Origin of the sequence: Bacillus rhizoplanae, from assembly GCF_917563915.1 — a bacterium.
Taxonomy (GTDB): Bacteria; Bacillota; Bacilli; order Bacillales; family Bacillaceae_G; genus Bacillus_A; species Bacillus_A rhizoplanae.
Genome location: NZ_CAKJTI010000009.1, coordinates 57672 through 115342 on the forward strand (window position 1 = coordinate 57672; position 57671 = coordinate 115342).

Consider the following 57671-nt stretch of genomic DNA (forward strand, 5'->3'; position numbering starts at 1 on the left):
GCATGGATGAACTATTTTCTCTCATGAAAGAAAAAGACTATTTAATTAGTGTGAATCACGCATTTATGAAACCTTGGACGAACCAAATTAATATTGATTTAGAAAATGTTCATACAATGGAAATCATGTGTGATCCAACTTATAGCAAAAGCAAACCATCTACTTTAGAAGCTTTAAAGTTCTTCGATCAAATGTGGTTAAATGGTCTTAAAATCTGGGGGATAGGCGGAAGTGATTCTCATTTACATCCATCTAAAACATTCCCAGGATCTAAGGACCCATCGATTTATGGCGACCCAGGAACGTATGTATTATGTAATGGCTTATCTATTAAAAACTTAAAGGATGCTATCCAAAGAGGCAGAATTTATTTTTCTCGATTTAGAAAATTAGAGATAGCTATTCAAAATGAAGGTAAAAACATTTATGTCGGCGATGAGGCTCAAGGAAATATTCGCTACAACATTCATACAGATAAACCGTGCGAGTGGAGATTGATTGTGAATGGCCAAATGATTGAAAAAGAATTTGGTAACCAAGTAACTTTTGACTTTTCTTTAAATGAAGGAACATATGCTAGAGTTGAAGGTTGGGAAGATGATGAATTAGTAGCGTTTATAAATCCTATTCATAATAACGTTAAGCGCAAGAATATTAAAACATGGCATGAAGTTTTAGGAGGACCAGAGGGTGAATAAAGGAATTATTTTTGATAAAGATGGAACACTTATACAGCTAGATTCTGTCTGGTACAAAGTTGTTCATCGTGTGCTAGATGATATATTTCAAATGTATCCAAATGAAAAAAGTAAACGAAATGAATACCTAAAGATTATTGGTATGAGTGATAACGATTTTGAGAGTACGAGTTTACTAGCTTGTCAAACAAATTACTTTATTGCGGCTGCATGGTTTTCGTTATTAGAAAATCAAAATGTGGATAAAGAGAGCTTTATTCATGAAGTATGTGCATTATTCAAAAAACACTCTACAGCAGATGATCTCGTATTTACAGAAGTGAAGGGTGCAAAGGAAACATTAAAATATTTAAAAGATCATGAATATGTAATAGGGGTTGTTACAGCAGACGACATTGATGCAGCTGTTCACTCACTTAAAATGACAGGATTATATGATTATGTGGATTTTTTAGGTGCAGATGATGGTGTCAATAAAACAAAACCTGAAAGTGATTTTTATTATATGTTCAAAGAGAAATTTTCACTAAGTGAAGAAAATGTTTTAATGGTAGGCGATACATTAACAGACATTAAATTTGCAAGAAATAGCAATATTAAAGTAGTGGGCGTCTTATCGGGTGCGAGCAGTAAGGAAGACTTGGAAGGCGAAGCGGATTATATTTTAGACAGTATGAAGGATATTTCAAAAATTTTATAAAGTGAAACTTCCATCAGTGGGGGGATCTTACTGCCCGCGAATAGCGGGATAAAACAACTGTGTGATTAATATTGGCGATAACAGTATCTTTAAAAATAGTTAAAATTCTAGGAGGCAATTATGGCTCAGCTATCATTCAAAAATATTTATAAGAAATATGATCATGATGTGACAATCGTAAAAGATTTTAATCTAGAAGTGAATGATGGGGAATTTATCGTTTTGGTTGGACCTTCAGGATGTGGGAAATCGACGACATTACGTATGATTGCAGGACTTGAGGAGATTTCAGAGGGAGATTTTTATATTGATGGAGAGCGTGTAAATGATGTTACACCGAAAGATCGAGATATCGCAATGGTTTTTCAAAACTACGCTCTTTATCCACATATGACAGTTTATGATAACATGGCGTTCGGCTTAAAGCTGCGAAAATATAGTAAAACGGAAATTGACCAACGTGTAAAACATGCAGCACAAATCCTTGGACTTGAGCAATATTTAGACCGAAAGCCAAAAGCACTTTCAGGTGGACAACGTCAGCGTGTTGCATTAGGTCGAGCGATTGTTCGGAATGCAAAAGTTTTCTTAATGGACGAGCCATTATCAAACTTAGATGCGAAGCTGCGCGTTCAAATGCGTGCCGAGATTACAAAGTTACACCAACAGCTGCAAACAACAACTGTGTACGTTACACATGATCAAATAGAAGCGATGACAATGGCAACACGCTTAGTGGTGCTAAAGGACGGTATCATCCAACAAGTCGGTACTCCTAAAGAAGTTTATGAAAGACCAGAGAATGTATTTGTCGGAGGCTTTATCGGCTCTCCTGGAATGAACTTTTTCAAAGGAACATTAACAGAAAATGCTGTTATGATTGATAAATGGAAAATTGAAGTTCCAGAAGAGAAGATGAAAAGTTTACGAAACAAAGGGTATGTTAATAAAGAAATTATCATAGGTATACGTCCAGAAGATTTTTATTACGGAAAAACACTTGTAGATTTACCTCATAATACAAAGATAACGGTAACTATTGATGTATCAGAATTAATGGGATCAGAAACATATCTTTATTCTAATATCAATGGTCAATCCTTTGTAGCGCGTGTTAACTCCTCAGTTGATGTGCATAGTCAATCTGAGATGGATCTAGCTTTGAATATGGACAAAGTTCATTATTTTGATTCTGAAACTGAAAAACGAATTGTTTTATAGATTATCCAATAAACAAGTCATCAACAATTCGACAGTATCATATTAATAAATTCTATCAGGCTTATCCCAAACAGGGATAGGCCTTTGTTGTTGATTCATTTCTTTAATTTTTAATAAAGTGAAACTTCCATCAGTGGGGGTCTTACTGCCCGCGAATAGCGGGACAAAATAGTATTCTTTGCGAATTTCCTATTTTTCTTTAGGGTAAAAAGAAAGACACTTTGGGGACCGTAAATCTATTGTTTGTTATCTATCCTCAAGTCAGTTACCCGAATTTGGTTGCAGATGACATTATTTCTGAAGGTGCAGATGAATTGGTGTAAGAAAAAATTATTCGAAATCGTATAGAAACTTATGTATGATTTAACTTAGTTATATTTGGTGTTCGTTTAAAAACACGGATTGATGTAAAAAAATACAAGGATAATGCTCTGTCTTATAAGTAGTTTTGTCTAACTAAACTTAATGACTATAGTATTCGATTTAGCTTTAAAAATTATATTGATAAAGAAATATATATAAAATTCTAAAGTTTTGTAAAGATGTTAAACTAAAATTCACAGGAAGCATTGATGAATTTTTACCTATATAATCCAACTTATCCTTTCAATATTTTCACAACATCTATATGCTTCAAAATATTTTCTGGGAATAATAAAAATGGAATTACAGAAAAGAGAGCGAGAGTATACATACCTCTTAAATAAAGTATAATTTCTTATATTTACACTATTCGAAATATAAAAACTTTTATGTTTTGAATATGTTAGCGTTTTCATAAATGAAAAGTTATGCTAGAATAAATTCATAAGTTATTAATTATTATAAAAAGAAAAAAGAATTCCTTTTTTCTGTTAATTATAAGGGGGCATTTTATTATGCGTATTGGGGTACCAACAGAAATTAAAAACAACGAAAACCGTGTAGCTATGACACCAGCTGGTGTTGTACATTTAATCCGTAACAATCACGAAGTATTCATTGAAAAGGGTGCAGGATTAGGATCAGGTTTCACTGATGAGCAATATGTAGAAGCAGGAGCAAAAATCGTAGAAACAGCTGAAGAAGCTTGGTCTATGGAAATGGTAATGAAAGTTAAAGAACCAATTGCAAGTGAATACAAATATTTCCGTGAAGGTTTAGTTTTATTCACTTACTTACACTTAGCTCCAGAACCAGAATTAACAAAAGCATTAATTGAAAATAAAGTAGCAGCAATCGCTTACGAAACAGTTCAATTAGAAAACCGTTCTTTACCATTACTAGCGCCTATGAGTGAAGTTGCAGGTCGTATGGCAGCACAACTTGGTGCACAATTCCTTGAGAAAAACAAAGGCGGAAAAGGTATTTTACTTGCAGGTGTTCCAGGAGTAAAACGCGGTAAAGTAACAATTATCGGTGGTGGACAAGCTGGTACAAATGCAGCTAAAATTGCAGTTGGTCTAGGTGCTGAAGTTACAATTATCGACTTAAGTGCAGAGCGTCTTCGTCAATTAGATGATATTTTCGGCAACCAAGTGGCAACTTTAATGTCTAATCCTTACAATATTGCACAAGCTGTAAAAGAGTCTGATCTTGTAATCGGTGCAGTATTAATTCCAGGAGCAAAAGCACCAAAACTTGTAACAGAAGAAATGATCAAGTCTATGGAGCCAGGTTCTGTTGTTGTTGATATCGCAATCGATCAAGGCGGTATTTTTGAAACAACTGACCGCATTACAACACATGACAACCCAACTTATGAAAAACACGGCGTAGTTCACTATGCAGTTGCAAACATGCCTGGTGCGGTTCCACGTACATCTACACTTGCATTAACAAACGTTACAGTACCATATGCAGTACAAATCGCAAACAAAGGCTACAAAAAAGCTTGTCTAGAAAACACTGCATTATTAAAAGGTATTAACGCATTAGAAGGCTATGTAACATTCGAAGCGGTTGCAGAAGCTCATGGTGTAGAATATAAAGCAGCAAAAGAATTATTAGAAGCAGAAGCAGTATCTTGCTAATTTAAATATCGAACAATATTTTCATACATCAAGATAAGAGCTAAGAGAAGTACCTCTTAGCTCTTCTTACTAGAAGGGGGCAAGAATCGTGGCCAACTTATTCAAAAAGAAATCTGTGGCAAAATTGTTAGATCAAAGTCAAAGTAAGACTTTGACAAAATCATTAGGGGCATTTGATTTAACAATGTTAGGAATTGGAGCGATTATCGGTACAGGCGTTCTTGTATTAACTGGAATAGTAGCAGCAAGAGATGCTGGTCCAGCTGTTATTTTCTCATTTATGATTGCAGCAATTGTTTGCGGCTTTGCAGCATTATGTTATGCAGAGGTTGCTACAGCATTACCTGTATCCGGGAGTGTATATACGTACGCATATGCAACAATTGGGGAATTTGTTGCTCATTTAATGGGATGGACATTATTGTCAGTATATGTTCTAACAACAGCAGCGGTAGCTGGTGGCTGGACTGGTTACTTTAATAATTTAGTGAGTGGAATTGGAATAGAAATTCCGAAACAATTATTAACGATTCCAGCTCAGGGTGGAATTGTGAACCTTCCAGCGGTTGTAATTACGTTAGTATTAACATGGTTACTATCTCGTGGTACGAAAGAAAGTAAACGTGTAAATAATGCAATGGTATTAATTAAAATTAGTATTGTTGTATTGTTTATTGTGGTTGGTGTGTTCTATGTAAAACCAACAAACTGGGTGCCGTTTGCACCGTATGGTATAAGTGGGATTTTTGCTGGGGGAGCCGCAGTATTCTTTGCTTTCTTAGGATTTGATGCGTTAGCAACTTCAGCTGAAGAAGTAAAAAATCCACAGCGTGATTTACCGATTGGTATTATTACATCACTTGCTATTTGTACAGTGATTTATATTGCAGTTTGTCTTGTTATGACAGGAATGGTGTCATACAAAGAATTAAATGTACCAGAAGCGATGTCTTACGTATTAGAAGTTGTTGGACAGGATAAAGTAGCGGGTATTATTTCGATTGGTGCAGTAATTGGTATCATGGCCGTAATTTTTGCTTACATTTATGCAACAACACGTGTATTCTTTGCAATGAGCCGTGACGGTTTACTTCCGAAATCATTTGCAAAAATTAACAAAAAAACAGAAGCGCCGGTATTTTCAACATGGTTAACAGGTATCGGAAGTGCTTTAATTGCCGGATTTGTCGATTTAAAAGAATTGTCAAACTTAGCGAATATTGGAGCATTATTAACATTTGCGATGGTAGGTGTTTCTGTACTGATCCTTCGTAAAACACATCCAAAGTTACAACGTGGCTTTATGGTGCCGCTTGTACCAGCACTACCAATCATTTCGATTGCATGTTGTTTATTCTTAATGGTTAACTTACCGCTGACAACATGGTTATACTTTGGTGCGTGGCTTGCGTTAGGGGTTATTGTATACTTCGTGTATTCTAAGAAACATAGCCATTTAAAAGAAGATGAAAGTTCGCAAGAGCATTTAAAACAAGCAAATTAAAGGGAGAAAGCCTTGTGCGTTGGGGAGCGTGCAAGGCTTTTTTATGTGCAAAAAGGGAATTGGAAAATCTTGTAGAAATTTGTATGTTGAAAGATATAAAAGGGGGAGAAATAATGGCTGTAAAAGAAGAATTAAAAGTTGTAGTTGGAGCAGAAGGATATAACAATAACCCAGGCTGGTTACATACACAAGAAGATGAACTGAATTTATTAAAAAGAGCAGATTGGACGGAAAAATTTGCTCCAAACTCGATAGCGGCAATCTTGGCAGAGCATGTGTGGGAGCATTTAACATATGAAGAAGGAATGAAAGCGGCAAAAATTTGTTATGAATTTTTACAGCCAGGTGGTTATATTCGTTGTGCAGTACCAGATGGGTTTTTTCCAGATGAAGATTATCAAGAAGGAGTACAAGTCGGCGGACCAGGTCCGTTAGATCATCCAGCTGCAAGTCATAAAATTGTTCATAACTATAAAACGATGACTTCGATGTTTGAAGAAGCTGGTTTTGAGGTGAAACTACTAGAGTATTGTGATGAAAATGGAGAGTTTCATTATAGTGACTGGGATGGGAAAGAAGGCTTTATTTACCGATCAAAACGCTTTGATCATCGCAACCAAGATGGGAACCTTGGTTTTGTCTCATTAATTGTAGATGCAGTTAAGTCTGAATAAAAGAAAAAAGAACTGGTGAGCAAAGCTCACTAGTTCTTTTTTTTATATTTTAAAAGCACAATGCGGTAATTACCATGAAAAAAAGATGGTTCTTCATATTGGATGATCAGCGGCAATGTTCCTAGAATATCGCTTAACTTGCGATTAATATTTGTTCCAATTCGTTCAGTCATAAAATTTACTACTTTCCTTGAGATGTGCAGCTGTTTTTCTTCAGGAAGAAATTTATCTAAGATTACAATACTCCCTCCTTCTTTCAGCACGCGCAGCGCCTCTGAAAGTGCAGTATTGGGGTGTTCTACTACGCTTAAAATGAGATTTAAAATAACAATGTCAAATGAATTGTCTGGAAATGTAAGGTGTTCAGCATTCATTTGTGTATATGTAACATGAGGATAAGGATGCTTTCTTTTTGCTTGCGTTAGCATATGTTCCGAGAGGTCGATTCCAGTGATGAGAGTATCTTTTGGAAGAAGAGGAATATCTTGTCCTGTACCAACACCAACTAGTAATATTTGCTGATTTTCTGTAAAAGGTACAAGAGAAAATGCTCGTTTTCTGGCTTTGATAAGGAAACGGTTTTGCATGAACAAATCATAAAATCCAGATAATATTTTGTATATTTTTTGATTCTTCTTATTTTTCATGATGCTCCCTCCAGTTTTTTACTTTTACACACAATGTTCAAAAAATAAAAACGGAAATTATTGACACATATGAACAATCGTTCATATAATAAAAGCATAACATATATGAATGATTGTTCATATGTTCAAATAAAGAGGTGAGCTATTGTGACTGAACAAAAAGTAGAAACAAACGAAGAAACGTGTTTACAAAATGTGATTCATCAAGAAATTGTAGAACAAGTACAACAAACGATTCCAAAAGATGATAGCTTAAGTCAAGTAGCAGAGTTATTTAAAGTATTAGGAGATCGTACACGCACACGTATTTTACATGCTTTATTTGAAGCAGAACTGTGCGTATGTGATTTAGCATATTTACTCGGAATGACGCAATCTTCTATTTCTCATCAATTACGTGTATTAAAGCAAGCAAAGCTTGTGAAAAATCGTAAAGAAGGAAAAGTAGTGTACTATTCACTTGCTGACGATCATGTCATTCGCATTTTCGAACAGGCATTTGAGCATGTAAACGAAGAAGAGCAATAGAGACACAAGGAGGGAGACATATGGGGGAAGCATTGGTAAAACGAAAACTTGTGTTAGAAGGCTTGGATTGTGCGAATTGCGCGATGAAAATTGAAAAAGGTGTTGGAGATTTAGAAGGGGTATCTTCTTGTTCTGTTAACTTTGTAACGAAAACAATGACGGTAGAAACGGCGAAACAAAAAGAAGAACATGTTGTAATGGAAGCAAAGCAACTTGTAAATAAATTAGAACCGCATATTCATGTGAAAGAAGAACAAAAAACGAAAGCAACAAAAGAAACATTTGTGTTAGAAGGCTTGGATTGTGCAAACTGTGCGATGAAAATAGAAACAAAAATAAACGAAATGCCTGCAGTTGCATCTGCATCTGTTGATTTTGTTTCTAAAAAATTAAGAGTAGAAGTAGCAAATAAAAAAGAATTAGAGACTACCATTGAAAACATAAAAGAAATCGTACAGCGACTAGAGCCAGAAGTGAAAGTAGTGCGAGAGAAAGAGCAAACAGAGCATAATCATAGTCATGACCACGGGGAAGCTGGCACGAAAAAAATGATCTGGCGTTTATCGATTGGGGCAATTTTCACTGCTGTTGCTGCACTAGCTTCATTACCTCAAATGGTTACAATCCCACTTTTTGTTATTGCCTACATTATTATAGGCGGAGATATTGTTTTACGTGCGGTAAAGAATATGAAACGCGGGCAAGTGTTTGATGAAAACTTTTTAATGGCAATTGCAACGCTTGGTGCTTTTGGGACTCAAAACTATTCAGAAGCAGTCGCGGTTATGCTTTTTTACCAAGTCGGCGAATTGTTCCAAAGTATTGCGGTGAATCGCTCGCGTAAGTCGATTAGTTCGTTAATGGATATTAGACCTGATTATGCAAATTTAAAGCTAGGAAATGAAACGAAACAAGTATCGCCAGAAGATGTGCAAATTGGTGATTTCATTATCGTCAAACCGGGTGAAAAAGTGCCATTAGACGGTAAAGTAATAGAAGGAACATCGATGGTAGATACATCGGCATTAACAGGAGAATCTGTACCGCGCGAAGTAGAAGTTGGCAGTGACGTATTAAGTGGTTTCGTTAACCAAAATGGTGTATTAACAATTGAAGTGATGAAAGAATACGGTGAATCTACTGTTTCAAAAATTCTTGATTTGGTGCAAAATGCAAGTAGTCGTAAGGCGCCAACAGAAAACTTTATTACGAAGTTTGCTCGTTACTATACACCAGCTGTCGTAATTACAGCTGCAGTACTAGCCTTTGTTCCACCACTTATTATAGAGGGGGCAACATTCTCAGATTGGATTTATAGAGCATTAGTCTTTCTTGTTATTTCTTGTCCTTGTGCATTAGTTGTCTCTATTCCACTTAGTTTCTTCGGTGGTATTGGCGCAGCATCTAAGAACGGAATTTTAATAAAGGGCAGTAACTATTTAGAAGCATTAAATGATGTAAAACATATCGTATTTGATAAAACAGGTACGTTAACAAAAGGTGTATTTAAAGTAACAAATATGCAGCCAAGCGAATTTGTGACGAAAGAAGAATTGTTAGAGTATGCAGCATTTGCAGAAGTATATTCAAATCACCCAATCGCACAGTCAATTCGAGCTGCATATGGAAAAGTAATCAATGAACATATTATTGAAGATTATAATGAAATTTCTGGTCATGGCACAGTTGTGAAAGTTAGCGGAAAAGAAATTTTTGCTGGAAACGCAAAGTTAATGAGCAAAGAAAATATCACATTCCAGCAACCGCAAACAGTTGGAACACTTGTACACGTGGCTGTAGATGGTGTGTATGCTGGATATATTGTCATTTCTGATGAAGTGAAAGAGGATGCTAAGCAAGCAATTCAATTATTAAAACAACTTGGTGTGAAGAGAACAGTAATGTTAACTGGCGATGCGAAATTAGTCGGAGAAGCGGTTGGAAAACAGCTTGGTGTTGACGAAGTACATGCAGAACTGTTACCGCAGCAAAAAGTAGAAGAAATCGAAAAAATTGATGCGACAAAACATCCGAAAGAAAAAATAGCATTCGTTGGGGATGGCATTAACGATACACCAGTATTAGCAAGAGCAGATGTTGGTATTGCAATGGGTGGTTTAGGATCAGATGCAGCAATTGAAGCAGCTGACATTGTAATTATGACAGATGAACCTTCAAAAATTGTAACAGCTATTCAAATTGCAAAGCGTACGCGGAGTATCGTATGGCAAAATATTATTTTTGCTTTAGGGATAAAGGGAGTTGTTCTTTTATTAGGGGCATTTGGCATTGCAACAATGTGGGAAGCAGTCTTCTCAGATGTTGGTGTAACTTTGCTAGCGGTATTAAATGCGATGCGTGTATTACGCGTAAAAGCTTGATTGGTTCAATTAACTATCAATATGGAGGCACTACATATTGATGGAAGTTTCACTTTATACAAGCAAAAGGAGAGAAGCGAGATGCTTCTCTCCTTTATTTTTTGGTAGAATTTGCGATTTGTTCTCGGACTGTTTGGATATAGTTCATTTTATGATCCCAGCAGGTTTGGCTTAAATCGACTGGATATTCTTCTGGATTCAGTGTCCGTTTATATTCTTCCCACAAGGATGCTAAACTGTGTTGTGTGTGGCGTTGAATATCAAGTATGTCTGGTAATTCGTATGTGCGCTGTCCGTTTACGAAAATATCATGATGCAGTTCTTTTGCTTCAAAGTTCGTGACAAACTTACTAATATACGTATGAACAGGGTGGAACATTTTTAAGCGCTCTTCTTGCTGCGGTTCTTCTGCCTCTAATGCAATATAATCACCTTCTGCATGCTGATTGATGCGATTGATAATACGATAGAGACGCTTTAATCCTGGTGTTGTAATTTTTTCGGGATTGGAAGAAATTTTAATCGTGTCGTTCAGTACACCATTTTCATCTTCAATACAAACTAATTTATAAACAGCACCTAATGCTGGTTGTTCAAATGATGTGATCAGTTTTGTTCCAACACCCCATACGTCAATTTTTGCTCCTTGCGATTTTAAATGTAAGATGGTGTATTCATCTAAGTCACTTGAAGCGATAATTTTTGTATTCGTAAAACCGGCATTATCTAGCATTTTACGTGCTTCTTTTGATAAGTATGCCATATCACCGCTATCGAGACGAATGCCATAAAAATCAATGCGGTCTCCGAATTCCTTTGCTACGCGGATGGCATTTGGCACACCGGATTTTAATGTGTCATACGTATCAACGAGAAAAACGCATTTTTTATGTGTTTCTGCATATTTCTTGAATGCTACATATTCATCACGATACGCTTGTACAAAAGAATGAGCATGTGTGCCGGCAACAGGGATGCCAAAACGTTTTCCAGCTCGAACATTACTTGTTGAAGAAAAACCACCGATGAATGCTGCGCGTGTTCCCCAAAGTGCCGCATCAAACTCATGAGCGCGGCGTGTTCCGAATTCAAGGAGCTCATCATCACCAGCTGCATGCTTCATCCGTGCAGCTTTTGTTGCGATTAATGTTTGGTAGTTCACAATATTTAAGAGAGCTGTTTCAATAATTTGTGCTTCTCCAAGTGGTGCTTCTATACGTAAAAGTGGTTCATTATGAAAGACAACTTCGCCTTCCTGCATGCTGCGAATGGATCCGCTAAACTTCATATTTTGTAAGTAGTGTAAAAAATCTTCCTCAAATTGAAGCTCCTTTAGATAGGCAATATCACTATCTGTAAACTCAAAGCTCTCCACATACTCTATAATCTTTTCAAGCCCTGCAAAAATAGCATAACCGTTCTCAAAAGGCAGCTTGCGAAAGTATAAATCAAATACTGCACGGCGGTTATGGATATTATCTTTCCAATATGTATAAGTCATATTAATTTGATATAAGTCTGTGTGTAAGGCGTAGCTATCGTCTTTATAATGAGTCATAACGTAAACACCTCCATATTTTGGTTATAGTATACCTCTTTTTTTATTTTTTTGCTAAAAATGATACATACCATAAGTGTTATAAGGTAAAAATAAATAAAAATCATTCAGAATATTTTTATTTATCAATTTATCTTTCGTTTAATTTTATGTATTATTAATGTAATAGGGTATAAAGTAGAATGGAGGAGGGACGTATGCGGCAAAATTTAGAAAAAATGGGTAAGCAAATTTTTTACAAGCGACTCCAACAAAAAATGACACAAGAAGAGCTTTGTCAAGGCATTTGTTCCGTCTCATATTTAAGTAAAATTGAAAATGGGCGAATTGAAGCTTCTGAGGAAATATTGCAGTTGTTATGCGCAAGATTAGAGATTGCGGTTTCGGATTTAAGAGATATTGAAGCGGAAGTGAAAGAGAAGTTAGAGGAGTGGCTAAGGGCGCTAGTTCACTTAGATAAGCATAGAGTTGAAAATTTATATAGAGAACTAGAAAGTGAAATAAAGCAAATTGTAGATTTTGAAATTGTGAATTACTATAAATTGTTATATACACGGTATTTAATTATGAAGAGAAATATACCAGCCCTTAAAGAAGAATTGGAGAGACTTAAGAAAGTTTATAAAAAATACTCCCCATTTCAGCAACTGTTATATAAGTATAGTCAAGCTTTATGCTATTGCCTACAACATAAGTGGCAAGAGGGATTACAGTTTTTAGTTCAGACAGAACTAATGGCAAAAGAGCAAAATTATTATGAAACCGGAATTTATTATAATTTAGCACTTGCATATAGTCATTTAGAAATTCCGCATATGGCACTTCATTTTGCTAATATTGCTATGGAAGGATTTCGAAATGAATATAAGTTCCGAAATGTGATTAATTGTCAAATCATCGTTGCGATAAGCTATGTTGAAAAAGGACAGTATGATGAAGCATTAAAAATTTTTAAAAGTATACTGCGTGAAGCGGATTCTTTTTCAGAAAAAGATGTATTGATGTCAATCGTATTAGGTAATATTGGCAATATATATTATAGAAGAAAAAAGTATGAAGAAGCCAAAAAATATTATGTAGAAAGTTTACAATATCAAAAAGAAGAAGATGCGAACTACGTCGATACGTTATATGAAATGGCTCTTCAATGTATTTACCTTGAACAACTAGAAGAAGCAAAAGAGTGGATTGATAAGGGGATCATTTTTGCTAAGAAAGATGAAAGGTACAATACGAAATTGTACTTACTCCTTATGCTTCGTTATAAATATTTTGCAGAACCAAGTGCGTATAAACTATTTTTAGAAACAGAGGCAATTCCTTTTTTTAAAAGTGCAGGAAATATAAAAGAATTGAAGAAAGTATATGTAGAGATTGCGGAATATTTCGCTAATTGTTTGGGATTTAAAGAAAGTAATAAGTATTATAAACTAGCCATTGAGGCTCTAGAAACAATCCGGGAGGGATAAGGATGAAAAAAGTAGTAATCGGTATCATTGTAACAGTAGTTTCAATAGTTGTATTAGCTGATACACAATATATTAAACAACCAGATATTTTTGGACAAGAAGCAAATGAAATTGAAGTTGTAAATATATAATTCAATAGAAAAAGTTCCTATCTGTTTGAACTGCCCCCTATATAATGGTAATCGGGCTCTTACTGTCCAAAAATAGCGGGGGATCTTTAGAAACGCAAGAACTTAAAAGATGGTTTCGGTATTGTACCGAGGCCATCTTTTTTAGTGTTCACTAGTAGCGAGGATGATTGTAACTTACATATAATTATCTATCTGTTCAGGAGACGCTTTCTCCAAAACTTGAGAAATAAAATATAAAAATATTTTAATTTTAATATATTTATAATTAGAAGCAACCCTACATGAGTATTTAAATAGCATAGCGTAGAAGAAAAAACCTCTTTCCTGATGAAAAGGGGTTTTTCAAGAAATGTTCGGCAAAATTCTACAAAACTTGAGAAAGAAATTATTTTAATTTTCAGTATTTTAATAGTGAAAACTTAATGCTACTATAAAGCTACTCTTTTAAAAAAACTTTTGCTAGGGGGAAGAGAATATGAAGAAAAAGAGTTTAGCGTTTGTGTTAGCAGCTGGAATGGCAGTAACAACATTTGGGGGGACAAGCTCTGCCTTTGCAGAATCAAAGAATGTACTTTCCACAAAGAAATACAATGAGACAGTACAGTCTCCTGAGTTTGTATCGGGCAATCTAACTGGTGCATCAGGAAAGAAGGCAGAAAGTGTTGTATTTGATTATTTAAATGCTTCTAAAAAGGATTATAAACTAGGCGCAAAAAGTGCAGAAGAATCTTTTAAAGTACAACAAGTTACAAAAGACTCTGTTGGCGATGCAACAGTTGTCCGTTTACAACAAGTATATGAAGGTGTACCAGTATGGGGATCTACCCAAGTGGCTCATGTTGGAAAAGATGGTGCATTAAAAGTTGTATCAGGAACAGTTGCGCCTGAGTTAGACAAGAAAGAGAAATTGAAAAACAAAAATAAAATTGAAGGAAAAAAAGCAATTGCAATTGCACAACAAGACTTAGGATTCACTCCAAAGTATGAAGTAGAGCCATCTGCGGATTTATATGTATATCAAAATGGTCAAGAAACAACATATGCATATGTTGTGAAATTAAACTTCTTAGATCCAGAACCAGGAAACTATTATTATTTCATTGAAGCTGATAGCGGTAAAGTTTTAAACAAATATAATACAATTGATAATGTAACAAATGAAAATAAGTCACCAATTAAACCTGCAGTTGGATCTACTACTAAGCCTGTAACAGGAACAAATAAAATAGGGACAGGTAAAGGTGTACTAGGTGACACAAAGTCTATTAATACAACATTATCTGGATCTAGCTATTATTTACAGGATAATACACGCGGTGCAACAATTTACACATACAATGGGAATAATCGTACTACTCTTCCAGGAACGTTATGGGCGGATGCAGATAATATCTTTAATGCTAGTAATGATGCAGCAGCAGTGGATGCTCATTATTATGCAGGTGTAACGTATGATTACTATAAAAATACGTTTAACCGCAATTCTTATGACAATGCTGGTGCAGCGTTAAAATCTACGGTTCACTATAGCAGAAGCTATAACAATGCCTTCTGGAATGGATCACAAATGGTATATGGGGATGGAGATGGATACACATTCGCTCCATTATCTGGTGGTTTAGATGTAATTGGACATGAATTAACACATGCTGTGACAGAAAGAAGTTCTAATCTTATTTATCAAAATGAATCTGGTGCATTAAATGAGGCAATTTCTGATATTTTTGGAACGTTAGTAGAATACTATGATAATCGTAATCCAGATTGGGAAATTGGAGAAGATATTTATACACCTGGTACGGCTGGGGATGCTCTTCGTTCTATGAGTGATCCAACGAAGTATGGTGACCCAGATCATTATTCTAAACGTTATACAGGAACGAGTGATAATGGCGGCGTTCATACGAATAGCAGTATTATCAATAAAGCTGCTTACTTATTAGCAAATGGCGGTACACATTATGGTGTAACGGTAAATGGTATTGGTAAAGATAAAGTAGGTGCAATCTACTATCGTGCAAATACACTATATTTAACTCAATCTACAACATTTAGCCAAGCTCGTGCTGCCTTAGTACAAGCAGCTGCTGATTTATATGGTGCAAGCTCTGCAGAAGTGACAGCTGTGAAGCAGTCTTATGATGCAGTTGGTGTGAACTAGGTTTCACTCCCCTTTATATAATGAAAAAGGAGCATATGCTCCTTTTTTCATTTTTTCTTCCATGTTTTCCATACATAAAATAAGCCGATACAACCAGCAATGGCAATAATCCACTTTGCTTCATTTGTTCCGTTCATAACGTGATAGGTGGAATACACTTCAATAAGTAATGCTGGTATTTTACCAAGTGTACTAGCGACGCTAAAAGTTAAAATGGACATCGTTCCAAAAGACGCAAATAAAGTAACGATGCCAGAAGGGATAAAGGGGAAGAGGCGAAATGATAAAACGAGAAAGAAAGCTTCCTTTCCTTGTACATAAAGAAGTCTTTGTACTTTTGGATATTTATCTATATTTTTTTGAGCAGTTTTTTGAAAACCAAGACGATATAAATAAAAAGAGATGATAGCTCCTAATGCTTCCCCGGTAATTGATATGAGTGTTCCTTCTGTTACTCCAAATAGTGTGATATTAATAGCGGTTAAAAAAATACTAGGAATAAAGGCTGCTAAGCTAATAAGAATATTGAGTAAGATGCTAAGTGGGATTGCAACTGTTTGATGCGCTGTGAGAAAAGAATGAATCGTTTCTTCCATATGAATTAAATTTCCTTTGCCTTTTTATGCATTACATCACATTTTTCATATGGAGACAATAGAATTGTTTAACAAAATCATACATTTCTTTAAATGAAAAATCTTATTTATATACTCTATATTGGTATTGTTAGGGTGAAAGGTGGATCTGTTGTATGTGATAGCTCCTCTTAGAGATAAAATTGACTTTTTCTAAAGATAATACAATAATCATGGAAGAGGTGATACGATGAAACGATTATGGAATGTTGTTATAAGTGTAATGCTTATGATGATACTTGTATTAAGTGGATGTTCAGGACAGCAACAAAAACAAACCACATCGAAAGAAAATAGTGCAGCAGTTGAAAAAGTTAGTGACAACATTTTAGATGAAATGGAAGGACCACCGAAAAATGGTCATACGTTAGAGCGTCACGTTGGCAAAACAGAAGAGCAATTAAAAGAACGATTGCGTACAGATAAAGTATCCGCTGCAAGTACATATTACGATAAAGAAACGGCAACAAAGGCGGTAAAAGATAGTTTAAAGCAGCATGAAAAAGAAATTAATACATGGCTGAAAGAATCGAAGGAAAACCGCCTTGTATTGAATACAAAGCATGCATTTCCAGTTGGAAAAACAGTATTAAAAAAAGATATGCGTGTAAAAGATGGACTTCGTAATACAGTGACTGTGTTGCAGAAAGATAAGGGGAGTGAGCTCGGCTTTAAAATTATTACTTCTTATCCTTCTGATAAATAAGAAAGGAGAGAGATTTATGTATTCGACATTTCAATATTTCCTTAAGGCATATTGTACACTAAGTATATATGAAGAAGAAATGATTGATCTTATGCAGCAATTTAAAGAACAGGAAGAACAAGAAACGAAGAAGAAATTATTACATGAATTTGTTCAAATGCAAAAAATAGAAGATTGGAAGAAAGCGTGTCAAGAAGCTGAGCGGTATGGGAATCGTACATGGACAATAGAAGAAACAAAAGCACATATTAGTAATTTTGTTTCTATATTACAAAATAAAAAGGCGTGAATCATCACGCCTTTTTGTATGTGCTTTTTGAAATTTGCCCGTTGGAGAGCACTTGCCCGTTTTGTGTTACCTTTTTATATGTTACAGCCACAATGTTTTTATCGGTTTCACTTATAACTTTCGAAGAAACTTCTACATTTTTTCCTGTATCTGTACCGAAAATACGAGCAGTTACACTACTGCCATCCGTGAATGATTGAATGTAAATATACTTACCAGTATTATTTGTAAATTTCAAATCAGGACCATAGTCAGCAACAGCTGCATCTTGACCAAGTGGTAAGTAATGGACTGGTAAAGAATGATTACTCCGGGCTACAACTCCTAAATCAGCACGCAATACAGCACCATATAATGTGCTGCTTACTTGGCAAACACCACCGCCGGCACTTTGTTCTACTTTTCCATTTACATATACAGCCGCTGATTTATAGCCATGTGCTGCATCTGTAATACCAACGCGGTTGTTAAAGCTAAATGTTTCACCTGGTGCAATAAGTACTCCTGTTAATGTGTTAGTAGCACGTTGTACGTTAAATGTTTGATTTGCATTTCGGCCAGCCAACGGAGTAGAATATTCAGCGATTACTTCTTGAATCCCCATGTTTTTCACATCTTCTGTTGAGCGTTCCGGTTTCACTGCTGTAATTGGAACTTGGATATCCTGTTTATTTGTAGCAATTGCTTCTGTTGTTAAGGATTTTAGTTTTTCTTTATCAACTTTTTCGCCATCTTTACTTTCGCTAATATTAACCGTTGTTCCAGAAACAGATAACTCTGCATTGACAGGCTCTACTAAGAGGTCATTGTATTTCTCTTTTATAAATGCATCGTATTTTGCTGTGTTTATAGAAGGATCTAGCTTATAGTCACGCTTTAGTTCACCTTTTTCAGCTTGTTTACGCATTTTATAACGATTAGAAATATTGCCCTGTTGTTCTTTGAAAATTTCATCCGCAACATTTGTACCCTTATATTCAACGCCTAGTTCTTGCCAAGTATATGTCTGTGTGTTGTCTTGGAAGGTGTAGTTCACGGATTTTTTATTTAATTCATCAACTTTTTGTTGAATAATTTGTTGAACGTCTGCTTTCGTTTTGCCATCTAAGGAAATACCTTCAAATGTTGTGTGGGGTAAAACGTATGTATCTAACTGATTATTCAATTTGGATACATATTGATAAGCGCTAACACCGCCAGCACAAAGAACGATTCCACCGGCAATCACAGAACCAATAATCCAATTACGTAATTTCATTTATTTCCCCCCCAGAAATAAAATTTTTAGTTTATGTATGATATGTATTATTTCTAACGTAAAAAATGATAAAAAGAGTATTAATTACACACTAGTATACTATTAATTTTATTGTCTGTGTAATGTTTTTGTAAAAAAACGTTACATTTTTGTAATATAATTACCTTTAATTAGAATTTTCATGTGGGGAATCAAAGAAATTCTTTCTTGTATTGCAGTATGAAATGTACGTTTCTATGTGTAATGGAAAGATAAGCGGATATAAGAAAAAAACCAGCCGTTGTATACAACAGCTGGTTTTTCTTATAGTTTCTTATGATCTGACTTACCAGTAACACCAAGGTGGTTTTGCAGCTCTTCAGAAATAGATTGAACACTTTCTTCTTCAGGGACGTAATAATATACACCATCGATATATTCGTCTTTTCCTTTTATTTGCAATTTATCCATTTTTAGGTCGGAACTCATCATATTTTTGGTAATTGCCATCATATCATCGAAAGTTAAGTTTGTTTTGATATCGTTGTCTACCGCATCCAGTAAATCACCAAGTTTGTCAATTGAATTTATAGATAATGCTTTTTCAGCGATTGCTTCTAAAACAAGTTGTTGACGTTGACCGCGCATATAGTCAGTATCAATATGACGTGTTCTTGCTAGCGCAAGTGCTTCTTCGCCATTTAAGTGCTGATGACCTTTTTCAAGGTGAATAGCATCAGCATTGTCTTTACTATCTTGTTCAGTAAATGTAACTGGTACATCTACATCAATGCCGCCAAGAGAATCAACAATTTTTATAAATGATTTAAAGTTAAATTTTACGTAATAATCAACAGGAACATCTAAAAAACGTTCTACTGTATCAATTGTACTATCAACACCACCGAATACATGGGCATGTGTGATTTTATCTTCTTTTTTTCGTGATGGAATATATACTCGAGAATCACGAGGTATGCTTAATAGTTTTACAGATTTATCGTTTTTATTAATAGTTGCAAGCATCAATGCATCTGTACGGGTTGCGGATCCGTATTCTTTTGTTCGTGTATCACTTTCATCTACACCCATGATTAAGATGGAAACATTATCTGTCATCGGTTTCACTGCTTTTTCGCGTTTTGCCGATTTATCTCCTCGTCCTAATTCTGAGTATGCACCATTTGCAACAGCTTGTGCTTTGTTATATATGTGGAAGAAATAGCTGCCTCCTCCAATAATCACAAGGAATAAGGGAATGAGAACAAACCATAGTATACGCTTTTTCTTAGAACGTTTTTTTAACGCTCTATTTGTCGTTTCTAAATCAGGCTTCATTAATCTTTCTCCTTTTAAACAATCAATTAAGATATTTTCTTATAATTTTTAAAAAAGGCACACTTTCTATTGTACATAAATATAAGGAGTTTTCATTATTAATTTTTAATTGACATGAAAATGAAATATATGAAATATATAATTTTATATAAAGTGAAACTTCCATCAGTGGGGGCTTCATCCCCCACTGATGGTTAGTTGAACCAATCGGGCTTTTAGGGGCAGTTATCCCCACCTATCTTCTTCGCTTTTATCTGAATTTTGAGGTGGGGATTTTACTGCCCGCGAATAGCGGGATAAATGTTTCATAAGTCACGCTGTATGAAAAGTTTCCATACAAAAAACAGATGCCTTACACATAATTAAGGCATCTGTTTAAGAATTATTGTATACAAAAAATAAAGGAAAAAAAGATTAAAATTTTATCTATTTTAAATCATAATACTGACAATAATTGCAGATAGAATACTTACTAAGGTTGCTCCGTATAGGAGCTTTAAGCCAAATCTGGCAACGACATTTCCTTGTTCTTCATGTAAGCTTTTTACTGCTCCTGAAATAATTCCAATAGAAGAGAAATTTGCAAAAGACACTAGAAAAACGGAAATAATACCTACAGTACGAGGAGAGAGTGTATTTGCAAGTTTATTTAAATCCATCATGGCTACAAATTCATTTGTAATAAGCTTTGTTGCCATAATACTACCTGCTTGTATAATTTCTGCAGCAGGTACGCCAATAATGAAAGCAATTGGAGAAAATGCATACCCAAGTAATTGTTGAAATGTAATACCAAAAATGATTGCAAATAAACCGTTTATAGCGCTTATAAGAGCAACGAAACCAATCAACATTGCTCCAACAACAACTGCGACACGAAATCCATCTAAAATGTACTCTCCTAGCATTTCAAAGAAAGTTTGTTTTTCTTCCTTGATTTCTAAAATATCTTCTTCGTCTTTCACATCGTATGGATTAATAATTAAGACGATAATAAATCCACTAAATAAGTTTAAGACGAGAGCAGTTACAACATACTTTGGTTCAATCATCGTCATATAGGCACCAACGATGGACATGGATACTGTGGACATTGCCGAAGCACATAGTGTATATAGACGATGTTTTGGAATTTGTCCGAGTTGTTTTTTTACAGTAATAAATACTTCTGATTGTCCGACAATAGCAGACGCAACTGCGTTGTAGGACTCTAGTTTACCGAGTCCATTTATTTTACTAAGTAAAAAGCCGACCCAACGAATAATAAATGGTAAAATTTTAAAGTGTTGTAAGATTCCAATTAACACAGAGATAAATACAATTGGAAGCAGAACATTTAAAAAGAAGGACATTTCTCCTTTGTTTAAAAGACCGCCAAATACAAAATTTATACCTGCAGCAGCGTATTCTAATAATTTACTGAATAAGTTGGAAACTGCCGTTACAAGGATAAGTCCCATTTGTGTATTTAATAATAGGAACGTTAAGATTAATTGTATAATAAGCATAATAAGAATCGGCTTGAACTTAATATGTTTTCTATTGTTACTTGCAATAAAGGCAAGAAAAAAAACAACAATGAGTCCGAGAACAAATGTGAAAAATTTCATAATACCTCTCCTTATGAACAGTTTTATCCCACTATTCGCGGGCAGTAAGACCCCCACCTCAAGATTGAGAGAAGTGAAGAAGATAGGTGGGGGATAACTGCCCGTTAATGCCCGATTGGGTGGGCTTTCCATCAGTGGGGGATGAAGAAAACCCCCACTGATGGAAGTTTCACTTTATATATAGGTTTTTCATTTCATAGAAGAATATGCAAGAAAGGAAAAGATACGATGAATATTACTCATGTTCACCACATCGCAATTATTTGTTCAAATTATGGAGTATCAAAAAAATTCTATACAGAAGTACTCGGTTTTCAAGTTCTACGTGAAGTATATCGAGAAGAAAGAGAGTCATATAAGCTTGATTTATGTGTTGGAGATACATATCAAATTGAATTGTTTTCATTTCCTAATCCTCCAATGCGAAAAAGTTTTCCGGAGGCAACGGGATTGAGACACTTAGCGTTTGCTGTTGAATGTATAGAAGGAGCTGTTTCATATTTACAGCAGCATGGTATACAAACTGAAGCAATTCGAATCGATGAAATTACTGGAAAACGTTTTGTATTTTTCCAAGATCCAGATGGTTTACCGCTTGAATTATATGAGAATTGAACTACCCCCACCTACCGCTTCGCGCTTTAGGTGGGGGTCTTCTCGCTAGATATGATAAAAATTGGTGAAATTTATACAGTTTTTCTTATGAGGGAAAGAGAGAAAATAAAGAAAGTTAAACTTATCTTTGCAGGAGGTGTAACCTTAGTTGTCTGCAGCTAAGGGAGATACTTGGAAATAGGGAATTTAATACTGGTTGCAGTTTTAATTGCGTTAACGGGTTTTTTTGTTGCAATTGAATTTGCGATTGTCAAAGTACGCAGTAGTCGCATTGATCAACTCGTTGGAGAAAAAAGGCGAGGAGCAATAGCAGCAAAAAAAGTTATCTCTAATTTAGATGAATATTTGTCAGCCTGTCAGTTCGGAATTACAATTACAGCACTTGGACTTGGATGGTTAGGTGAACCAACTGTAAAACATGTATTAGAACCTATATTGATTACATTTCGAATCTCTCCTTCAATTGCTAGTACTGTATCTTTTATTATTGCATTTGCTGTTATTACTTTTTTACATGTTGTAATTGGAGAATTAGCACCAAAAACATTTGCAATTCAAAAGGCAGAACAAGTTAGTCTGATGTTTTCAAAGCCATTAATTTATTTTTATCGCATTATGTATCCATTTATTTGGACATTAAATCATGCCGCTCGTTTTGTGACAAGTTTATTTGGACTAAAACCAGCTTCTGAACATGAAGTTGCACACTCAGAAGAAGAGCTCCGTCTCATCTTATCAGAGAGTTATGAAAGCGGGGAAATTAATCAAGCGGAATTTAAATATGTAAATAATATTTTTGAATTTGATAATCGTCTTGCGAAAGAGATTATGGTACCACGGACGGAAATTGTCGGATTATATGCGGAAGATTTATTTGAAACACATATTGAAATTATTCGGCAAGAAAAATATACAAGATATCCAGTATTCGGTGAAGACAAAGATGAAGTTATGGGAATGGTGAATGTGAAAGATTTCTTCATCCGTTATATAGATGGAGAAAAACGAGAAGCAAAATCAATCACGACATATACAAGACCAGTTATTGAAGTAATGGAAAACATTCCAATACATGATTTATTGTTGAATATGCAAAAAAAACGTATTCCACTCGCTATTTTATATGACGAATACGGTGGAACCGCAGGGCTTGTTACACTTGAGGATATTTTAGAAGAGATTGTGGGAGAAATTCAAGATGAATATGATGAGGATGAACATCCACCTATTCAACATGTTAGTGACAATTGTAAAGTTGTGGATGGGAAAGTGTTAGTAAGTGAAATTAATGACTTATTTGGCTTGCATCTGGACGAACATGACGTTGATACAATTGGTGGTTGGTTGATGATGCAAGGACAACCGATTGCAGAAGGAGATGCTATTGTTGTTGGTGAGTGGACATTTACTATTCTTGAAAAAGATATTCATCAAATTAAGCGAATAGAGATAAAAAAATTGGAAACGAAAGAAAAAACAGCAGCGTTATAAATAGCTGTTTTTTCTTATTAATAAGGCATTATAGTAAATTGAAGAAAGACGATGTGCGTTTTTTGTATTGGAATAATAAAGGGATTTCAGGGTTATGGGAAATTTCAGCAGGAGAAGAAATTAAGAAAAATCATTTTGCATTTGGAGTAACGTTAGAAAGTTTAATACAGACTAATGAATGGCTACAGGAAAGGGGACGAAAATAAGAAGTAGTTTCGGCAAAGAAACGTTAGAACCAATTGTCCATGTTTGGATGCCAGATGCTTGTAATAGCTTAGAGTTCATTACAAGGCTAGGGGAGGATCCATTAGGGGGGATGAAGTAGTGCATTTAAGTGAATGGTTAGAAAGATGAAATAAAGTGAAACTTCCATCAGTGGGGGTCCTACTGCCCGCGAATAGTGGGATAAAGCAAAAGGCTGATGAACGGGTCATCAGCCTTTTATTTTATAAAATATGAAACACAGCGTTAAGTTGAAGTAAGCTAATAATTAATAAGAAGATTAAGCTGTATTTCATTGTTATTTTAAATAGCTCTGATTCTTTACCAACTATTCCAACTGCCGCGCAAGCTACAGCAACTGATTGTGGTGATACCATTTTTGCCATTGTACCGCCCACTACGTTTAAGGCAACAAGAGTAGAAGGGTTGATATCTAATTGAGCGGCTGTAACAGCTTGAAGAGGTGCAAATAGAGAGCCGCTGGATACTACAGAACCAGTTATGAATACGCCGATCCAACCTAAGATTGGAGATAAGATTGGAAATACACTTCCAGTAGATGAAAAGGCTAATCCAAGAGTTGAAGACATACCAGAATAGTTTGTTACATATGCTAATGCAATTACACTACAGATTGTATAAATTGGTGCTTTTAACTCTTTTAATGTTTCAACAGTTAATTCTTTTACTAACTTACCGCTTACACGGAATACAAGTAAAGATACAATAATTGCAAGTACAATCGCAGTAGTTGTTGATGAGAATACATCTAATTTAAAGATTGCTGGAAATGGTGTATCTGCTTTAACAATTGGCGCTGTTTTAATCACGTGATTGTGCAGGCCAGGTACTTGAATATTCCATACTAAGTTACTTAATACACCATTTGGAGCGAATAAGGCTTTTACTGCTTTTAAGTTGAAAATTGTTACAAATGCAGTTAAGAATACAAATGGTGACCAAGCATACAAAATTTGTTTCATAGTATAACTATGTTTTTCTGTCTGTTTTTGTTTTGTTTTACTTTTTTCTGAAGATTTTGGCTGCCATACACGTAAGAATAATGCTAATGCAATCATGCTGACAACAGCTGCGAAAATATCAGTAAGTTCTGCACCAAGGAAATACGTTACAACGAATTGAGTAAGAGCGAAAGAACCGCCGCTTACAAGAATACCTTGCCAAGTTTCTTTAATTCCTTTAAAACCATCGACGATTGCAACAAGTAAGAATGGTAATACAAAGCTAATGAAAGGTAATAATGTTACAACTTGACGACCAACAATTAATGGATCTAGTTGTGTTAATTGAGCAGGTACTGTAACTGGAATACCCATTGCTCCCATCGCACCACCAGCAATATTGGCAACTAAACAAATACCAGCTGCTTTTAATGGGTTAAAGCCCATACCTACAAGTAATGCTGCTGTAATAGCGACTGGTACACCGAAACCTGCTGCACCTTCTAAGAAAGCACCGAAAGAATAAGCGATTAATAATACTTGAAGACGAGGATCGCTTGTAATGCTAGAAATGCTATCACGAATGACGTTAAATTGCTCAGTTTTTACAGTTAATTTGTAAAGGAAAATTGCTGCGATAACAATTGTACAAATTGGATAAAACCCGGCTGCTACACCAAAGGCAGCGGATGATACAGCCATAGTTGCTGGCATCTTATAGACAAATATAGAAAGAATAATAGCTAAAATAACACTATAGAGTCCAGATAAGTATCCTTTAATTTTAAACACTGTTAAACATAGTATAAAAAATAAAATTGGTAGAGCGGCTACAAGTGCTGATAGCCAAATGTTGTGTAACGGGTCATAAACCTGTGTCCATGTACTCATAATTGCGACATCTCCTATATATAATTTGTGAAGTTATTCACATTTATTTGTGAAATTATTCACAATCAACTTACATTGTTAGTATAGTATTCCTCGGCACTATTGTCAACGTGGAAAAGTATAATTATTCCATAGAACATTTAACTGTAAAAATTCTGCTACATTTTATGAATAAATTGGAAAGAAATAAAAGAATTTGTATACAGGAAAGAGTGTACATAGATAGGATACGTTATATGTTGTTTATCTATTCTTTCATAAATTTTTATTATTATTGATTTTATCCCGCATTAACGGGCAGTAATATTCCCACCTCAAAAGTCGGTGAAAGCAAAGAAGTTAGGTGGGAGATAAACTGCCCGTAAAAGCCCGATTGGTTCAACTAATAATCAGTGGGGGATGAAGAAAACCCCCACTGATTAAAGTTTCACTTTATATGTTTTATCCTGTACAAACGGGCAGTAAGACCTCTACCTTAGGAACAAAGAAAATCGATAGGGGATATGATATGTAAAAAATATAACAAAAATGTTGAGAAAATTATTTTGCAAGGCAATGAACAACAATAGAGATATTTTGCTTTTTTTCTGAGCCATATAGTATAATATTCAAACATCAAAAGAGAGTTTCTCTTTAATATAAAGGGGGAAGGTAATTTTTATTGTTGTAAATTATTCAGTATAAAATGTAATAATAGGAAGAAATATAAAAATAAACATGTACAAATATAAAAATAAAAAGAAAAAATGAGGGGAAAGTATGTATCAAAATCAATTTGAGTGTCGTATTTCAGAAGAGGATGTACAAATGTTGCGAGCGCTAGCTCATCCGCTTCGTCTGCGTCTTGTAATGGAGCTTATGCAGCGTGGAACTTGTAACGTAACACAGCTACAGGAAGTATTAGAAATTCCGCAATCTACAGTATCACAACATTTAACGAAGTTAAAGCAAAATAAAGTCGTACGTTTTGAAAGACGTGGTTTGGAAGTATATTATCAAGTGTACAATGATAAAGTAAGTGAAGTTGTAAAAACAATATTTTCTTAAAATTTTAATATTATGGAAAAATAGGTATGTATTTGTACATACCTATTTTTTGTAAATTGAAAAAAACTTCAAAGTGAAACTGTGACTTTAGGTTATAGAAGTGAAGGGAGTTAAACGGGATAAAGTGAAACTTCCATCAGTGTGGGGGGCTTCATCCCTCACTTATCTTCTTCGCTTTTCTCTGAATCTTGAGGTGGTGGTTTTACTGTCTGTTAATGCGGGATAAAATTCAAACAGACGCGGCAATATAAAAAAGAATGCAATGAATAATAAGGAGGAAATGATTATGGATATAAATCGAGTAAAACAAATTTTATCATCATCAAGTAGAATCGATGTTACATACCATGGTGTGCCAGTTTGGATTGAAAATTGTGATGAATCGAGTGGAATTGCGAGTGTACATGATCTGAAAACACCGCATGAAACAGTGCAAGTAGAGATTACAGCATTAGAAGAGCATTAAAAAAAAGCGGAGAAGTTTCTCCGCTTTTTACATTTATTCCATCATATGTGCAATTTTTTTAGAGAACATAAGAAGTACTAAGCCTAATACAATAACGATAACACCGATGCTTGCGAATACTTCTAAATATCCTAAAGATTGCGTGTAAGCAGCTAATTTACCAGCTAGCCAGTTTGCACAACCAGTACCAGCCATCCATACACCCATTAATAAAGAAGCTAACTTTACAGGAGCGATTGCACTTACCATAGATAAACCGATTGGTGATAGGAATAGCTCACCAATTGTATGGAATACATACGTAATAACAATAAACATTAAGTTTGCTTGTACAGCAATATTAGCTTCATCACTACCTGTTTTTAGAACTGCTAATGTTAACACAAGATAACCGATTCCTAATAAAATCATACCAAATGCCATTTTTGTCGGAATTTTTAAATCGCCATTTTTTGTTTTAGAAAGTTTCACCCATAATGCAGAAACAAGTGGTGCTAATAAAACGATAAACAATGGGTTAACAGATTGGAACCAAGAAGTTGGAATTTCCCATCCGAAAAGAGAACGATCAACGAATTTATCTGTATAAAGAGTTAAAGAACTACCTGCTTGTTCGAAGCCTGCCCAGAAGAAGACAACGAAGCAAGTTAAAATGATAATTGCCCAAGTACGGTTTTTCTCTTGTTTTGTTAAAGGTTTTTTCTCGATTACTTTTGCAGTGCCATCTTTTGATTTTTTACCAACGACTGTTGTTCCAATGTCACCAAGATAACGTTTAGCTAGTAAATTAAAGAGAATTTGACCAACAATCATACCAATACAAGCAGCTAAGAAGCCGTATTTGTATCCCTTTACCATAACACCGTCAACAGTTGTTTTAAAGAAATCTTCTGCTAAGAAACCACAGATCAATGGTGCTACTAAAGCGCCTAAGTTAATACCCATATAGAAAATTGTGAAAGCAGAGTCACGGCGTTTATCGTTTTCACCGTAAAGTGAACCTACAAGAGTTGAAATGTTTGGTTTGAAGAATCCATTACCGATAATTAATAATCCTAATCCTAAAAAGAGTCCAGTTTTTGTATTCATTGAGAAAAGAACAAAGTTACCAAGTGCCATAATGATACCGCCAACAGTAATAGCGTGACGTTTTGTTATAAAGTGGTCAGTTAACCAACCGCCAATAATTGGTGTGAAATATACGAGCATTGTAAATGTACCATAAAGTTGTACAGCGGCTGCTTTGTCAAACCCTAGCCCCCCGCTAACAACTGCAGTTGTTAAATAAAGAACTAAAAGACTACGCATTCCGTAGTAGCTAAATCTTTCCCACATTTCTGTAAAGAACAACAAATATAATCCCGGAGGGTGTTTCTTTGGTGATTGTTGTTCTTCAGCTTTTTGTAACTTTAAAGCTGCATCCATTTTTCTTCCTCCTAATCCTGTCCTGTATAACGGATATTTATGTAATCATTTTAATTTACAAAATATTTAGAAGTCAATAGAATTATATGGAAATATAATAAAAAAATTTCGTAAATTCTATAAAAACGTCTTTATTTTTTGTATTTTCCCCTGAAAATCTTAAAATAAGCGTTTTCAAGTGCATTCTTTCTCGTCTAAAAGAATGAAAAAAGAAACACTAATCAGAAAATTTCAATTAAAATAATTTTTCTGATATACAGAATATTTTTTTGGTATACTTTTGAAATATAACATATTTTGAATAAGAATACAAAATAAAAAATAACTCCTGTGTATAGGAGTTATTTTTTACGAGATATTTTACTTTACAAAGCGTTTTTCAATGTCATCTAGCATTAAATTAGCAGCTATTACACCGCCAGCTGTATTCCAAATCACATCATCAACTTTGTATGCTTTGCCGTTTTTCACAGCATTTAAGTTTTGGAATAGAGGATCGCTCGTATATTCTTTTTCTAATTCAGAACCTTTGTTTTCGTTTCCTTTATTGTATGTGAAGTAGAATAGTATATCGCCATCCATTGCAGGGATTCGCTCTTTTGATACGTTACGCTCTGCAAAATCATTCTTATTTTGATCACCAGGACGTTTGAAACCAAGTTCTTTTAAGATAACCCCAGAGAATGTATCTTGATGATAAATACGAACATCACCAGGCATAAAGCGTACCATAGAAATTTCTTGATTTACTTGATCACCAAGTTTTCCTTGTAGGTCTTTTATGCGCTTGTCATAATCAGCTAGGACTTTTTGACCTTCTTTTTCTTTATTCACTGCTTTTGCATAAAATTTAAAGTTATCTTTCCACTCACCGCGCAGTGTTTCTGAGAAAACAGTAGGAGCAATGCTATTTAGCTGCTCGTACACTTTCTCCTGACGCATCTTGTTGCCGATAATTAAGTCGGGTTTTAAAGCAGCAATTGCTTCGAGATTGACTTGGAGCTCGTCACCGACAGGTTTTGTATTTTTCATTTTATCTTTCGTATGTGGATACCATGGGTCACCGGTTGGTGGTTGTGCAGCTCCAACTGGTGTTACACCAAGAGAAAGTAAAGCTTCCGCTCCCTCGTTTGTTAAAACAACAACACGCTTTGGATTTGCAGGAACTTCAGTTTTTCCCATTGCGTGTTCAATTGTAATCGTCTTTTGCTTTTCTTCTTTTTTAGCTTCAGCTTTGTCATTGGTTTTACCACATGCCCCTAAAAGAAGTGCAAATGATAGTATAAGTGCAAATAATGCAAATGATTTTTGTTTGATGAAACTCATTATGTATCCCCCTTATATATTGAGAATCTTTTTCAATTACAAGGTTGATATTAAGGTGTAATAAATAGATTGTCAATAGTAATTGAAAATAATTATTATTATCATTGACAGGGGGAATTCAGCTACAATACACTAAAAATGTATTAGTATGCATTAAAGGAGAAACGCTGCATGTTATTAAAAACAAATCAAGCAAAATGGATTGGGTTATTTGTTGGCATCATTGCAGTTATTACTTGTATTTGGGGGAGTATTATTTTGGGATATACAAATACAAGTTCGAAACTAGCACTGGATGCTTTTTTCCATTTTAATGGCTCAAATGAACATATTATTATTCAAAACGTACGTCTTCCTCGTGCGCTTATCGCAGCTAGTGTTGGTGCTAGTTTAGCCATCGCCGGTTGCCTTATGCAAACTTTAACCAAAAATCCGCTTGCTGCTCCAGACTTTATCGGATTAAACTCAGGTGCTTCTTTTTTTATTGTCGTAGCGACCGTTGTTTTTTCCGTGACATCTTTATCAGCGTTTACGTGGATTGCCTTTTTAGGAGCGGCAGTTGCCGCGGCATTCGTATTTGCTTCTAGTTCTTTAGGAAAAGAAGGAGCAACTCCGCTTAAGTTAACATTAGCTGGGGTAGCAATCAGTGCTTTATTTTCTTCTTTAACACAAGGATTACTTGTGTTAAATGAAAGTGCATTAGAAGAAGTTTTATTTTGGCTTGCTGGTTCTGTACAAGGTAGGAAGTTAGAAGTATTGCAATCTGTATTTCCATATTTATTAGTTGGATGGATTGCTGCTCTTCTAATGGCTGGGAAAGTGAATACACTCATGATGGGAGAAGATGTAGCGAAAGGATTGGGACAACGAACGGTACTCATGAAATCGTTAGTATTCTTGATTATTGTACTACTATCAGGTGGCTCTGTTGCAGTTGCAGGTCCAATTGGATTTGTTGGAATTATTATACCTCATTTCGCAAGGGCACTTGTTGGTGTAGACCATCGTTGGATTGTGCCGTATAGCGGGCTATTAGGCGCAATATTATTGTTACTTGCAGATATTGCTGCAAGATATATTATTATGCCACAAGAAGTTCCAGTTGGAGTCATGACAGCATTTATTGGGGCACCATTCTTTATTTATATTGCACGTAAGAGAGGGCTTAGCAAATGAAGAAGTATATTCCGTTTCGTGTAGGAAAAGACGGCCTCTCGTTTTTAATGTATAAACGAGCTTGTCTCGTCTTATTGGGTTTACTAGTTGTTTTAATTGGGTTATTCTTTGCAAGCGCTGGTATGGGAGAGATGAAAATAGCTCCATATGATGTATGGCAAGCAATTACCGGGAATGGCGATGCGATGTCAAATATGGTTGTAAACCAATTTCGGATGCCACGTATTTTAATTGCAATTCTCGTAGGGATAGCTCTTGCTGTAGCGGGCTGTATTCTACAGGGCCTCGTTCGAAATCCGCTTGCTTCTCCTGATATTATTGGAATTACAGGTGGTGCAAGTGTAGCGGTTGTACTATTCCTTGCTTTATTTAGTGATAAAAATAATGCATTAACAGTAAGTATTCAGTATATGCCACTGGCAGCCTTTATTGGAGCGACCGTTGTTGCGTTTTTTGTATATTTATTTGCATGGAGAAATAATGGATTATCAGCGATTAGCCTTGTTTTAATTGGCGTTGGATTTTGGGCGTTAACGAAAGCAGCGACAACTTTATTTATGCTGTTAGCCCCTATATATCAAACGAGTCAAGCAAATATTTGGATTACTGGTACTGTTTACGGATCTTCATGGGAAAATGTGGTGATATTAGCACCTTGGGTTCTTATTTTAACAGCGGTAGCATTTGTAGCTGCCAGACATTTAAATGCACAAGAACTTGGTGATGATATTGCTACCGGACTTGGAATCCCCTTAACCAAATCACGTTTTTTCCTACTACTCCTTAGTACGGCATTAATTGGAGGAGCAGTTGCTTTTGCAGGGGGAATTGGATTTGTTGGTTTAATGGCGCCGCATATTTCAAGAAGATTAGTTGGTTCTTTATACGGTGCATTACTTCCAGTAGCAGCTGTTGTCGGTGCGATTTTAGTACTTGCTGCAGATTTAATTGGACGCACAGTCTTTGCTCCGCTTGAAATTCCAGCAGGTGTATTTACATCAGCAATCGGTGCTCCGTATTTTATTTATTTACTTTATAAAAGTCGAAATTCATAAAGGTAAAGAAAAAATACATAGATGATTTACTATCTATTAAAAAACGGAGTAAAGGAAGAGAAACATGGAAAAAGCATTAGAGACTAAATCGTTAACATTGTCTTATGGTGAAACAATTATTATTGATGAATTAGATTTAGAAATTCCAAAAGGAAAAATTTCGATTTTTATAGGTTCAAATGGCTGTGGGAAATCTACTTTATTACGTTCACTTGCCCGTTTATTAAAACCTACATCTGGGGATATTTTATTAGGAGATCAAGTTATTCAACATATGCAAACGAAGCAAATTGCCCGCCAGCTTGCGATTTTACCACAAGGTCCACAAGCACCAGAAGGGGTAACTGTTCTTCAGCTTGTTAAACAAGGTCGTTATCCATATCAAACATGGCTAAAGCAATGGTCGAAGCAGGATGAAGAAATGGTGTGGAAAGCACTAGCTGCAACGGGAATGACCGAATTTGCAGAACGAGATGTTTACGCCCTTTCAGGTGGACAACGCCAGCGTGCATGGATTGCAATGACGCTTGCACAGGATACAGATATCATTTTATTAGATGAGCCAACAACATATTTAGATATGACACATCAAATTGAAGTGCTTGATTTATTATTTGAGTTAAATGAGAATGAGCAACGGACAATCGTAATGGTGCTGCATGATTTAAATTTAGCTTGTCGATATGCGGATCATATTGTAGCAATTCGTGATAAACAAATTTATGCACAAGGCAAACCAGAAGATATTATTAATGATAAGCTTGTACGTGATGTTTTTCGTATGAATTGTGAAATTATAAGAGATCCGTTATTTGGTACACCGCTTTGTATCCCGCAAGGAAAGGGAAGACGTATACTCCCGCAAGCGGTTAATTAAAAGACAAAAAACAAAGTAAAAGGGCGATGAATCACCATCGCCCTTTTACTTTGTACATGAAAATAATAGAAACAAAGGGATACGCAGTCTACGTTCATATTCTTCTTCACTTTGAAAATGCTGAGGTTCTGGTGTTGCTTCGCGTAAACTATTAATTGTAAAACCAGCTTTTTGTAAGGAGAGGAAGTATTGTTCAATTGTACGATGATATTTAACAACTTGCTCATTAATCCATGGCTCGACGCGTCTGCCAGTTTTAAAATAATCATCAACAAGCCAGCTAGTTCGTTTTCCACTTGCTTGCAAGCTTTCAAAGGCAGAAGTAATAACCGGGTGTTGAACACTAAAGGCGAAAGTGCCTCCAGTTTTTAACGTTTGAAAAATCTGTCTGAAAGTATCATCAATATGTTCAATATAGTGAAGGACAAGTCTAGATGTAACGATATCAAAAGTAGAATTGGAGTATGTATAGTCTTTGAGGTTTAGATGATGAACAATTCCATTTGTATTCTTTAATTGTTTTTGAGCTTCTTCATACATACGGTGAGAGTCTTCGATTCCGGTATAAGATTGGCAGCCTTTTTGTAGTAACTCTACTCCAAATTGTGCATCACCACAGCCAAGATCAAGTATATTTTTATCTTTCATATGACCAAGTAGCTGTAAGAGAACAGGTTTTTCAATTGTGTCGTTTGGGTTATCGGTTCGATATCTACGTTTCATGTATTGTTCGAAAAATAAATTCTCATTGTAAACGTCAGATTCTGTATATGACATTCAATCATCTCCTTGAAAACGTTTTTTCTATTATAAAAAAATCCAAATAATAATAATAGATTTCTGTAATTATATAAGATATAATCATTAGTTGTAAGCGTTTACTTTTAGCTATTTTCCTATAATAATTTTTCGAAACGTGTTAAGCTATTAAAGGGAGTATTGTCTATATTATGATAATGCTTTCTTTATATGAATGATAGGGAGGTTTCGCGATGTCTAGCAAAACACTTGACAAATTTTTAGTAGAAAACCTGGATGATTTGAAATCAAAGGGGCTTTATAACGTTATTGATCCGCTTGAAAGTTCTAATGGACCGATCATTACAATTGGCGGAAAAGAATATATTAATTTATCTTCAAACAACTACCTTGGTTTAGCAACAGACGAACGTTTAAAAGAAGCAGCAATCGGTGCAATTCATAAATATGGCGTTGGTGCAGGTGCTGTTCGCACAATTAACGGTACGCTTGATTTACATGTGAAATTAGAAGAAACAATTGCAAAGTTTAAACATACAGAAGCTGCAATCGCATATCAATCTGGTTTCAACTGTAATATGGCAGCGATTTCAGCTGTTATGGATAAAAATGATGCGATTCTTTCTGACGAATTAAACCACGCATCAATCATTGATGGTTCCCGTTTATCAAGAGCAAAAATTATTGTTTATAAACATTCTGATATGGAAGATTTACGTAAAAAAGCAATCGAAGCAAAAGAATCTGGCTTATACAATAAATTAATGGTTATTACAGACGGTGTATTCTCAATGGATGGCGATGTAGCAAAACTGCCAGAAATCGTTGAAATTGCAGAAGAACTAGACTTAATGACTTATGTTGACGATGCACACGGTTCTGGCGTACTTGGAAAAGGTGCTGGTACGGTCAAACATTTTGGACTATCTGATAAAGTAGATTTCCAAATCGGTACATTATCTAAAGCAATTGGTGTAATTGGTGGATATGTTGCTGGTAAGAAAAACTTAATCGATTGGTTAAAAGTTCGTTCACGTCCGTTCTTATTCTCAACAGCGTTAACACCAGCTGATGCAGCAGCATGCATGAGATCAATTGAAATTTTAATGGAAAGCACAGAGCTGCATGACCGTTTATGGGAAAATGGTCGTTACTTGAAACAAGGCTTAAAAGAGCTTGGTTTTAATATTGGGGAAAGTGAAACACCAATTACACCTTGTATTATTGGTGATGAAGTATTAACACAACAATTTAGTAAACGTCTAAATGAAGAGGGCGTATATGCAAAATCAATTGTGTTCCCAACTGTATCAAAAGGCACAGGCCGTGTTCGTAATATGCCAACAGCAGCACATACGAAAGAAATGCTTGATGAAGCAATTCGCACGTATGAAAAAGTTGGGAAAGAAATGGGAATTATTTAACACATTCGCATCTATGAAAGCTTGCAAATGAGGAGTGGGGAAAATGAAAAAAATTCTAGTAACCGGTTCTTTAGGTCAAATTGGTTCTGAACTTGTAACGAAACTTCGCGATGTATATGGTGCATCAAACGTTATCGCAACAGATATTCGTGAAACAGATAGTGAAGTTGTAAAGTCTGGTCCATTTGAAATACTAGATGTAACAGATGGTCAAAAATTACATGAGATTGCAAAGCGTAATGAAGTTGATACAATTATTCATTTAGCAGCACTGCTTTCAGCAACAGCAGAAAAAAATCCATTATTTGCTTGGAATTTAAATATGGGCGGTCTTGTAAATGCGTTAGAAGCAGCTCGTGAATTAAACTGTAAGTTCTTCACACCAAGCTCAATCGGCGCATTTGGTCCGACAACACCGAAAGATAATACACCACAAGACACTATCCAGCGTCCAACTACGATGTATGGAGTAAACAAAGTGGCTGGAGAGCTTTTATGTGATTATTACTATCAAAAGTTTGGTGTAGATACGCGCGGCGTACGCTTCCCAGGTTTAATTTCTTACGTTGCTCCTCCTGGAGGAGGAACAACTGATTATGCAGTTGAAATTTATTATGAAGCAATTAAAAAGGGTACGTACACTTCTTACATTGCAGAAGGAACATACATGGATATGATGTATATGCCAGATGCATTGCAAGCGATTATTTCTTTAATGGAAGCAGATCCAAGCAAGCTAAAACATCGCAATGCATTTAACATTACAGCAATGAGCTTCGAGCCAGAACAAATTGCAGCATCTATTCGTAAGCACATCCCAACATTCACGATGGATTACGCAGTTGATCCAGCTCGTCAAAAGATTGCAGATAGCTGGCCAAACTCAATTGATGCAACAGCAGCGAAAGAAGAGTGGGGCTTTAAAGCAGACTATGATTTAGACAAAATGACAGCTGATATGCTTGCGAAATTAAAAAAAAAATTAGAAGCTGAGTTAGTACTTGGCTAATTGAAAGAAAGCCGATTCAATTGATTGAATCGGCTTTTTTGTTAGCGTGTCCAGTTAAGCTGCGGGCTACTTGCGAGTGAAAGTTCAGCCTAGGTAAGAAACCTTAGTAGATGATAACTGGTGGAGAAATTATAAGGTTAAAGACGTTATATAGATTTCACTTCATGCGCGTCTAGATTTTCAGCTTCGGGGTATTGTTGTTCCGTTTCTTCAAATTGTTTTTCGTATTCGTAGCTAAAGGCTTTATGGGTTTTTTGATCTTCATCCCAGGGGTTCGATTTTCCTAACTTTTTATTAGTGGAAGAACCGTAAGGCCCTTCAGGAAACTCCTCAGGAATGACATATTGATGTCTAGCTTCAGCAGTTGTAACATCCGTATATTGCTCATCTTTTTTGGGGGACAAATGAAACACCCTTTCAAATATATTTGATAGTAGACTTCTTCCTTAATATACCCAAAAAGATTTCTATGGATTTTGAATTTCCTTTTATCGGCGCTTTTTCAAATATATCGACGCTTCGACAAGAAATAAAGACCTCTCGACAAAAAACGACTAAAAAAACAGGAGCTGCCTCCAGCTCCTGTTTTCTATTCAATCGTCTTCAATAGTAACTTCTTTAATAACGGCTTAATCTTTAAGCGTAAATCTTCAGCATGATTCGCCACTAAGAAGTGGTGGTTATAAATATTTTTCATTAGCTGATAAGTCGCTTCTTTTGCTTCGCCTTCTTCGATAAAGATTCCGATGACTTCTGTGCCGCTTTTACGAGCAAGTTTTACAGCTTCGTGTGTATCTAAAATACCATCTTGTTGATAGTCTAATGCAGACGGTTCGCCGTCTGTAAAGACGAGTAGGAATTTATGTTTTTCCGGACGTTTTGCAAGTTTTTCCGACACGATACGAATAATGTATCCATCACGGTTATCTTCTTCTTCACGAAGTTGCATCACTTCCGGACCAATGCTTGGAAGCGTTGAGTTTTGATATGTTACGACTTCATGAATGACGTTTGGTTTGTTTTCGGGTGTAGCGCTAGAAGCATCTTCCCAAAATCCGCTAATGGCGTGTGGAATTTTTAACGATTTTAAAGCCTCATGGAAAAGAACAACGCTTTTTTTCGTTTCTTCCATTTTGTTATACATCGACCCAGAGCAGTCAACTAACAGGTGAAAAACAACGTCAAGCTCTTGTGATTCTTGTCCTTTTTTATAAAACATACGTGGTTGTTTTTCTGTATAAATACGTAAGAACTTTTTACGAAGTCTTCCGTAGTATTTATCAGCATTTGCGTTTGTCTTATTTTCAATTGTTTTTTCAATGATTTTCTTTAGTTCTTTTACATCTTTATTTACGACAGATTTTATAGCTTGATAGTCTTTCTTTTCATCATGGTTTGGTTTGCGAGCTTCTTTAAATGTATGTGATGCGCCGGCGTTATACTTACCGTATACACCTTCATTTTGGCTAGAAGCATGAGATGCTCTCGTATCTTCAGTATCTGCTCCGTCGAAATTCGACTGTGTACTTTTTTGTGAAGTACCTTGCACAGAAGCGAGCGCTTGATCACTATTATCAGATTCACGGGCGGTATCACCCATCATATTTGTTTTTGTACCGCTCTCTAATTCAAAGCGTAAGAAGTTTTCGTTTTCATTGTTTTTATTTTCACGATGCCATGTTGAAAAGCTTTCGTTTATTTTACTTTTATTATCGTCATCGTCAACAATTTGAACATCATCATTTGCTAGTTCATCTACTCGTTCCTCTATCTTTTCAAAAACGACAGAAGTATTGAGCGGTGCAAGTCCAAAGTAGTTATTAATCATATCATTTTCTAATAGTTCTTCTAAACGATAGCGAATTTTTTCTACAACATACATCGTATCCTCTGTAGTACGCGTTTGGAACGTTTCGTGTAAGATTGCTTCAATGTGCTCAAAGTAGTCGTTGTTAAACATTTCGTATTTATCGCTTGTTAATGTTAAGTAACATAAACAAATGAGCATATCAGCATGATAGTTACGAATACGGTTAATTTCGTATTGTGAGCTGAAATAGCTCCGATACATTTCTTTTCGGCGTGCAAAAATTGGTTTTGTACCAGGACGCTCTCGTTTAACAATTTCTTCAACTCGTAAATCTTCTAATAGAACAAATAATTGCGTTAAAAAATTTTTAAGTGGTGATTGCTGCAATTCTTTTGCATAGTTACGAATAAGCTGCATATCGGAATGATGTTTGTAGCCGAGAGCTTTTAAATATACTTCACTTTTTAAACCGACGACTTTATCAGTTTCACTTCGATCATCCCAAAAATGACTGATGACAATTTTATTTTCGATTTCGTCATAATATGCTTTATATCCATATTCTAAATATGCATTTTCTTCTTTTAGAAGGGCATACATTAAATTTTCCATTTGCAGAAACAGAGACGCATCGATTTTTTTGTCGCTAAAAATTTGTCTCATGAATTATCCCTCAAAGAAATAACTTTCTGCTAATTCACGCACCGTCATTTGTTCCGTTTCATCACTTAATTTTGCGATAATGCTTCGTTCAATTGCGCGCATCACTGGAATATACACACTTAAATCACATGCATCGATAATCCCGCGAATACTTGCTGCTTCTTCGCTTACACGGCCATCGCGAGCAAGTGGCATCAGGTCACTTGCGAATGCCACAAACTTTTCGATTGTTGCTGTTTCCTTTAATTTCGATTCCGCTAATAAGAGTTCTTTTAATGTTTCACCTTGAATATAAGGAACTTCGATAATAACAAAGCGATTTTTTAATGCTTCATTTAGTTCGCTCGTTCCTACATATCCTTCATTGATTGCTGCAATTACACGATATTCATCACTACCGTACACAACTTCTTGTGTGAATGGATTTGTAATCATTTTACGATAGTCTAGTGCACCGTGAAGAAGAGGAAGTGTTTCTGGTTTTGCCATGTTAATTTCGTCGATATAAAGGAAATGACCGTTTTTCATTGCTTTCATTAATGGACCATCAACGAAAGTAACTTCAGATGCACCGTCTATTGTTTTTAATGTGTTGTATCCTAAAATACCTTCTACATCTAAATCAACAGAACAGTTAATGCTATGCATTGGCTTTTGGAATAGATAAGACAGCGTTTCAGCAAGAACGGTTTTCCCGCTTCCAGTAGGGCCTTTTAATAGAACGTTTTTCCCAAGAAGTAATGCAGTAATTGCATCTTCAATAATACTGTTATCCGATGCTTTATACATTTTCGTTCCAATTAAAGTAGCGGCATTGCCAGCTGCATGTTTATTTGTTTCGTGAATATTTACAAGTTGTTGCTTTAATCCCTCATGTATATGAAATTGCTCTAACATTTATTTCCCACCTAACATTATTTTCATAAAGTAAACAATCCTTCTTATGATAACGCGTTTTTATAGGTGAAGCAAAGAAAAAACATCTTCCAATTTGGAAGATGTTCCCTTATAAAAGTGGCGAAATAAGTCGCATCAGTGATTCAAGCGTTCTTTTTCGAATACTTCTCTTTTTAAAGACTTCCCAGCGAAGTTCTGTAGAATCCTTAAAATCTTGTTCGAAATCATGTTTAATATCAAGGACAGTCGGAGAGTCATATAAGATAGCGATTAATTCATAATTCAGTTCAAAGCTACGAATGTCCATGTTCGCTGTTCCAATTGTTGCAATTTCATCATCAATTAATACAATTTTCGCATGCATAAATCCATCTTTATAACGATAAATAGAAACACCTGCTTCTAATAATGGAGCAAAGTAAGATTGGGAAGCTTGATCACTTATAACGCTATCACTTATGCCAGGATATAAAATACGTACATCAATTCCAGCAAGTGCACTTAAACGTAGTAATGTTAATGTTTCTGGATCTGGAATGAAGTATGGCGTCGCAATCCAAATGGAGCGCTTTGCTGATGTCATAGCCGCTAATAAGGCATTTCGAATCGTTTTGTCATTTGCACTCGGGCCACTTGCGACAATTTGGACAGCGCCGCCTGTATCAACTGTCCATCTCGGAAAATACTCTTTATTCATGAAAGGTTCCCAAGAATAGTTATTTAATCCACTACATGCGTATAACCAATCTTCTAGAAAGATAGCTTGTAGTTTGTATAATGCTTTCCCTTCAAGTTTTAAATGACTATCTCGCCAAATTGGAAATTTCTTAGAACGACCAAGATATTCATCTCCAACATTCAATCCGCCTGTAAATCCAATTTTTCCGTCAATAATAATGATTTTACGATGATTACGATAGTTAACGGTTTCTATTAGCCATGGAGAAAGAGCAGGATCAAATTCTACTACTTCAATTCCTACGTCCTTCATCGGTTGCAAAAAGGTGCTTCGCAACGTATAACTTCCAAGTCCATCAAATAAAAAGCGGACAGTTACACCAGCTTTTGCTTTTTCAATTAAAGCATCACGGAGCTTTGTTCCAATTTCATCAGGTCGATAAATGTAATATTGAATATGAATGTGATGTTTTGCCTCTTGAATAGAGGAGAAAATTTCTGTAAAAGTTTCCTCTCCGTTTGTTAGTAATTTCGTTGCAGTTTCATTAGCAATAGGCCCTCCGCCAAACTTGTGAACGACAGTAGCCAAATGGGCAGAGCGTTCATCTAGAGATGGTGGTATTTCTTGTTCCAATCGTCTTCCTTCTAAAATTTCACGGAACAACTTTCTTTGCTCTTCAGCACGGTGTAAATGTTTATTTCGGCGCCATCTGCTGCGGCCAAATAGTACATAAAAGAATACGCCAATAACAGGAAGAACTGCTAATACCCAAAACCAAGCTAGCGTACTTTGGGGGGAGCGATTTTCAATAAAGATGATGAAAGCAATGCCAATAGCTGTAATAAGAAATAGCGATCCAACAAAGGTATTCAATGTAATGGGAGAATTGTTTAGCACTTTTAGTACAAGGACTGTAATTGCACTAACGAATAATAATTGCAGAACACGATTTTTCATTGGTATGAATGTCACCTTTTTCCGATTAATTATATCCTTATTATAAGATATTTTATATTTACTAAACTAACATGAAATATTATAGCTCACGCTTCTTAAGTTTGTCCTGCATATATTTTAATTATCGGAACTTTTTACTTTAAAAAGGAGGGAATTTGATGAATGATGTAAGTCTTCCGCATGGTGGTGGCTTTGGGCATGGAGATTTTGTCATAAGAAATCTAGTAAACTTGGACATATTGATACTATCAGTTAAAAAAAGAACGTGTATCAATATGGAAAAAACCACAGAATTCAAGTAGAAGCATTAATAAGCCATATTTCAGTCAACAACTCCTCAATTAAGCCTGTGATTCCTGAATAAGGACATTCATCGTCCAATAAAAAAGAGATGGTCTCATAAAAACAAATGAGACCGTTTCTTTTTCACATCAGGATCTGCAGCTTAAATTGATAAAAATCAGTCTTTCTTAATGAAGATATCCGATATAATCGGTCTATGATCTGACGCTAAAGTGTCGAGTGTGCGGGAAGATTGAATTTTAACGCCAGAAGTTGTTAATATATAGTCGATTTTTCTGTCAGGCTGTTTTGCTGGGAAGGTATAACCAATGCCATCACGCTCTTCTTTCCAAGAATCCTGATATGCTTCAAGTAAAGGTTGTAACTCTGGAGCTGTTGGTACTGCATTCATATCACCAAATAAGATTTTTTCCCTATGGCTTTCGGACATAACATTTAACATATCGTGAACTTGCATGTTCCGTACGGTTGGATCTGTCCGGTAATCCAAGTGAGTAGCGTATACATTCAATTTTATTCCTTTTACATTAATCAGCGTTTCTGCAAATCCAGGAGATAATTCGGGTTTTGGGTTTGGCACTTGTGTAGAAAGTCTAGTTATTTCACGATTTTCAGCTTTAAGAATGGGATATTTACTTAAAATCGCCACACCAAACTGACGGTTAGGCTGTCCTGCTTGTAATGGTGAAAGATTATAAATAGGGGCAAAGAAATAGTACATATTAAGTGATTGTGCAATCTTTGCTATTTCATTGTCAAAATTGCTGCGATCTCCCCAATGTACATCCACTTCCTGCAGACCAATAATATCTGCTCCTGAATCCTTTATAACATTGGTAATAGATTCAATGTCATATTGATTGTAGAAGTTGTTACCATAATGGATGTTGTAACTCATGACACGTAAGTGCACGCCTTTTTCCTGTTGTTCATTGCGGTCTTGGGCGAATGAGGGCGACTGGAAGTATGAAAAAACTAACAAAAATACAGCAATCATCATACAGACTTTTTTCAACATCATTTTTTCCCCCTATAGTTAAATCTTCTCTATCATTTCACTTATGAATTTTAAGAGAAAATACAATATTCCGTCTATATTTTTTTTATAACTTAATAAAACATTTACATTTCATCATTTTAGGGGTTCTGGTGCGAAAATAACCTGAAGCTGAAAAAGACAAAAGGATTCTCCAGCGGAATCCTTTTTATGTTAAAGTTTTTTTGTACGACATCCTGAGACAGATAATTTAATTACAATTTCCTTCTTGATTGATCTCCCAACATTGAGTTTGAAATCGAGTAAAAACAGCTACCCAACGATTATCTTCTTTAAAATACGCGAGAAGTGCACCATCTTGAAAAATGCCATTATCGTCAATCCATTTTTGTTTCCCTGTATTCCCTTGATTCATATGAATATCATGAAATCCCTCTAATCCGTTGCTTTCCATTAGTTTCAATTTTTTATCCCTGCTAGCTCCTCTTGGTGATTGTCGTGGGTATGCATCACCGAATATATAAATGTCCGCATTCTTTTCTTTGATTCCCATAAGAAATTCGTATATATCATCATTTAAATTCTCCCTGGCTGAGGTTGTAGGAATCTCTTTAAATAAACTTTTTATATTGTTTAAATCAAATAGCCCCATTCTATAATAATCTAAGGCAATACCGGATTGTTTTCGTTGGTCAGCATCAAAATCAAATTGATGATAACTATAATTTAATTTATTAAGCTTATTTGTTATTTCGTGTTTAAAGTCCTTATTAATATAACAAAGTAAATTAGGATTTGTGTTTTTAGCCTCCGAACGGACATTAACTACTATTCGTACTTCTTGATTAGATACATTATTTAGAACAGAAAAATGAAAGTGCGGAGTTTTATCAAATTCGCATACTGTTCCGTCTTCTAAGGTTTGTCCACCGGGTTCGGCAGTTTCACACATGATTTCTTTTATAGTATTTCCATGTGCTTTCAACAAAGCATAGATATCAATTGGCATACGACTGTCCTCCTTTTAAAGTCTGCAGTGTCATTATGCGATAACTGTAAAAACTTTATACAAATAGAAAACAGTGACAAGGGTTCTGGCGCAAACCTTGCATACTGTCAAAAAATATACAAAAATACGAATGCAGTTAAAAAAGTTTAGTTTATTATGACGGAGGCGTATCCCGCATCTCCGCTTCGTAGCTTGGATTTGAAAAAATTCACAATTGTACTTAATACGAGTTGGAGTATGCTTGTTGTATTCAGGCAGTATGAATTTTATGATAAGATATCTATACAAAATTTCATTAATTTAATATTTTTATAATGAGATTTTGGATATTAAATATGATAGGAAAAGGGGGAAGTGACTGTTAAATAGGCTGTATAATCGCAAAATCGCTAAGTATTTATTGGTAATTGATTTTTCAGTATCAATGCTGTGTTATTATATATTTCGTCATTCCTCTCTTGTTTCCTCAAATATTGGTGTTATGAGTAGTGCTGTGCTTCATTATGTATTATGTACTCGTTATGTGTTTTCAATTAAGACAAATTCATATATCGTTTTTGTGTACCTATTAACTTTTATCCCGCATTAACGGGCAGTAAGACCCCCACCTCAAGATTTAGAGAGAAGCGAGGAAGATAGGTGGGGGACAACTGCCCGTAAAAGCCCGATTGGTTCAACTAACCATCAGTGAGGGATGAAAAAACCCCCACTGATGGAAGTTTCACTTTATGGATTTTATATGATATTTTAAATATTTCGTTTCAGTATTTTAAAGTAATTTCAGTAGGAGAAATTTTTTTCTTAATTATGCAGTTCGTAATGTATTATTTACGAATGCTGAAAAATGGTTAGAGGAGAAATTGCAATGATTACAAAATATCGTTTACATTTTTATTTGAATGCAAGACATTATGTATCTATCAATGGAAATAAGTCTAATGTACATCCACATACGTGGGAAATTACATTGCTTATTTCACACGATAGAGCTGAAGAGTTAAATTTTACTCATATTGAAGATGTCATTGGAGGATATTTAAATGAATACCAGGGAACATGCTTAAATGATTCTCCTAGATTTTCAGGGAAAAATTGTACGATGGAGCAAATTGGGAAAATCTTTTTTACAGATTTAACAGAGAATTTAAGGAAAGAGCACGTGCCATTAGAAGAATTAACAATTAGTGAAAATCCAATGCGACAATATGTTATTCAAAGAGGATAGAGAGAGGAAAGTAGTATGACAATTGAACGACGAAAACGAGTTTGGCTGTTTCTTTTCCAATTTTTTTTATTAGTAGCATGCGCTTTACTTATGTCATGGTATGTGAATCGTTTCGGGCGTTATCCGTGGGGTTCGGACACTTATGGACACTTATATAAAGCAAATTTACTATATGAAGAATTTCAAAAAGGAAACTGGTATGTTAATTACAGTGCTGAATGGTATAACGGATTTCAACCATTTCGATTTTGGGCACCTTTATCTTATTATATCTTAGCTGTATTACGAATGTTTACAACGGATATGATTGGAGCTTATCAATTATTTTTTATTTTTCTTTTTATTGTAGGGGGCCTGGGCTGGTTATTGTGGGGAGTGTATACAAAACGGCAATGGCTAGCATTTTTTATTGGTATACTATGGTTCTTTGTTCCAGAAAATCTTCGCATTTTATTTGCAGAAGGAAATGTTCCCTTTTGTACTATAACATCGATATTACCATTTTTATTTTTAATATTTTACCGTGCAGTACGTGAAAAAAGAATTCACTTATATATAATTCTTTCTATATTAATGGCAATTATAACACTAATTCATCCGATGTTAACAGCTATGGTTGGTATTTCATTCTTTTTATTTTGTCTTATCGATTCAATTGTAAACAAAGAGATGATTCATAAGTTTATTGTTCTAATCTATGCTGCATTAGGGATTTGTTTATCTGGATTTTGGCTATTTCCAGCACTAAATGGCGGTATTATTGGAATGGACCGAGATGCTAATTTAGAAGTAATGGCACTACACTCTTATCCATTAACTGTTTCGTTACATCCATTTTTACGTTTTAATGATATCGAAATCTATTATTTTGGATGTTCATTTGCTTTGCTTGCTTTATTTGGTTTACTCTTTGGATCCAAAAAACAGGTGACAGGATTTTCGGTTGCATTATTAATTATGATAGGCACAACAAAACTAGCTCTACCACTCTTACAGAATATGCCTCTTGTTCAAGTGTTATGGATGCGCCGCTTTACTGCAATGGCCATGGTGATGATCTTATTTTCTTTTTTATTATGGAAAAATCTTCGTAAGTCTCTTATGTGGATGTTTATTTTGTTGTTAGCTGTTGATTCAGGTGCTTCTTTTTATACAGTTGGATTTAACCGAGAGTTTCCGAAAGGACAAGCTGAAGATTTAGATGTGGCGATTTCGGCAGCATCTCAGCGTATAGCGATGTTAGATAACTCCGAATATGGTTCTTTTCCAAGTTACTATTTATCCTATCATGGAAAACAAAATAAGGTAAAAGATCAAGTGTATGGATGGGCATGGCAAGGCGCAACAACGGCACAAAATTTAGTACAAATTAATACAGCATTAGAACATGAATATTATGATATTTTATTTGATCGTACTCTAGAAACAGGAGCGGATACATTCGTATTGAAGAAGAATTTTGTTAAGCACCCAGAGGAAATGAAGGAATCGGCCAAACAAGTAGGATATGAATTAATAAAGGAGACCCCTAGTAACTATATTTATAAATATCCTATTGAGGGGAACTTTGGAACGAAAGTGCAATATGATGGGATTGCAATTGGAAAATATGCGCCCAATATTACTTATATGTTCCCGCAATTGTTAATAGGGGACAAAATGAAAATCGATGACTACACTTTTAGCGAGTTGAAAAATTATAAAGTTGTTTACATTTCAGGATTAGCTTATAAAGATAAAAAAGTAGCGGAACAGTTAGTAAAAAAATTAGCTGATTATAATATTAGAGTGGTAATTGACACAGCTGGAATGACAGAGTCATTTCTGAATGTAAATGTGCAACCAATTTCGCTGCAAGGTGAGTATGGTGAATTATATTATAAAGATAAAAAAATAGAAACAAAACCGTTTCCTAAAAAATCAAGTGATTGGAGAACGAATGTTATTAGTAATACAAATCATTCAGAGTCAGAGTTATATGTTAATAAACAGATTTTGAATTATATTTCTACAAGCAAGAATGACAATTTAATTTTTATGTCATTAAATATTCCTTATTATACGTTTTTAACGAAAAATGAAGATACATTGAAAGTTCTTGAGGATATTTTGCAATTAAAGGCTTACACATTACCAAAAAGAGAAGTTGTACCAGTAAGTTTAAAACGGAATCATAATGAAGTAATTGTTGATAGTGAACAAGTAAATGTACTTGTACCTGTTGCAGCAATTGATGCTTTCCAAACAATAGAAGGTAAATATGAAAAAATGAATCAATTTATGAACGTGAAGACGAAACATGTGGAAGTACATGTTGGGTACCCATATATGATACAAGGTGTTGTTTTATCAGTGAGTGCTTTATGTATAATTTGTAGTTTATCGTATGGAATTTATAGAAGACAAAGAAGGGAGGGAGAAGCATGAGTTCTATTATAACTGGTATTTTATTAATTGCACTTTGTACTTTCGGTTATATGATGATGCAACGTATTGGATTACGTTTTTTTGCTTTTGTAGTAGGAAGCGTAGGTTTTTTTACAATTTGTATGATGTACTTTCTACCTTATATTGAGAAATACGCAAACTTTATGAATTCTTATGTGTTAGAGTGGATTTCGAATGTATTTCCAGTATTTGATGTGCATAGTGAACTTGCATTAATAACAATTGAAACAGGAAAAGATATTGTAACCATGGTATTGAATTATGAATGCTCTGGTGGTATTGAGTTACTTGTGTTTCTTTCTCTAGTGCTTTTCTTCCCGTTTGGAAATATAAAAACAAAGGTATTATCAACTCTTTTTGGTTTATCATTTCTATTTGTAGCAAATATTTTGCGGTTGTTATTCATTATTGTTATGACAAAGATATTTGGAGCAGAAGCATACAAGCTTGTTCATATGGTATTTGCTCGTATTCTTTTTTTTGGTTTAACAGTATATCTTTATTATGTATTATTTACACTTGTTCAAATCAGATATCAGAAAGTGGGTGAATTAAAGTGACGATGGATGCTTTTTTACAGGAAGTCTTTTTTTGGACTGTGTGGCTTATTATTCCGTTACTTGTTGATTTTCTCACTGGCTTTGGAAGTGCTATTGTTGTATTGCATGCTTACTTAAAAAAGAAAGAGATAGAATTAACCTTTTTTCCTTATGTAACCATTCTTGTTCCTGTATATAATTCTGAGAAAACATTGGGAGATTGTTTGAATTCAATTGTAGCTCAACAATATCCATTGCAAAATATACAAGTTATTTTAATTGATAATGGTTCGGAAGATAGATCTTTTGAGGTATTTCAACAATTTCAAATAGAGCATCCTGTTTTAAATATTAGATATATAAAATCAAAGCAAGGAAAAGCACAAGCTTTGAATCAAGGAATATATCTTTCACGAGGAAGATACATTTTAAATGTGGATTCAGACGGTATGCTTGATTCAAGAGCTGTTTATAATACAGTAAGAAAATTTGAACAAGATATGAGTATTTCAGCAATGACCGGTGTTGTTATGATTAATCCTGAGTTAATTCAAGAAAATAATAAACCCTTATTAAAATTATTACAGCGTTGTGAGTTGTTTGAGTATGTAGAAGCATTTTTAGTAGGGCGAGGCTACCAATCAAAACGTAATTCTATTTTTACGTTATCAGGAGCGTTTTCAGCATTTCGAAAAGAGGTATTAACAAAAACACAAATGTATAATATTGAAACGCTTGGCGAAGACACGCATATGACAACACAAATTCGTCTTATGTACAATGGAAAAGTAGCATTATGCGAAGACGCTTTTTTCTATGTAGATCCAATTGAATCTGCAGACCGTTTGTACATACAAAGGCAACGCTGGCAACGTGGCGGTATAGAAGTTACTGCTTTATTTAATAAATTCTTAAGTGAAAAAATACGAGGTAGTTTAGATGTAATTCGCTATACAATGATTAAAGATCATACATTAATTTTTTCAAGAATGATTTGGATTTTTGCGCTAGTATACTTAATGTTTTTAGATTATCCATTATATTTAATTGTAACTGCAAATATTATTCTTTATTTTTCTTATGTAGCAAATTCGTTGTTGTTTTATGTCGTTTCAAAATTGTATTTGAAGCCACAACCACATGTAAAGAAATATATGCGTAAGCATATATATACAATATTTTTACTTCCATTTTATCGTATGTTTATCTTTTTTTGCCGCCTTGCTGGAACGATTAATGCAAAAGAAAAGAAAGCAAGCTGGGATGTGCGTGCATTAAGTGAAGAAATGCAGATGATTCGTGAGAAAATGAAGAAACAGTTTTCCTTCTATTTTAAATTGAAGAAATGGATTAATGGCAGCAGTAATAAATGATTTTATATGAGCATTATTCATTAATGGAGGAGATCTACTATGAAATCTAGAAAACTACTTGCGTCACTTTTTGTCGGTATAAGTTTATTAAATATCGCACAACTACAAGTATTCGCAGAAACTAAGAAACCTCCTATTACAATTGACGGGAATTTTTCTGATTGGAATAATATGCCGTATGTTTCGGATACAAAAGGTGATGTGCCAAATGGAATGAATAATGAAGATATTACGGGTGTTAAATATTATTCTGATGGTGAATATTTATATTTGTATGTAGAAAGACAATCGGCAGGACATTCTAACCAAGATGGCTGGACATTTCACGTGATTTTTCCAGATGCGAAACAAGGCGGGAGAAGTAACTCGGAATCCATTGAGGTAAATGGTAAATGTCAAATGATTCAATATCATCATTCAATTGTAAATCTTATTAGTGGAAAAGGAAATCAATATTCTATAAGTGTAGACTCAGGAAAATACCAAGAACAAACCTTTTCTGTAAGTAGTGATAAGAAGGAACTAGAATTCCGAGTTCCCTTAAAAGAATTTGGATTAGATAAGCAGAAGGAGATCCGTTTTGCATTAAAGTCAAATATTAGTGGAGAAGTGTGTCCTGCTAAAAATACAATTGACTGGGTTCCAGACAGAGATGGCTGGATTACCATTGACAATGGTCCAACATTATGGCAATTCTCTGCAATCGTAGGATTTGGAATTGTAGGATTTGCAGCATATCGCATTCTTCGTTTTCAAAAGCGAAATAAAAACTAGTCTAATAAACGACTAGTTTTTATTTTATACATCAGATGAATAGATTACCAGATTTTAAAAAATAATTTCCAATTTTCCGGTGGGAAAATGTAAATATTTTGGTATTATTATTTTATAACGTTATATTTGATTATCTCGTTAATTGTAAGTAAGAATAAAACGTGTTATGATATTTGTATTTAAAAGTGGTAATTAGAGGTATTTATAAAGTGAAATTCTTGTCAGTGAGTTCTCCATTAAATGTTAGCTGAATGACTGGAATTTTTGCAAACGCAATCATTATCTCTATATCCTTTAAAATATAGAAATGATGATTGCTTTTCGTTAATTATAAAAAAGGAAAACGTATTGTCTTGTTATTGAAAGAGAGAAACAAGGAGAGGTAGGACATGATAGAGCAGCAAGGTCTAGTGTTACATGATTCATCACTCCAAGGAGCTATGAAAGCATTGCAAGATATAAAATTTGCTCTAGATGAATCATCAATTGTTGCTATTACTGACCGGGATGGTTATATTACATATGTAAATAATAAGTTTTGTAAAATTTCGAAATATACAAGAGAAGAACTAATTGGACAGAGTCATCGCATTTTAAATTCTGGATATCATCCAAAGCCTTTTTTTAAGCAACTATGGAAACGTATTTTAAGTGGGAAAGTTTGGCGTGGAGAAATTTGTAATAAGGCAAAAGATGGGTCCTATTATTGGGTAAACACTACCATTGTTCCTTTTCTAGATGATAGCGGGGAACCATATCAATTTGTTTCCATTCGAAACGAGGTAACAGGACGCAAAGAGATAGAGCAACGGTTAAGGGTGAGTGAAAAACGTTATCGTAAATTAGCATATCATGATGTGTTAACAGGTTTGCCAAATCGTTTACAATTAATGGCATTAGCAAATAAGCGCGTAGAAGAAAAAACACCATTTAGTCTCATTTATTTTGATTTAGATCGTTTTAAATTGGTAAATGATACATTAGGACACGCGATAGGGGATTTATTACTAGAAGAAGTGGCATCACGCCTCTACTATGTATTAAGTGATATGGAAGTGCTTTCAAGGTTTGGCGGGGATGAATTTGTCTTATTAACGGAGAAGAATACATTAAAAGATTTACAACAGTTAGCAGGTTCGATTCTTTCTCGTTTTCAGGAACCGTTCATATTAGATGGAAATGAAGCGTATGTTTCTGCTAGCTTGGGAGTATGTTCATATCCAAAAGATGGTGAAGATATAGAGTCTTTATTAAAAAATGCAGATTTATCTATGTATAGTGCGAAAGAGCAAGGGAGAAACTCCGTTTGTTATTTTACAAATGATTTACGAGCAAAAACGCATCGAAAAATGGAAGTCGAACTTGTATTGCAAAAGGCCATTCATGACGAAGAATTAAAAGTAGTGATGCAGCCAATTATTGATTTACAAACAAAGCAATACTCGGGGGTAGAGGCATTGCTGCGTTGTTATACGGAAGAAGGTCCGATTTCTCCTTCTGAATTTATTCCAATTGCAGAAGAATGTGGATTGATTTCACAATTAGGAGATTGGGTGTTAGAACGATCATGTAGAATATTTAAAACATTACCGGAATATACAGAAGGTTTGCGATTATCTGTAAATATATCTATTCAACAAATTATGCAAAATCGTTTTATACCTGTTTTGCGTAGTATATTAGCACGTACTTCATTTTCACCAAATCGATTAATTTTAGAGATTACTGAGAGTGTTGCGGTAAGGCACTTTGAGTATATTATTGCTGCCCTTCAAGAATTAAGAAATATGGGAATTTTAATTGCACTAGATGATTTTGGAACAGGGTATTCATCGTTATATTATTTAAAACAGTTACCACTTGATATTGTAAAGATTGATCGCAATTTTATTCAAGAATTTCATCATATTCAGGCACAACCTGAAAGAACAATTGTAAAATCGGTTATTGACATTGCACATAGTTTAAATATGAAGGTTGTTGCAGAAGGGGTAGAAACTGTTGAACAAGAAACGTTACTACAATCAATGGGATGTGACTATGTACAAGGATTTTATTATGCGAAACCGTTAACAGTATCAGAATTAAAAAATAAATTTTAATCGAAAAACACTAGCTCTTTAGGGAGCTAGTGTTTTTGAGTTTAACTAATTTTTGTATCAAGTGTTTCTATGTTCTTTTCAGTAGTATTTTTCATGATAAATGGATAAAGAACTAATCCAATTACGAATAATCCTATTCCTAGTAAGAACGTTTTTATATCAGCTGTCCCTGTTTTGATAACCCAAATTGAATATATAAGAGCAAGTACTGTAATTACTCCGTCAACTTTGCGAGAGCCTTGCATGACGTTGTATGTTTCACCAGTAATAATGAGTTTTAATTGATACAATGTTGAAACAAGGTACGGAATTAAATAGGCAAGTGTAGCGACAACAATTGCAAAGTTATACGCCTCTGATACTGACCCTGAAATAGTAGAGAATAAGAATATTTGTGTCATGATATTTGTTAATAATAATGAGTTCGTTGGGCTTCCTTTTTTATTTGTTTTTCCAAAGAATGCTGGGAATAATCCGCTTTTTGCTGCTTGATATGGAACTTCTGCACTTACAACGATCCAACCGACTGTAGAGCCGAATAGAGAAACAAGTGCTAGAAATGCCATAATGTATGCACCTTTATTACCAATAGCCATGTTTAATGCATCAACCAATGGTTTTTGTGATTCTTTTAGCACATCTTGTGGAAGAGCACCCATTGTTAATAATGTAATTGCTACGTAAATAAGAAGAGCAATTACTAATCCGAAAATCGTTGCTTTTTTTACATCGCGTTGTGATTTCGCACGGTTTGAAAGCATAACGGCTGACTCAATACCAATAAACGCCCAAAGTGTTGAGATGGCAGCAGCATTGACTTGTCCGCCTAATGGGATAGACTTTCCAGCTTCATTCATAAAAGTTTGACTATCGCCGAAATTAGCTGCATTAAAAATGAATAATGTAATGATAATAAACATTGTAAACCCAATAATTTTTGCGACAGTTGCCAGTAAATTCATATTACCAGCATGGTCAATATTTTGGGAAAGAATATATTGAATGCCCCATAGCATAATACTACATACAGCAAATGTTAAGGCTTTTCCAAGTTCTAATGAAAAACCATTTGTTGTGAATAAAACTTGTTTACTTTGCATAACTGGGAAAAACGTAGATAAATATCCTGCAAATGAAATGATGACAGAAGCTGTTGCAGCCCAGTTTGCAGCCCAGTAACCCCAAGCCATACTATAACCAGCAACTTGCCCAGCTTTTGGCGACTTAAACATTGCTTGGGCATAGCTTTGCGGACCAGCTTTTAAATTTGGTTTGCGCATTGCTAAGTTTCCAAATACTAGTGCAATCATAAATACCCCAAGCCCGGTAATTGCCCATGCGAGCGTCGAACCCATTGATCCTGATACTTGAGCTAAATTTGCTGGAAGCATAAACACGCCGCCCCCAACCATATTTCCAACAACGAACGCTGTTAAAATCCATAAACCCCATTTTTTTGTTTCCATGATTGTGTAACTCCTTTTTGTAGTAGTTTTTTTGTTTTATTATTTTTTGTACCTAGTGTTTTTTGGAAATAAAAAAGAGCCATGTAGATGAAAAATACCTACATGGCTCTTGATCCAACGTAGGTACAACGGGAATAACCCTTGTACCTACGCGTTTTTTTTCCGCTAGGTTCAAGGGTTTACGTATGATGATGTTGTTTTTGTGCAAATGTAACTACAGTTGTATAAGTAAGCATAGTTCTTTGCTCCCTTTCTCCTCTGATTTTGAAGTAAGTATACTACATGTTTTTTAGGAATGGAAGAGAAATGTATATATTTTTTATAAAAATTCGTATTGATGATTAAATATTTATAGTGATTTTGCTTTTATTTTGAAAACAAACAGATTTAGGAACCGATTTTCAAGATACTGTAATACAAAGAAAACAAGAGGATGACAAGGTTTTATTCAAAATGATGAGCTAATATGAACAAATCTTAGTAATGTTTTCATAAATAGAATCGCTTCTTTTAATATTTTACAAACCTGATTTGAAGGAGCTTTTAAAAATAAGCTAAGATATCACAAAGTTGTATGCGCTAGATGTTCATAAAATGAACAAAGAAGATGGAAAGTATGCTTTTGCATTTATTTCTCTTTTTACAGGGAATATTAAGGCTGTTACTGAGCGTTTGTAATATTCTTTGATGAACATGGAGGAAAGTAAATGGAAAATAGGAAGTCGGCTAGATCTCTTGTTGGGGGGATAATGTTTGTATGTGTTGTCCTTTTTAACTTTTCAAAATCAACATATGCTTATATTCCTTCTGAAAATCAAATTGTAAAGAGCAAACCAAATCATTATGGAACTGAGGGAAATCAACCAGCATATGATATTTGGGGACAAACGATTTCGCAAAAAAAGGCGAATGAGTTGTTAAAAACGAAAGAAGGCAAAGCTTTATTATCACCACAAAACGGAGCAGTGAAAATTGACAGAGAGTTATTAAAATTGGGGAGAGAGTCTTTTTATGAAGAAACATTTGGAAATGAAGTGTTTCTTACAGACATAATGGGTATTTTAAACGGTGCGTTAACTTTGGAAAATATTAAAAAAGCAATTTACGACTTGCATGGAAAAGGGACAACAAATTTACGTGTCGAACTGGCGAAAACTGTGAAAATAGGAGATAAAACGTTTGAAAAAGGAACAAAGGTTGATACTGGTTTAGATGTTTCAAGAGGTTCTAATGAAGTGTTAGGGATGCCTATTATTAAGTCTGAAGGAAGAGAGAAGATAGGAGTAAGCTGTGCTGCATGCCACGCAACGGTAACAAGAGATACAAAAAAAGTTATTGAAGGTGCTGCAAATAATGATTTTAATGGCGGTCTCATTTTAGCACTAGGGACAAATTCAGCAGCTTATTTTTCTCGTGCAGAAATTAAGTCGTTACAAGACTATATAAAAGATTTAGGGCGAACAGTAGTAACCTCTGATGGAAAAAAAGCTCCGCTTCCTGATCCAGGGATGATAGAGGAGACTGTAGATCGTACTTTATTAAAATGGCCAAGAGGAAACTTTGATGCGAGTAGTGATTTGGTGAATAATCCAACACAAATTCCAGATTCTTTTACATTTGGAGATCATCCTTATGGGTGGAATGGGTTTGCACAAGCTGGTCCGTTTAAAGGACTAAGTGTAATTAATAGTGCTGTAAATATTCAAGGATCAGATTTAACGACATTAGCACATGCTAGTCCATTCCTTTTCAAAATCGACAAGGAAGTTTATTTAGGAACAATGTTACAAAATGCAGCGAATCTAAAATATCGATATGATCCTAAAAGTGGAAAGAAACCATCTGAGTTTTTTGCTTCAGTAGACCCTACTCCAGGAGTTCCAGGAGTAAATGAGTTAATTGCGCTTCCGACATTTCCAAGGCCTTCTTTAATCTCTCCTAATGGTTTATTATCAAGTTCTCCTGGCTATCGAGTCATGGAGCAAAATAATGGAATGTCTGCATTACAAAATACATTTGTTTCCCCTAAACCACCATTATCTGTTGATGATAAGACGATGAAAAAAGGGAAGAACGTTTTTGCACGTGCAGGCTGTATTACTTGTCATGCGGGACAAACCTACACAAATAATCGAATTATTCCAGTTAACGAAATTAAGACAGAGCCATCAAGGGCAAAATCATTTGAAGCAATAGGTAAAAACTTAGCAGAGCCTATTATTTATTCACCGGATACATCTGTACCTGTACCAAAAGGAGCAAAATTGTTAAAAGTTCCAGCCTATTCATTAGATAAAGAGAAGATTAACTTAGCATATATGTTAAATAGTTCACCTGGTGGTTACAAAGTTCCAAGCTTGTTAGGGCTTTATTGGGGAGCGCCGTATTTACATGATGGAGGTGTTGCGGTTGGCCAAAACGTGGAGAGTGAACTAGGTATGACAGGAACCGTATCAAAAGGAATTGAGCCTAATCCGTTTAACAGCTTACGAGCATTAATTGACCAAAACTTGAGAAGAAAAGTAATCGAGGCAAACAAAAATTCAAAGGATTTACAAGACGCACATATTACGGGGGAAGGACATGAATATTGGGTAGATTCTTCTACAGGTTTTTCAAAGCAAGAGCAAGATGCGTTAATCAACTATTTACTCACATTAGAATAACTTAGAAGTATACTGTAGCGAACAAGCACTGAAAGATAAACAATCTATTTTTTATTCCGCTATTCGCGGGCAGGAAGATCCCCCACCTTAAGATTTAGAGAGAAGCGAAGAAGATAGGTGGAGGATAACTGTCCGTAAAAGCCCGATTGGTTCAACTAACCATCAGTGGGGGATGAAGAAAACCCCCACTGATGGAAGTTTCACTTTATTGTAAACAAAAGGATGATATAAAAAGGAAAGATGTGGTAATCTTATGGGGAGGATTTTTTTTAGGAGTGGGAGCTTGCCGTATGTCGTACATATTTTAAGTATTTTTATGATTTTTGTAGGAGGAATCAGTTTATATCGCTCTCTTAAATATAAAGGGTATGGAGCGTATTTTAAAGTGAAAAAATTGAAAATTCCATTATGGATTATTACGTTAGGGGTTTCACTATTTGTTATGAGCATGGGTATTTATGCGCTAATATTAGAGGGAACATGGTAGTAATATAAAGATGGAATATACGATTGTATAAGCTTTAATCTAAGTGAATTATAATAAAGTGAAACTTCCATCAGTTGGGGGACTTCATCCCCCAACTATCTTCTTTGCTTCCCCATGAATCTTGAGGTGAGAGTCTTACTGCCCGTTAATACAGGATAAATTTGTTTACTTATATAGTCATATTTTCTCTATTAATAGGATTGAAAAGGAGTAGAATATTCTACTCCTTATATTTTTACAGTTGTTCATGTATTGGTGTATAACATACATTCGAGCGAGGATTGCGAACACTTTGTTACATTTCATAGCAGTGATTTTAAGATTCATAACGAATTAGTAGAGAGGATAGAACAAGGAGGGGTTATATGGAGTTAGCAGTTGAACAAGTATTTACAAAGGAAATTTTACAAGAAGGGGCAAAACGGTTTGGTGTAACTGTTATGGAAGAACCACTAGGAGATTTTGAAAATTATATCTTTCGTGCAGAGGGAAAGGGAAGTACACCGTATGTTTTGCGTTTGACACACTCATCTCATCGTACATATAAGCAAATTGAAGCGGAATTAGACTTTCTAGCATACCTTGGGAAAAACGGTGCAAAAGTAGCGGCACCGCATTGGTCACAGAACAATATATTTGTAGAAAGCTTACAAGCGACAGATGGAACATTTTTTTATGTTTCTCTTTTTGATTATGCAAAAGGAGAGAGGGCGAAAGATAACGATCCCGATATTTGGAATGATACGCTCTTTTATGCATGGGGGAAAGCAATTGGTCAGTTACATAGACTTACAATGCATTATCCAAAAACAGAGAATCGTGTTACGTGGATGGATGATGAAATTACAATTATTGATATGTTAAAGGAAAATCATGAACTGCAGCAAATCGCCTATGAAATTATAGAAGAAATTAAGAATTTACCTTCTACAAATTGTACATTTGGATTAATTCACGGAGATATTCATCATGGAAATTTCCACTATGAAAATGAAGAGCTAACAATTTTTGATTTTGATGATGCAACGTATA

General features: G+C 35.0%; 49 protein-coding genes (2 of these 49 cut by a window edge). 32 read left to right on the top strand and 17 right to left on the bottom strand.

Annotated elements, in window-relative coordinates; genetic code table 11:
- From LRP84_RS11090 to LRP84_RS11115, 6 genes are all read left to right on the top strand, one after another.
- Positions 1–698: the 3' end of a CehA/McbA family metallohydrolase gene (locus tag LRP84_RS11090; protein WP_437438777.1), read on the top strand. It extends 721 nt beyond the left edge of the window; only the last 698 of its 1419 coding nucleotides appear in the window; the start codon falls outside the window, past its left edge; the stop codon is at positions 696–698.
- Positions 691–1398: an HAD family hydrolase gene (locus LRP84_RS11095; protein ID WP_230575127.1), complete on the top strand. Its 708-nt coding sequence runs from the start codon at positions 691–693 to the stop codon at positions 1396–1398. The genes LRP84_RS11090 and LRP84_RS11095 overlap by 8 nt, the downstream gene beginning before the upstream one ends.
- A 120-nt stretch (positions 1399–1518) precedes the next feature.
- Positions 1519–2619: an ABC transporter ATP-binding protein gene (locus tag LRP84_RS11100; RefSeq protein ID WP_230575128.1), complete on the top strand. Its 1101-nt coding sequence runs from the start codon at positions 1519–1521 to the stop codon at positions 2617–2619.
- A gap of 878 nt (positions 2620–3497) precedes the next feature.
- Positions 3498–4631: an alanine dehydrogenase gene (gene ald, locus LRP84_RS11105; protein ID WP_230575129.1), complete on the top strand. Its 1134-nt coding sequence runs from the start codon at positions 3498–3500 to the stop codon at positions 4629–4631.
- Between the two features lie 88 nt (positions 4632–4719).
- On the top strand, positions 4720–6135 hold the full coding sequence (locus LRP84_RS11110) for an amino acid permease (protein WP_230575130.1): 1416 nt from the start codon (positions 4720–4722) through the stop codon (positions 6133–6135).
- Between the two features lie 113 nt (positions 6136–6248).
- On the top strand, positions 6249–6809 hold the full coding sequence (locus LRP84_RS11115) for a class I SAM-dependent methyltransferase (RefSeq protein ID WP_230575131.1): 561 nt from the start codon (positions 6249–6251) through the stop codon (positions 6807–6809).
- 29 nt (positions 6810–6838) lie between these two features.
- On the opposite strand, the gene LRP84_RS11120 is transcribed toward LRP84_RS11115, so the two are convergent.
- Positions 6839–7456 (bottom strand): class I SAM-dependent methyltransferase, encoded by a 618-nt coding sequence (locus tag LRP84_RS11120; protein ID WP_230575132.1) that lies wholly within the window; start codon positions 7454–7456, stop codon positions 6839–6841.
- 147 nt (positions 7457–7603) lie between these two features.
- On the opposite strand from LRP84_RS11120, the gene LRP84_RS11125 reads away from it, so the two are divergent.
- Together LRP84_RS11125 and LRP84_RS11130 are read left to right on the top strand one after the other, a co-directional pair.
- Positions 7604–7984 (top strand): ArsR/SmtB family transcription factor, encoded by a 381-nt coding sequence (locus LRP84_RS11125; protein ID WP_230575133.1) that lies wholly within the window; start codon positions 7604–7606, stop codon positions 7982–7984.
- Between the two features lie 20 nt (positions 7985–8004).
- On the top strand, positions 8005–10365 hold the full coding sequence (locus LRP84_RS11130; protein WP_230575134.1) for a heavy metal translocating P-type ATPase: 2361 nt from the start codon (positions 8005–8007) through the stop codon (positions 10363–10365).
- 94 nt (positions 10366–10459) lie between these two features.
- Here the strand turns inward: LRP84_RS11130 and LRP84_RS11135 are convergent, their stop codons facing one another.
- Positions 10460–11923, bottom strand: coding sequence for a nicotinate phosphoribosyltransferase (locus tag LRP84_RS11135; RefSeq protein WP_230575135.1), 1464 nt, complete (start codon positions 11921–11923; stop codon positions 10460–10462).
- A gap of 197 nt (positions 11924–12120) precedes the next feature.
- On the opposite strand from LRP84_RS11135, the gene LRP84_RS11140 reads away from it, so the two are divergent.
- From LRP84_RS11140 to LRP84_RS11150, 3 genes are all read left to right on the top strand, one after another.
- Positions 12121–13392 carry a helix-turn-helix transcriptional regulator gene (locus LRP84_RS11140; RefSeq protein WP_230575136.1) on the top strand — a complete coding sequence of 424 codons (1272 nt, stop codon included), beginning with the start codon at positions 12121–12123 and terminating at the stop codon, positions 13390–13392.
- A gap of 2 nt (positions 13393–13394) precedes the next feature.
- Positions 13395–13523 (top strand): NprX family peptide pheromone, encoded by a 129-nt coding sequence (locus LRP84_RS11145; protein WP_230575137.1) that lies wholly within the window; start codon positions 13395–13397, stop codon positions 13521–13523.
- Positions 13524–13998: 475 nt separating this feature from the next.
- Complete coding sequence (locus LRP84_RS11150) at positions 13999–15684, top strand: M4 family metallopeptidase (protein WP_230575138.1); 1686 nt, start codon at positions 13999–14001, stop codon at positions 15682–15684.
- Positions 15685–15731: 47 nt separating this feature from the next.
- Here LRP84_RS11150 and LRP84_RS11155 read toward each other — a convergent pair whose 3' ends face one another.
- Positions 15732–16280, bottom strand: coding sequence for a TVP38/TMEM64 family protein (locus LRP84_RS11155; protein WP_230575139.1), 549 nt, complete (start codon positions 16278–16280; stop codon positions 15732–15734).
- A 229-nt stretch (positions 16281–16509) separates the two neighbouring features.
- Between LRP84_RS11155 and LRP84_RS11160 the strand changes: the two genes are divergently transcribed.
- Both LRP84_RS11160 and LRP84_RS11165 read left to right on the top strand, forming a co-directional pair.
- Complete coding sequence (locus LRP84_RS11160) at positions 16510–17025, top strand: RNase A-like domain-containing lipoprotein (RefSeq protein ID WP_230575140.1); 516 nt, start codon at positions 16510–16512, stop codon at positions 17023–17025.
- A 16-nt stretch (positions 17026–17041) separates the two neighbouring features.
- Positions 17042–17314: a hypothetical protein gene (locus LRP84_RS11165; protein ID WP_230575141.1), complete on the top strand. Its 273-nt coding sequence runs from the start codon at positions 17042–17044 to the stop codon at positions 17312–17314.
- Between the two features lie 4 nt (positions 17315–17318).
- Here LRP84_RS11165 and LRP84_RS11170 read toward each other — a convergent pair whose 3' ends face one another.
- From LRP84_RS11170 to LRP84_RS11180, 3 genes are all read right to left on the bottom strand, one after another.
- Positions 17319–18572, bottom strand: a complete 1254-nt coding sequence (locus LRP84_RS11170) for a VanW family protein (protein ID WP_230575142.1) — start codon at positions 18570–18572, stop codon at positions 17319–17321.
- A gap of 303 nt (positions 18573–18875) precedes the next feature.
- Complete coding sequence (locus LRP84_RS11175) at positions 18876–19889, bottom strand: LCP family protein (protein ID WP_230575143.1); 1014 nt, start codon at positions 19887–19889, stop codon at positions 18876–18878.
- Positions 19890–20320: 431 nt separating this feature from the next.
- Positions 20321–21499, bottom strand: a complete 1179-nt coding sequence (locus LRP84_RS11180) for a NupC/NupG family nucleoside CNT transporter (protein WP_230575144.1) — start codon at positions 21497–21499, stop codon at positions 20321–20323.
- A 228-nt stretch (positions 21500–21727) separates the two neighbouring features.
- Here LRP84_RS11180 and gloA2 point away from each other — a divergent pair, with 228 nt between their 5' ends.
- Positions 21728–22114 carry an SMU1112c/YaeR family gloxylase I-like metalloprotein gene (gene gloA2, locus LRP84_RS11185; RefSeq protein WP_230575145.1) on the top strand — a complete coding sequence of 129 codons (387 nt, stop codon included), beginning with the start codon at positions 21728–21730 and terminating at the stop codon, positions 22112–22114.
- 171 nt (positions 22115–22285) lie between these two features.
- Positions 22286–23605, top strand: a complete 1320-nt coding sequence (locus LRP84_RS11190; RefSeq protein ID WP_230575146.1) for a hemolysin family protein — start codon at positions 22286–22288, stop codon at positions 23603–23605.
- 446 nt (positions 23606–24051) lie between these two features.
- Here the strand turns inward: LRP84_RS11190 and LRP84_RS11195 are convergent, their stop codons facing one another.
- Positions 24052–25680, bottom strand: coding sequence for an L-lactate permease (locus LRP84_RS11195; RefSeq protein WP_230575147.1), 1629 nt, complete (start codon positions 25678–25680; stop codon positions 24052–24054).
- Between the two features lie 759 nt (positions 25681–26439).
- Between LRP84_RS11195 and LRP84_RS11200 the strand changes: the two genes are divergently transcribed.
- Complete coding sequence (locus tag LRP84_RS11200; protein WP_230575148.1) at positions 26440–26727, top strand: ArsR/SmtB family transcription factor; 288 nt, start codon at positions 26440–26442, stop codon at positions 26725–26727.
- A gap of 286 nt (positions 26728–27013) precedes the next feature.
- The gene (locus tag LRP84_RS11205; protein ID WP_230575149.1) at positions 27014–27193 is read left to right on the top strand and encodes an acid-soluble spore protein H; all 180 of its coding nucleotides are present in this window, start codon (positions 27014–27016) and stop codon (positions 27191–27193) included.
- A gap of 33 nt (positions 27194–27226) precedes the next feature.
- On the opposite strand, the gene LRP84_RS11210 is transcribed toward LRP84_RS11205, so the two are convergent.
- Together LRP84_RS11210 and LRP84_RS11215 are read right to left on the bottom strand one after the other, a co-directional pair.
- Entirely contained in the window at positions 27227–28618 is a 1392-nt protein-coding gene (locus LRP84_RS11210) for a peptide MFS transporter (RefSeq protein WP_230575150.1), read from the bottom strand.
- A 360-nt stretch (positions 28619–28978) separates the two neighbouring features.
- Positions 28979–29944, bottom strand: a complete 966-nt coding sequence (locus tag LRP84_RS11215; protein WP_230575151.1) for an ABC transporter substrate-binding protein — start codon at positions 29942–29944, stop codon at positions 28979–28981.
- Positions 29945–30115: 171 nt separating this feature from the next.
- Here LRP84_RS11215 and LRP84_RS11220 point away from each other — a divergent pair, with 171 nt between their 5' ends.
- From LRP84_RS11220 to LRP84_RS11230, 3 genes are all read left to right on the top strand, one after another.
- A complete protein-coding gene (locus tag LRP84_RS11220; RefSeq protein WP_230575152.1) occupies positions 30116–31120 on the top strand; it encodes a FecCD family ABC transporter permease in 1005 nt (334 codons plus the stop codon).
- A complete protein-coding gene (locus LRP84_RS11225) occupies positions 31117–32175 on the top strand; it encodes a FecCD family ABC transporter permease (RefSeq protein WP_230575153.1) in 1059 nt (352 codons plus the stop codon). Before LRP84_RS11220 ends, LRP84_RS11225 begins: the two co-directional genes overlap by 4 nt.
- 64 nt (positions 32176–32239) lie before the next feature.
- Positions 32240–33052, top strand: a complete 813-nt coding sequence (locus LRP84_RS11230; protein WP_230575154.1) for an ABC transporter ATP-binding protein — start codon at positions 32240–32242, stop codon at positions 33050–33052.
- Positions 33053–33097: 45 nt separating this feature from the next.
- On the opposite strand, the gene LRP84_RS11235 is transcribed toward LRP84_RS11230, so the two are convergent.
- The gene (locus tag LRP84_RS11235; protein WP_230575155.1) at positions 33098–33829 is read right to left on the bottom strand and encodes a class I SAM-dependent DNA methyltransferase; all 732 of its coding nucleotides are present in this window, start codon (positions 33827–33829) and stop codon (positions 33098–33100) included.
- A gap of 215 nt (positions 33830–34044) precedes the next feature.
- On the opposite strand from LRP84_RS11235, the gene LRP84_RS11240 reads away from it, so the two are divergent.
- Together LRP84_RS11240 and LRP84_RS11245 are read left to right on the top strand one after the other, a co-directional pair.
- Positions 34045–35235 carry a glycine C-acetyltransferase gene (locus LRP84_RS11240; protein WP_230575156.1) on the top strand — a complete coding sequence of 397 codons (1191 nt, stop codon included), beginning with the start codon at positions 34045–34047 and terminating at the stop codon, positions 35233–35235.
- 34 nt (positions 35236–35269) lie between these two features.
- Positions 35270–36244: an L-threonine 3-dehydrogenase gene (locus LRP84_RS11245; RefSeq protein ID WP_230575157.1), complete on the top strand. Its 975-nt coding sequence runs from the start codon at positions 35270–35272 to the stop codon at positions 36242–36244.
- 146 nt (positions 36245–36390) lie between these two features.
- Here LRP84_RS11245 and LRP84_RS11250 read toward each other — a convergent pair whose 3' ends face one another.
- The 4 genes from LRP84_RS11250 to LRP84_RS11265 all read right to left on the bottom strand — a co-directional run bounded on the left by LRP84_RS11250 (position 36391) and on the right by LRP84_RS11265 (position 41250).
- Entirely contained in the window at positions 36391–36648 is a 258-nt protein-coding gene (locus LRP84_RS11250) for a hypothetical protein (protein ID WP_335379648.1), read from the bottom strand.
- Between the two features lie 185 nt (positions 36649–36833).
- Entirely contained in the window at positions 36834–38717 is a 1884-nt protein-coding gene (locus tag LRP84_RS11255) for a vWA domain-containing protein (RefSeq protein ID WP_230575159.1), read from the bottom strand.
- A 3-nt stretch (positions 38718–38720) separates the two neighbouring features.
- Entirely contained in the window at positions 38721–39614 is an 894-nt protein-coding gene (locus tag LRP84_RS11260; protein WP_230575160.1) for an ATP-binding protein, read from the bottom strand.
- A 109-nt stretch (positions 39615–39723) separates the two neighbouring features.
- Positions 39724–41250: a cardiolipin synthase gene (locus LRP84_RS11265; RefSeq protein WP_230575161.1), complete on the bottom strand. Its 1527-nt coding sequence runs from the start codon at positions 41248–41250 to the stop codon at positions 39724–39726.
- Between the two features lie 158 nt (positions 41251–41408).
- Here LRP84_RS11265 and LRP84_RS11270 point away from each other — a divergent pair, with 158 nt between their 5' ends.
- Positions 41409–41552: a hypothetical protein gene (locus LRP84_RS11270; protein WP_230575162.1), complete on the top strand. Its 144-nt coding sequence runs from the start codon at positions 41409–41411 to the stop codon at positions 41550–41552.
- 158 nt (positions 41553–41710) lie between these two features.
- Here the strand turns inward: LRP84_RS11270 and LRP84_RS11275 are convergent, their stop codons facing one another.
- The gene (locus LRP84_RS11275) at positions 41711–42571 is read right to left on the bottom strand and encodes an endonuclease/exonuclease/phosphatase family protein (protein WP_230575163.1); all 861 of its coding nucleotides are present in this window, start codon (positions 42569–42571) and stop codon (positions 41711–41713) included.
- Positions 42572–42800: 229 nt separating this feature from the next.
- Entirely contained in the window at positions 42801–43559 is a 759-nt protein-coding gene (locus LRP84_RS11280) for a DUF2278 family protein (protein ID WP_230575164.1), read from the bottom strand.
- Between the two features lie 865 nt (positions 43560–44424).
- Between LRP84_RS11280 and LRP84_RS11285 the strand changes: the two genes are divergently transcribed.
- The 6 genes from LRP84_RS11285 (at position 44425) to LRP84_RS11310 (ending at position 52020) form a co-directional block, all read left to right on the top strand.
- Positions 44425–44784: a 6-carboxytetrahydropterin synthase gene (locus LRP84_RS11285; RefSeq protein WP_230575165.1), complete on the top strand. Its 360-nt coding sequence runs from the start codon at positions 44425–44427 to the stop codon at positions 44782–44784.
- A 15-nt stretch (positions 44785–44799) separates the two neighbouring features.
- A complete protein-coding gene (locus tag LRP84_RS11290; RefSeq protein WP_230575166.1) occupies positions 44800–47211 on the top strand; it encodes a 6-pyruvoyl-tetrahydropterin synthase-related protein in 2412 nt (803 codons plus the stop codon).
- Positions 47208–47792 (top strand): exosortase family protein XrtG, encoded by a 585-nt coding sequence (xrtG, locus tag LRP84_RS11295; protein ID WP_230575167.1) that lies wholly within the window; start codon positions 47208–47210, stop codon positions 47790–47792. Before LRP84_RS11290 ends, xrtG begins: the two co-directional genes overlap by 4 nt.
- Positions 47793–47794: 2 nt before the next feature.
- Positions 47795–49144, top strand: coding sequence for a TIGR03111 family XrtG-associated glycosyltransferase (locus LRP84_RS11300; protein ID WP_230575218.1), 1350 nt, complete (start codon positions 47795–47797; stop codon positions 49142–49144).
- A gap of 39 nt (positions 49145–49183) precedes the next feature.
- Positions 49184–49918 carry a Firmicu-CTERM sorting domain-containing protein gene (locus LRP84_RS11305; RefSeq protein ID WP_230575168.1) on the top strand — a complete coding sequence of 245 codons (735 nt, stop codon included), beginning with the start codon at positions 49184–49186 and terminating at the stop codon, positions 49916–49918.
- 389 nt (positions 49919–50307) lie between these two features.
- Positions 50308–52020, top strand: a complete 1713-nt coding sequence (locus LRP84_RS11310) for a putative bifunctional diguanylate cyclase/phosphodiesterase (RefSeq protein ID WP_230575169.1) — start codon at positions 50308–50310, stop codon at positions 52018–52020.
- A 41-nt stretch (positions 52021–52061) separates the two neighbouring features.
- Here the strand turns inward: LRP84_RS11310 and LRP84_RS11315 are convergent, their stop codons facing one another.
- Positions 52062–53486 (bottom strand): amino acid permease, encoded by a 1425-nt coding sequence (locus tag LRP84_RS11315; RefSeq protein WP_230575170.1) that lies wholly within the window; start codon positions 53484–53486, stop codon positions 52062–52064.
- 707 nt (positions 53487–54193) lie between these two features.
- On the opposite strand from LRP84_RS11315, the gene LRP84_RS11320 reads away from it, so the two are divergent.
- The 3 genes from LRP84_RS11320 to LRP84_RS11330 all read left to right on the top strand — a co-directional run.
- The gene (locus tag LRP84_RS11320) at positions 54194–56152 is read left to right on the top strand and encodes an electron transport protein (protein ID WP_230575171.1); all 1959 of its coding nucleotides are present in this window, start codon (positions 54194–54196) and stop codon (positions 56150–56152) included.
- 283 nt (positions 56153–56435) lie between these two features.
- On the top strand, positions 56436–56639 hold the full coding sequence (locus LRP84_RS11325; protein WP_230575172.1) for a hypothetical protein: 204 nt from the start codon (positions 56436–56438) through the stop codon (positions 56637–56639).
- 365 nt (positions 56640–57004) lie between these two features.
- Positions 57005–57671, top strand: the 5' portion of a protein-coding gene (locus tag LRP84_RS11330) for a phosphotransferase enzyme family protein (protein WP_230575173.1). 308 nt of this gene lie beyond the right edge of the window; 667 of the gene's 975 nt are visible here — the first part of the coding sequence; its start codon is at positions 57005–57007; the stop codon falls past the right edge of the window.

Excerpts from the sequence above, each read along its gene's own strand:
- LRP84_RS11100 (WP_230575128.1), top strand. The coding sequence starts at position 1,519 with ATGGCTCAGCTATCATTCAAAAATATTTATAAGAAATATGATCATGAT.
- ald (WP_230575129.1), top strand. The coding sequence starts at position 3,498 with ATGCGTATTGGGGTACCAACAGAAATTAAAAACAACGAAAACCGTGTA.
- LRP84_RS11115 (WP_230575131.1), top strand. The coding sequence starts at position 6,249 with ATGGCTGTAAAAGAAGAATTAAAAGTTGTAGTTGGAGCAGAAGGATAT.
- LRP84_RS11120 (WP_230575132.1), bottom strand. The coding sequence starts at position 7,456 with ATGAAAAATAAGAAGAATCAAAAAATATACAAAATATTATCTGGATTT.
- LRP84_RS11130 (WP_230575134.1), top strand. The coding sequence starts at position 8,005 with ATGGGGGAAGCATTGGTAAAACGAAAACTTGTGTTAGAAGGCTTGGAT.
- LRP84_RS11135 (WP_230575135.1), bottom strand. The coding sequence starts at position 11,923 with ATGACTCATTATAAAGACGATAGCTACGCCTTACACACAGACTTATAT.
- LRP84_RS11140 (WP_230575136.1), top strand. The coding sequence starts at position 12,121 with ATGCGGCAAAATTTAGAAAAAATGGGTAAGCAAATTTTTTACAAGCGA.
- LRP84_RS11145 (WP_230575137.1), top strand. The coding sequence starts at position 13,395 with ATGAAAAAAGTAGTAATCGGTATCATTGTAACAGTAGTTTCAATAGTT.
- LRP84_RS11150 (WP_230575138.1), top strand. The coding sequence starts at position 13,999 with ATGAAGAAAAAGAGTTTAGCGTTTGTGTTAGCAGCTGGAATGGCAGTA.
- LRP84_RS11155 (WP_230575139.1), bottom strand. The coding sequence starts at position 16,280 with ATGGAAGAAACGATTCATTCTTTTCTCACAGCGCATCAAACAGTTGCA.
- LRP84_RS11160 (WP_230575140.1), top strand. The coding sequence starts at position 16,510 with ATGAAACGATTATGGAATGTTGTTATAAGTGTAATGCTTATGATGATA.
- LRP84_RS11165 (WP_230575141.1), top strand. The coding sequence starts at position 17,042 with ATGTATTCGACATTTCAATATTTCCTTAAGGCATATTGTACACTAAGT.
- LRP84_RS11170 (WP_230575142.1), bottom strand. The coding sequence starts at position 18,572 with ATGAAATTACGTAATTGGATTATTGGTTCTGTGATTGCCGGTGGAATC.
- LRP84_RS11175 (WP_230575143.1), bottom strand. The coding sequence starts at position 19,889 with ATGAAGCCTGATTTAGAAACGACAAATAGAGCGTTAAAAAAACGTTCT.
- LRP84_RS11180 (WP_230575144.1), bottom strand. The coding sequence starts at position 21,499 with ATGAAATTTTTCACATTTGTTCTCGGACTCATTGTTGTTTTTTTTCTT.
- gloA2 (WP_230575145.1), top strand. The coding sequence starts at position 21,728 with ATGAATATTACTCATGTTCACCACATCGCAATTATTTGTTCAAATTAT.
- LRP84_RS11195 (WP_230575147.1), bottom strand. The coding sequence starts at position 25,680 with ATGAGTACATGGACACAGGTTTATGACCCGTTACACAACATTTGGCTA.
- LRP84_RS11200 (WP_230575148.1), top strand. The coding sequence starts at position 26,440 with ATGTATCAAAATCAATTTGAGTGTCGTATTTCAGAAGAGGATGTACAA.
- LRP84_RS11205 (WP_230575149.1), top strand. The coding sequence starts at position 27,014 with ATGGATATAAATCGAGTAAAACAAATTTTATCATCATCAAGTAGAATC.
- LRP84_RS11210 (WP_230575150.1), bottom strand. The coding sequence starts at position 28,618 with ATGGATGCAGCTTTAAAGTTACAAAAAGCTGAAGAACAACAATCACCA.
- LRP84_RS11215 (WP_230575151.1), bottom strand. The coding sequence starts at position 29,944 with ATGAGTTTCATCAAACAAAAATCATTTGCATTATTTGCACTTATACTA.
- LRP84_RS11220 (WP_230575152.1), top strand. The coding sequence starts at position 30,116 with ATGTTATTAAAAACAAATCAAGCAAAATGGATTGGGTTATTTGTTGGC.
- LRP84_RS11225 (WP_230575153.1), top strand. The coding sequence starts at position 31,117 with ATGAAGAAGTATATTCCGTTTCGTGTAGGAAAAGACGGCCTCTCGTTT.
- LRP84_RS11230 (WP_230575154.1), top strand. The coding sequence starts at position 32,240 with ATGGAAAAAGCATTAGAGACTAAATCGTTAACATTGTCTTATGGTGAA.
- LRP84_RS11235 (WP_230575155.1), bottom strand. The coding sequence starts at position 33,829 with ATGTCATATACAGAATCTGACGTTTACAATGAGAATTTATTTTTCGAA.
- LRP84_RS11240 (WP_230575156.1), top strand. The coding sequence starts at position 34,045 with ATGTCTAGCAAAACACTTGACAAATTTTTAGTAGAAAACCTGGATGAT.
- LRP84_RS11255 (WP_230575159.1), bottom strand. The coding sequence starts at position 38,717 with ATGAGACAAATTTTTAGCGACAAAAAAATCGATGCGTCTCTGTTTCTG.
- LRP84_RS11260 (WP_230575160.1), bottom strand. The coding sequence starts at position 39,614 with ATGTTAGAGCAATTTCATATACATGAGGGATTAAAGCAACAACTTGTA.
- LRP84_RS11265 (WP_230575161.1), bottom strand. The coding sequence starts at position 41,250 with ATGAAAAATCGTGTTCTGCAATTATTATTCGTTAGTGCAATTACAGTC.
- LRP84_RS11270 (WP_230575162.1), top strand. The coding sequence starts at position 41,409 with ATGAATGATGTAAGTCTTCCGCATGGTGGTGGCTTTGGGCATGGAGAT.
- LRP84_RS11275 (WP_230575163.1), bottom strand. The coding sequence starts at position 42,571 with ATGTTGAAAAAAGTCTGTATGATGATTGCTGTATTTTTGTTAGTTTTT.
- LRP84_RS11280 (WP_230575164.1), bottom strand. The coding sequence starts at position 43,559 with ATGCCAATTGATATCTATGCTTTGTTGAAAGCACATGGAAATACTATA.
- LRP84_RS11285 (WP_230575165.1), top strand. The coding sequence starts at position 44,425 with ATGATTACAAAATATCGTTTACATTTTTATTTGAATGCAAGACATTAT.
- LRP84_RS11290 (WP_230575166.1), top strand. The coding sequence starts at position 44,800 with ATGACAATTGAACGACGAAAACGAGTTTGGCTGTTTCTTTTCCAATTT.
- xrtG (WP_230575167.1), top strand. The coding sequence starts at position 47,208 with ATGAGTTCTATTATAACTGGTATTTTATTAATTGCACTTTGTACTTTC.
- LRP84_RS11300 (WP_230575218.1), top strand. The coding sequence starts at position 47,795 with ATGGATGCTTTTTTACAGGAAGTCTTTTTTTGGACTGTGTGGCTTATT.
- LRP84_RS11305 (WP_230575168.1), top strand. The coding sequence starts at position 49,184 with ATGAAATCTAGAAAACTACTTGCGTCACTTTTTGTCGGTATAAGTTTA.
- LRP84_RS11310 (WP_230575169.1), top strand. The coding sequence starts at position 50,308 with ATGATAGAGCAGCAAGGTCTAGTGTTACATGATTCATCACTCCAAGGA.
- LRP84_RS11315 (WP_230575170.1), bottom strand. The coding sequence starts at position 53,486 with ATGGAAACAAAAAAATGGGGTTTATGGATTTTAACAGCGTTCGTTGTT.
- LRP84_RS11320 (WP_230575171.1), top strand. The coding sequence starts at position 54,194 with ATGGAAAATAGGAAGTCGGCTAGATCTCTTGTTGGGGGGATAATGTTT.